Source organism: Pseudonocardia abyssalis, from assembly GCF_019263705.2.
GTDB lineage: Bacteria > Actinomycetota > Actinomycetes > Mycobacteriales > Pseudonocardiaceae > Pseudonocardia > Pseudonocardia abyssalis.
The window spans coordinates 1,645,305-1,700,774 of sequence record NZ_JADQDK010000001.1 but is presented as its reverse complement, the minus strand read 5'-3'; the positions used below and the strand labels follow the sequence as shown (position 1 = coordinate 1,700,774).

Sequence of the window (55,470 nt, the reverse complement as noted above, 5' to 3'; positions counted from 1 at the left end):
CCGCTCGTCGAGACCGACCTGCTGGCCGGCTGGCTGCTGCACTCCCACGGCATCGCGGTGCCCGACGGCCCGCTCACGGCGGTGGCCGCCGACGGCGACACCCTCACCCGCGTCGCGTGGGCGCGGGAGGTGGCCGGGATCGTCGTGCTGACGCCGTCGGAGGTGCTGCTCCTGACCGTCGACGGGCTGGAGATCACCGCGGGGGCGAACCTCGCCGAGGAGCCCCGCGACACGGTGACCCGGCCCGAGGTCGTCGCGGCCCGGGCCGATCTCGCGCCGGGTGCGGCCGCCGAGTTCCGGCTGCGCGCCGCGCTCGGGCGGGCCCAGTTGCTCGCCGGGGCCGCCCGCGGGGCGCTGGCCCGGACCGTGCGGTACGCGGGGGAGCGGGTGCAGTTCGGTCGCCCGATCGGCAAGTTCCAGGCCGTGCAGCAGCAGCTCGCGCTGGCCGCGTCGGAGGTGGCGGCGTCGGGTGCCGCGGCGTCCGCGGCGGCCGCCACCGCCGACCGCGACGGGTTCGGCGCACCGTCCACCGCGTTCGCCGTGGCCGCCGCGAAGGCGCGCACCGGGGAGGCGGCGGGCGAGGTCGCGCGGATCGCCCACCAGGTCCACGGGGCGATCGGCTTCACCCGCGAGCACGACCTGCGGCTGCTCACGACCCGGCTCTGGGCGTGGCGCGACGAGGACGGATCCGACGCGCAGTGGCAGGCCGAGCTGGGTGCCACCGTCCTCGCGGCGGGCGCCGAGGCCCTGTGGCCGCTGGTGACCGGGACACCCTGACCTGCACCTCTGGGAGATGCGTACGCATCCGGGTACGCTGCGGCCATGCTGCTGCCCCAGGTGCTGTCGTTCCGCGAGTTCCGCGCCGGGCTGGCGGCCACGTTGAAGCAGGTGCAGGAGCCCGACGCCGAGCCCGTGTTCGTGGGTGCGCACCGCAAGCCCGAGGCCGTCGTGATGTCGGTGTCGCACTACCAGCACCTGCGCGACCGCGCGGAGCGGCGCGAGGCGGTGGAGGCGGCGCTGGCGTCGGTGCGGGCGGAGGGGCTGGAGCCGAGCGCTCTGGGTCACCGGCTGCTCTCCGAGGTCGCCGTCGGACGGATCGGCACCGACGAGATGCGCAGCCGGCTCACCGAGCACTACACGCGGTGAGCTGGGACCCCTACCTCGACCTCGACTCCGGGGTCCTGCGCAACCGTTTCGGGATCACCGACCGCGAGGAGCTGGCCCGGGCGGAGTCCGACTTCTCGGCGTCGCGCCTGGTCGATCTGGAGCACGCCGACCTCCCGGGCCACTACGACCTCCCGCACCTGCAGGCCTTCCACCGCCACCTCTTCGGCGACGTCTACGACTGGGCCGGCGAGCTGCGCACCGTCGCGATCGGGAAGGGCGCCGCGTTCTGCGCTCCGGGTGACCTGACCTCGGCGGGCGAGCGCGTGTTCGGGCAACTGGCGCGGCACCGCTGCCTTCAGGGGCTCGACCGCGACACGTTCGTCGACGCCCTGGCCCGGTTACTGGGCGAGATCAACGGGCTGCACCCGTTCCGCGAGGGCAACGGCCGCACCCAGCGCGCCTTCCTCGGCCAGCTCGCCCGTACCGCGGGCCACCCCGTCCGCTGGGCGGCGATCGACCCGGCGGAGAACGTCGCGGCCTCCCGGGCCGCCCACCTCGACGGCGACCGCGCCCCGCTGCGGGCGATGCTGGACGCCCTGGTCGCCGACTGACCTGCGGAACGCCCGCCATCCGGTTCTGCGCACGGGCACGGTGCCCGGACGACGGTGCCACCCGCTGCCCGCGGCCGCACCGCTCGGCGGGTACGGCGTTCCGCGGAACGCGGGTCCGCGCTCCCGGGTCTCAGCCGCCGATCTTGCGGAAGTCCCAGCTGGTGATCTTCTCGGGTACCAGCTTCAGCCAGGCGTGGCGGCCGTCGTGGTGCATGGTGCCGCCGGAGTACCGGTCGGCGAACGCCTGCTCCGGCCCGTCCAGCTCGGGTACCGGCTCCCCGGTCCGCGGCACCTCGCCGACCACCTCGACCCGGCCCCGGATCTCGACCCCGCGCAGCTCGGCGTAGTCGTGCCCGGCGTCGACGACGGCGGCGATCCGCGGGTCCGCGGCGAGGTCGGCCCAGCGCTGGCTGCGCGACAGCGACGTCATCCACATCGCCCCGCCGTGCCAGGCGTACCAGAGCGGGGTGGCGTGCGGGCCGTTCGTGCCGTTGGTGGCGACGCGGACTGTGCGCTCCTCCGCGAGGAAGGCGTCGACCTCCTCCGGCGTCATCGCGATCTTCCGGGACCGTCGCTGCTCCTTCATGATCTCGACGTTAGCCTCCGATGATGGCGGTCACGCGACGGATCCCCGGACTCCTGGTCACCGAGCACGAGATCGCGGTGCCGCTCGACCACTCCGCACCCGGCGGCGAGCAGATCACCGTCTTCGCCCGCGAGGTCGCCGATCCCGACGGCCTCGACCGCCCGTATCTGGTGTACCTGCAGGGCGGGCCCGGGTTCGAGGGCCCGCGACCCACGCGCCGGCCCCCGTCACCGGGCTGGCTGGACCGGGCCCTGGCCGACTTCCGCGTCCTGATGCTCGACCAGCGCGGCACCGGCCGCTCGACGCCCGTCGGCCCGGCGACGCTGGTCGGGCGCACCCCGGCCGAGCAGGCGGCGTACCTGACGTACTTGCGCGCCGACGCGATCGTCGCCGACGCCGAGGCGCTGCGCGCGCACCTGGGCAGCGCCCCGTGGTCGGTACTGGGGCAGAGCTTCGGCGGCTTCTGCGCGCTCGCCTACCTCTCGCAGGCGCCCGAGGGGCTGCGGGAGGCGCTGTTCACCGGGGGGCTGCCGCCGATCGGCCGCCATCCCGACGAGATCTACCGCGCCACCTACGCGCGGGTGCTGGAGCGCAACCGCCGCTACTACGCGCGCTACCCCGAGGACCGCGACCGCTTCCTCGCCGCCGTGGCCGCCGCGCCGGTGCTCGCGTCGGGCGACCGGCTCTCCCCGGCCCGGCTGCGTCAGGCCGGCAACCTGCTGGGCCGCAGCGACGGCCCCGAGCTCCTGCACGCGATCCTGGAGCTGGACCCGACGTCGCCGGCGTTCGCGCACGACGCCGAGTCGATCGGCTTCGCCCGCAACCCGATCTACGCGGTGCTGCACGAGTCCTGCTACGCCGACGGGCACGCGACGGAGTGGTCGGCGCAGCGGACGATGCCGCCGGAGTACGCCGACGACCCCGCGCTGCTGACCGGCGAGCACGTCTACCCGTGGATGTTCGAGGAGCTGGGGGCGCTGCGCCCGTTCGCCGAGGCGGCGGAGCTCCTCGCCGCGCACCCGTGGCCCCGGCTCTACGACGCCGCGGTGCTCGGGGGCAACGAGGTGCCCGCCGCGGCTGCGGTCTACGTCGAGGACCTGTACGTGGAGAGCGCGTACTCGCTGGAGACGGCGGCCCAGGTGCGCGGGCTGCGGACGTGGGTCACCAGCGAGTACGAGCACAACGCCCTGCGCGCCGACGGGGCCGCCGTCCTGGACCACCTGCTCGACCTGGTCCGCGGCCGCCGCTGACCCCCGCCCCATCGACCGGGCCGCACCGCACCGCCGTTGCGGTGACCGCACCGCCGTCCCGGCAGCGGTGCGGTCCGCACGACGGCGGTGCGGTCACCAGAGGCGTTCGCTCGCGATCCGCGCCCCCTCCGACAGCGCCCGGAACTTCTCCCACACGACGCTCGGGTGCACCTCGGGGGAGAAGCTCGCGCGCGAGGAGAAGCCGCAGTCGGCCCCGGCGATCACGTTCTCCCGCCCGACGATCCCGGCGTACTGCTCGATCTGGTCGGCGATCAGCTCCGGGTGCTCGACGTAGTTCGTCGCGTGGCCGAGCAGGCCGGGGATGAGGATCTGGCCGTCCTCGAGCGGGATGTCGCGCCAGATCTTCCACTCGTGCTGGTGGCGCGGGTTGGCGACCTCGAAGGAGTACGCGCCGGCCGGGATCCTCAGCATCAGCGGGGCGACGTCGCGCAGGTCGATGTCGTGCACCCGCGGGCCGTGGTTGAGGCCGTAGCAGGTGTGCAGGCGGATCTTCTCCCGCGGGATGCCGCGCAGCGCGTGGGACAGGATCTCGACGTGCTGCTCGGCGTCGGCGCGGCGCTGCTCGGGCGTGGTCTCCGGGTTCTCCGAGAGGTACTCGATCAGCCACGGGTCGTCGACCTGCAGCAGGAACCCGGCGTCGACGATCCCCAGGTACTCCTCGCGCAACGCCTCCGCGACGGCCTGCAGGTACTCCCCGTGCGAGGAGTAGTGCTCGTTGCGGCCGAACCCGCTCGGGCTCGTCGACGGGAGGAACGCCTCGGTGACCCCGGCGCCCGACCGCCCGGCGCCCTCGATCGCGGAGCGGAGGTTCGCGATGTCGGTCGCCAGCTGCTCCTGGCCGACGTAGGTGATCGGGCCGGTGCAGACCATCGTCGTCATCGGGGAGACCTGCTCGGTGTACTTGCCCAGGTAGCCGGCGTAGTACTCGGGGAACGCGTCGATCTCCACCTGCCACGACGGCGGCATCAGCTTCTCGCCGGAGTCGGCGGCGAAGCCCGAGAGCCGGTCCTTGACGTAGGTCAGGAAGCTGACCTTGCCCATCTCCCCGTCGGTGACGACGTCGATGCCGGCGTCGACCTGCCGGTCGACGACCTCGGCGACCGCGGTCGTGACGCGCTTGGTGTAGCCGTCGGCGTCGTAGGGCCGGCCGTGCTCCTTCTCCCGCATGACCTCCAGCAGGTCACGGGGCCGGGCGAGGCTGCCGACGTGAGTGGTGAGGATCCGCTCGCTGCTGCGCTGCATGGTCCACGGACGCTAGGAGACCCGCGGCGAACCGGACACCCCCGCGTTCCCCGCACGCGAACACCGAGGAGATCCGGGTGCCCGGGTCGTCCTGGCCTCATGGCACGCCCACCCCACCATCGAGGGCTTCGGGCTGAGCGCGTCCCTGCGTGAGCGACCGGGTGTTCCGGACGTACTCCACAGCCGCAGTCGCGACGGAGGCACCGGGGGGACTCGCCGCAGGGTGCTCCGTACGAGTGGTGGCGGCTGCACGACGAGTACGTCTGAGTAACCCGTGGCGCTGTGGCTCGTTCGACCGGACGTGATGCGTCTGAGCCCCGTCCGGATCGCCAAGTCCCTCGTGCCGGCGACGGTCCTCGCGCTCGGCGTCGTCCTGGCGACGCCCGCGGGGGCCGCACCGGCGGAGAGTCCGTTCGCGGCGGAGCCGTTGTTCGACTCCTACGTCGCACTCGGCGACTCGTTCGCGGCGGGCCCGCTGATCCCGCTGCAGACGGGCACCCCGGCGGGCTGCCTGCGCTCCAACCGCAACTACCCGACGCTGGTCGCGCAGACCGGGCGCGTCCCGGACTTCCGCGACGTCAGCTGCAGCGGGGGGAGGACCGACGACCTGTTCGCGCCGCAGGTGACCCAGCTCGGCACCAACCCCCCGCAGCTCGACGCGCTCGGGACCGACACGGCGGGCGTCACGCTGTCCATCGGCGGCAACGACATCGGCTTCGCGACGATCATCTCCGAGTGCGCCACCCGCTCGCCGCGCGAACCGCTCGGCGCCGCCTGCCGCGACTTCTTCACCGGCTCCGACGGCAGCGACGAGCTCGCCGCCCGCATCGACGACACCGCCCCCAAGGTGGGCGACGCACTGGCCGCGATCGCCGAGCGCTCGCCGGACGCCGAGGTGTACCTCGTGGGCTACCCGGCGATCCTGCCGGAGGGGGCCGGCTGCTTCCCGGTCGTCCCGTTCAGCGCGGGCGACGTCGCGTACCTGCGCGACACCGAGAAGGCGCTCAACGCGATGCTCGCCGAGGAGGCCGCCGCGGCCGGGGTGACCTTCGTCGACACCTACGAGCGGTTCATCGGGCACGACGTCTGCACGCTGCCGGGCACGAAGTGGATCGAGGGCCTGGTGCCGACGTCGCCGGCCGCCCCGGTGCACCCCAACGCACTCGGGATGCTGTCGATGGCCCAGGACGTGCTCGCCGCGGCGCAGGGCTAGCGCTCGTCGTAGGAGCCCACGACCCGGGCGGTCAGCGGGAAGCGGACGGGGGTGTCGCCGAACAGACGGAGACGGGCGGTGTCGGCGGCGGTCGCGATCGCCTCGAGGACCGTCGGGGCCAGGTCGGCCGGGCAGTGCAGCACCACCTCGTCGTGCTGGAAGAACACCAGCTCGGCCGGACCGCCGCGCAGCAGCAGGCGCAGTTCGGCGAGCAGCACCAGCGCCCACTCGGCGGCCGTGGCCTGCACGACGAAGTTGCGGGTGAAGCGGCCGCGGGCCCGGGAGCGGGCGGGTTCCTCGTCGCCGGGACGCGCCGGTGGGCAGGTGCGGCCCAGGTGGGAGCGCACGAGCAGGCCCGACTCACCGTCGCGGGCGGCGCCGTCGACGTAGGCCATCGCGCGGGGGAACCGCCGGCGCAGCCGGACCAGCAGCTCACCGGCCTGCCCCGCGCTCGCGCCGTACATCGCGGAGAGCAGGGCGAGCTTCGCCTGGTCGCGGTCGCCGCCGAACTCGCGGGCGGCGAGTGTCGCGTAGAGGTCGTCGACGTCGGGGGCGAGGCCGTGCTCGCCGGACAGTGCGGCGAGCACCCGTGGTTCGAGCTGCGCCGCGTCGGCGACGACGAGGCGCCACCCCGGATCGGCCCGCACCGCCCCGCGCAGCGCCTTCGGGATCTGCAGCGCGCCGCCACCGCGGGTGGCCCAGCGGCCCGACACCACTCCGGCGACGACGTACTCGGGATGGAACCGACCGTCGACCACCCACGTCCGCAGCCACGTCCAGCCGTGGGCGACGTGCAGCCGCGCCAGCTCCTTGTACGCCAGCAGCGGTGTCACGGCCGGGTGCTCGACGTGGCGCAGCTCCCACGCGCGGGTGCTGGTCAGTTCGTGGCCCGCGCGGGCGAACGCGCGGAGTACCTCGGCGGGGGAGTCGGGGTTGACCGGGCGGCCGAACGCGGCGGTGATCTGCGCCGCGAGGGCGGCGAGCCGCGGCGGACGCCCGCCGAGCACCGGCCGCGGGCCGAGCAGGGCGGTGAGCAGGGCGTCGTGGTGCTCTGCGCTCCACGGCAGCCCGTGCGCGGTCATCTCCTCCGCGACGAGGGCACCGGCCGACTCGGCGGCGGCCAGCAGCCGAAGCCGTGGGTCGGTCAGGGACCGGAGCTGGGCGCTGTGCACCGCGACGACGTCGGCCAGCTCGTCGTGGGCGGGACCGGTGTCGAACAGGCCGGGTGGGCCGTCGTCGGTCGGGGTCGGATCGGGATCGGGTACGCGCCCGGCCGACCGCGCCGCCGCGGCGGCCAGCCCGTGCGGGTCGCCGAACCGCCCGGCCGCACCGACCAGCAGCCCCTCCACCAGCTCGACGTCGTGCGCCCGGCCCACACGCACGCCCGCGGCCAGCAGCCGGCGGTAGGTCCGCGACCGGGCGAACACCCAGCGCGGGGCGTGCTCGCGCTCCACCGCCGCGGCCGCGGCCAGGTCCGGGAGCGTCTCGGCATCGGCCAGCGGGGTGCCGTCGTCGGCGAGGCGACGGATCCGCACCGGCCCGTCGCGGCGGCCGGGGTCGAGAGCGACCCTCATCGCCGCGCGAGCAGGCCCCGCTGCGGGATCCCGCGGATCTCCTCGGGCCCGGCGCCGACCTCGTCGAGGATGTCGTTGGCCGCGAGCACCCCGGTGACCGAGGCCCGCTCCATCAGGCCGGTGAGGAACGGCGAGTCGACGTGGTCGCCCGCGATCCGGATCCCCCGGGCGTCACCGGTGACGCAGGGCCGGGTGCCGGCGCCGCCGGGCGGCCAGGTGGGCGCGGTGGCCTCCATGCGTTGCTGCAGGTGCACGACCTGGGCCGCGACGGTCTCCGGCCACAGCGCGGCGAGCTCGGCCCGCATCCGCGCGGTGGCCGTGTCGGCGTCGGGGGCGTCGCAGGCGTAGGAGTGCAGCTCGACGACCGACCCGCCGGTGCGCGCCGCCCACTCCGCCGACGGGCGCTCCAGGCGGGAGTAGATCGTGACGGAGTCGAGCGTGGCCTCGCGGCTCACGGCGTTGAAGGTGGCCCGCTCGGGCAGCACGTCGCGGTCGAGCCACAGCCGGGTGACCGCGAACGGCGGCGCCACCGCGATGGCCGCGGCCTTGCGGGCCAGCTTCGGTGCGGCGACCGACATGTCCGGGGATCCGGCGACGATCGCGCGCAGGGCACCCGGGTCGGTGGCCAGCACCAGGTGGCGGGTGCGCAGCGACGGGGCGGCGTCGACCTCGACCTGCCAGAGGTGCCGGTCGACCGGGGCGATCGCGCTGACGCGGCTGTTCACGAGGATCTCCGCACCGCGGGCCTGCAGGTACGCCGCGAACGGCGCCCAGATGCAGGTGAGGTGGTCGGTGTCGGGGGAGTCGAACGCGATGCCCTCGGGGTTGCCCAGGAAGTAGTAGTGGAACATCGCGATCAGCTCGGCCGCCGAGAGTGCACCCGGATCGGCGAAGAACGAGCGTGCGAACGCCTCGAACAGCATCGCCTGCGCGCGGTCGGACATCCCCAGCGACCTCAGGAACTCCGCGGCGGGTATCTCGTCGAAGCGGGCGGTGGTGCGGTCGCGGTCGTAGGCGAGGAGCTGGGCGGCCAGGGCCTGGTCGGAGCCCAACAGGTCGCGCAGGCCGAGGCTGGGGGAACGGGCGAACAGTGCGAGCAGGTTGAGCGGGGGCGATCCGGGCAGCGACGTGAGGTCCTCGTCGGGCCACTCCCGGGAGATCACCGGGTAGCCGCCGACGGGGCGCAGGAACGACAGCTCCGGGTCGATCCGGCGCAGCACCGCGCGCCAGGTGTAGTAGTGGCGGAAGAACGCGTGGAAGCCGTGCTCGACGACCTGCTGCGTGCCGTCGGGCAGCGTGTGCGGCCACGCCCCGAGCCGCCCGCCCAGCGTGGGGGCGGCCTCGACCAGCGTGACGGCGACGCCGCGCTCCGCGAGCACCACCGCCGCGCTGATCCCGGCGATCCCCCCGCCCACCACGACGGCCTCGGTGCCCGCCGGTGCCTGGCGGGGGCGGCGCGGGTCGGCGGGCACGAGCACCCGGGGGCGCATGCGCAGGGGAGCGGCGCGGGAGAGCAGTTCGTTCACGTCTCCGACCCTATGCGCGACCCCCGACAGCCGCCCGGAATGCCGCGGCCGGGCGGGGGGTTACGCCGGTCATGACGGTCGAACTGGGCAGGTACGGCATCTGGCGGCACGCGGGCGGGCTCACCCCCGAGCTGGCGCGGGAGATCGAGGCTCTGGGTTACGGCGCGGTCTGGATCGGCGGCTCGCCGCCTGCGGACCTCGCGCTCGCCGAGTCGCTGCTCGACGCCACCACGCACGTCGCCGTGGGGACCAGCATCGTCAACATGTGGTCCTCGCCCGCCGCCGAGGTGGCCGCGTCCTACCACCGCATCGAGGCGAGGCACCCCGGCCGCTTCCTGCTCGGGGTCGGCGTCGGGCATCCCGAGGCCACCAGCGACTACACCCGGCCCTACGCCTCGCTCGTCGCCTACCTCGACGAGCTCGACGCCGCCGGGGTCCCGTCCGCGGGCCGCGCGATCGCCGCACTGGGCCCGAAGATGCTGAAACTCTCCGCCGACCGCTCCGCGGGCGCCCAGCCGTACCTGACGACGCCCCGGCACACCCGGGAGTCCCGCGAGCTGCTCGGCGACGGCGTGCTGCTGGCGCCGGAGCACAAGGTCGTGATCGACACCGACCCGCAGCGGGCCCGCTCGGTCGGCCGCCCGTTCGTCCACAAGCCCTACCTGGGCCTGCGCAACTACACCTCCAACCTGCTGCGGCTGGGGTGGACCGAGGCCGACATCGCCGACGGCGGCAGCGACGCGCTGATCGACGCACTCGTCGCCCACGGCGACGCCGACGCGGTGGCCGCGCAGCTGGCCGGGCACGTCGACGCGGGTGCCGACCACGTGTGCGCCCAGGTCCTCACCGAGGGCTACGCCGACCCGCTGCCCCCGATGCGCGCTCTCGCGGAGGCGCTCGAGCTCGGCTAACGGGCGGGATGCACCTGCGGCCCGGTGACGCCGCAGTGGGCGCATTCTTCGATCCGCACCCGCCGCGTCGGCTCGGCGGGGGCGCCCGGCCGCCGGACCAGTGCGAACGCCAGCACGGACGCGGCGACGAGCAGGCCGGCACCGATCGTCAAGGCCGTCCGGAAACCGGATCCGAAGGCGACGGGGTCGGTGTAGTCGGTCCCGCCGATCCCGGCCAGCCCCGGGATCACGGCGACGGCGAGCAGCCCGGCCGCGCGCGCGACGGCGTTGTTGACCCCCGAGGCCGAGCCCGCGTACCGGTCGGGGGCGGCGTCGAGGACGGTCGCCGTCAGCGGGGCGACGGTGAGCGCGAGCCCGGCGCCGAACACCAGCACCGCGGGCAGGACGTGCAGCACCCAGGTGGCGTCGGCGCCGATGCGGAGCATGAGCAGCAGCCCGCAGGCGCTGACCAGCGGGCCGACGGTGAGCGGGATCCGCGGGCCGATCCGCCCGGCCAGCGCACCCGCCCGCGCGGAGAACATCAACATGATCGCCGTGACCGGCAGGAGCGAGGTGCCCGCGGCGAGCGGGGTGAACCCGGCGACGGTCTGCAGGTGCAGGACCAGCAGGAAGAACACGACGCCGAGGGCGCCGTAGATCAGCAGGGTCACCGCGTTGGCCCCGCTGAACGTGCGGTCCGTGAACAGCGCGGGTGGCACCAGGGGATGGCGGGAACGCCGTTCCACGATCACGAACGCGACCAGCGCGAGCCCCCCGATCGCGAGTCCCGCGACGAGCGCGGGCGTCGGACCGGCCTCGCCGAGCCCGGTCAGCGAGTACGTCAGCGCCCCCAGCCCGACGACGGCGAGCACGGTGCCGGAGATGTCCAGGCCGGGGGCGGAGTCCGGGTCGCGCGTCTCCGGCACGTGCCGCAGCGCGACGACGACGATCAGCGCGGCGAGCGGCAGGTTGATCAGGAACACCGCCCGCCAGGTCCACTCCACCAGCCAGCCGCCCAGGAACGGGCCGATCGCCCCGGCGATGCCGCCGAGGCCGGACCACGCCCCGATCGCGGCCGCCCGGTCCGGCCCGTGGAACGACGCCGAGATCAGCGCGAGGCTGCCCGGCGTCAGCAGCGCCCCGCCGACGCCCTGCAGCGCCCGCGCCGCGATCAGCGTCTCCACGTCCGGCGCGAGACCGCACAGCAGCGACGCCAGTGCGAACCACACCACGCCGACCAGGAACACCCGCCGTCGCCCGTAGCGGTCACCGAGGGAGCCACCGAGCAGGATCAGCGAGGCGAGGGTGAGCGTGTAGGCGTTGACCGTCCACTGCAGCGCGGTGAACCCGGCGCCGAACTCCGACCCGATCGACTCCAGGGCCACGTTGACGACGGTGCCGTCGATCATCACCAGGCCGGAGCCGAGGACCGTGGTGAACAGCACCCAGCGGCCCGCCGTCGTGCCCATCCGCAGCTCGCCCGCCGTCGTCATCCCGGGAGCCTACGGCCGGTGCCCCGGCCGGGCCGTGAACATCCGCCGGACCGCCGCCGCGGTTGTCCTGCTGCTCGTCGCGGGCTGTGCCGCCCCCGTCGCGCCGGCGCCCCCGCCGCCCTACGACCCGGTCGCCGCTGCGTCGACGCACTCCTCCACCGGCACCCCAGGGCCTCGGCGAGTGCCCCGACCAGGGGTTCGGCGACCACCGGGAGCGGGGGCCGTCCACGCAGCAGTACACCGCGCTGCGCACGCTCGCCGCGGAGGCGGCGCCGCTCGGACCGGACCGGCCCGCCGGCTTCCTCCCGCCCCGCGCCCGCACACTGTGCGCCGCTGCTCTCGGGCCCGAACCGACCGCGGGTGGCTACCCGTAACCTCCCGTCCGTGATCAACGTGTCGACCACGGACGCCGTGGGCCTGCTGGAGCTGGACCGTCCCGACCGTCGCAACGCCCTCGACGTCGCCCAGTGCCACCGGATCGTCGAGGCCGTCGGCGGGCTGCTCGACGGCGGAGCGCGCGCGATCGTCGTCACCGGCTCGGGCAGCAGCTTCTGTTCGGGCGCCGACTTCGGCGAGGTCTACACCGACGGCTTCCGCGACGCCCTGCACGCGGCGCTGAAGGCCGTCATCGAGGCTCCGGTGCCGGTCGTCGCCGCCGTCAACGGACCCGCGATCGGTGCGGGCACCCAGCTCGCGATCGCCTGCGACCTGCGGATCGCCACCCCGGACGCCGTGTTCGGGGTGCCGACGGCGCGGATCGGGCTCGCTGTCGACCCGTGGACGGTGCGCCGCCTCGCCCGGCTCGGCGGCGGGGGCACCGCGCGGGCGATCCTGCTCGCCTGCGACCGGATCGGGGCCGACCTCGCCCACGCGCGCGGTCTCGTCGACCGGCTGGGGGACCGGGCGGCCGCGCTCGCCTGGGCCGCGGAGCTCGCGACACTCGCCCCGCTCACCCTGCGCTACAACAAGCTGGCGCTGGATCGGGCCGATCTCGCCGACGACGACCCGGCCCTGCTCTCGGCGTTCGAGGCCTGCTGGACCAGCGCCGACCGGCGCGAGGGGCAGCAGGCCCGGCTGGAGAAGCGGAACCCGATCTTCCACGGAAGGTGAGGGCTGTGACACTGGGCGTCACCTCGGCACGGTCAAGTCGTTGACATGTGCAGTAAGTCCGGAAGGGGCCAGTACGTGCGAGCACATCCTCAGGGTGCGCGTGGTGCCGCGATCGGGGCCGCGCTCGCGGCGATCGTGAGCACGGTGCTCGTCGGGGTGGGATTCGGGGTCGGCGCCGCCGAGGAGGCCCCGGTCTCCGTGCCCGCCGCGCAGGCCGCTCCCGTCGTCCCCGCCCCGGCCCGCCCGGCGCCGGAGCGGGCCCCGCTCGAGGAACCCGCCGCGGCCCCCGCGACCGAGGCCGCGCCGGAGTCCGCGCCGGAGTCCGCTCGGCGGTCCGCGCCGGAGCCCGCGGCGTCGACCGGGGCCGGGACGTCCGCCCCGGCGGCCACCCGGGAGGCACCCGTGTCGGTGCCGGTCCGCTCCGCCGCGTCCGCGCAGTTCGTCCCCGGTACCCCCTGCACGGTGACGGCGCGCGCCTGCGTCGACCTCGCCGGGCGCACGTCGTGGCTGATCGAGAACGGCGCGGTCCGCCGCGGCCCGGTCCCGGTGATGATCGGCGACGAGATCGACCCCACCCCGCAGGGCACGTTCCAGGTGGAGTGGAAGGCCGAGCAGTGGACGAGCCGGGAGTACCTCACGCAGATGCCGTACGCGGTGTTCTTCGCCGAGGGCGGCATCGCCTTCCACGAGGGCCCGCAGGACACCAACTCCGCGGGCTGCGTGAAGCTCACCCACGAGAACGCGATGGCATGGTTCGAGTACCTGCAGGTCGGCGACGAGGTGCAGATCCGTTAGGCGAGGCCTTCTACCGGGGGTAGAATGGCGGTGTGCCAAGCTTGGGTGAGCTCGAACGCGCTGTGATGGAGACGCTCTGGGCGGCCGCCGCGCCGCTCACCGCGCGGGACGTCCAGGACGCGCTCGCCGCCCGGGACCTGGCCACCACCACCGTTCTCACCGTGCTCGGGCGCCTGGAGCGCAAGGGCCTCGTCACCCGCGAGCGCGAGGGCCGGGCGCACCGCTACCGGGCCGTCGCGAGCCGCGAGGACCACGTCGCCGAGCTCATGCGCGACGCCCTCGACGCGGCCCCCGACCGCGGCGCCGTGCTGGCCCGGTTCCTCGGCTCCATCCCCGAGGACGAGCGCGCCGCCCTGCGCGACCTGCTCGACTGAGCGCCCCTGCGACAATCCCCGGTGTGATGGAGCTGACCGCGCTCGGGCTGCTGCTCCTGGGCGTCCTGCTGGCCGAACCGGCCAGCAGGTCACTCGCGCGGGCGCACTGGCCGGCCCGCGACCCCGTCGGCGCACTGCTGGTCTGGCAGGCGGTCGGCCTGGCCGGTGGCCTGTCGCTGCTCGGTGCGGGCGTCGTCTACGGGCTGGCGCCGCTGGGCCCCACCCTGCCCTCCGCGCTCCGGGCGATCGACGCCTCGGCGCCGTCGCGGCTCGGCGTCACCCACGTCGCCGCCCTCGTCCTCGCCGCACTGCTCGCCCTGCGCCTGGTCGGGGTGCTCGTGGCGATCACCGTCCGCACCCAGCGGGCCCGGCGCCGCCACCGCGACCTGCTCGACGTACTCGGCACCCCGTGGCCCGCGGCCCCCGGCGCCCGCGTACTCGACCATCCGATCCCCGTCGCGTACTGCCTGCCCGGGCTGCGCTCGCGGCTCGTGCTCTCCGTCGGCGTCCTCGACACGCTCGAGCCGGCCGGGGTCCGTGCGGTCCTCGCCCATGAGCGTGCCCACCTGCGCGAACGCCACGACCTCGTCGTGCTGCCGTTCGTCGCGTGGGGCGCGACCGCCCCGTTCGTGCAGGGGATGGTGTGCGCGCAGGTGGCGGTGGCGGCACTGATCGAGATGCGGGCCGACGACGTCGCGGCGTCGGGGTCGCGCTCCGTGGAGCTGGTCGGGGCACTGCGCACGATGGGTGGGGCGGCCCCGGCCGCGGCGCTGAGCTCGTTCACCACCGCGCTCGACCGCAGGCTCGCCCGCATCACCGAACCGCCCCCACCCCTGCCGCTGGCCCTGTGGGGCCTGGTGCGGATCGCCGCGCTGGCGCTCGTCGCGGTGCCGACGGCGCTGCTGCTGCTCAGTTGAGGCGTCTCAGCGCAGCGGCGCCGCGGCCGTCCGCAGGGACCCGAGCATCTCCGCCCAGGACCCGATCAGCGTCGTCTCGTGGTACGGCACGCCGATCTCGGCGCAGAACTCCCGGACCACGGCGCGGGCCCGACGCTGGCGCGGCGTCGGCATCGACGGGAACAGGTGGTGCTCGATCTGGTGGTTGAGCCCGCCCATCGCGACGTGCAGCAGGCCGTCGGTGAGCGGGCCACCGCGGACGTTGCGCGAGGTCAGGACCTGCTTGCGGAGGAAGTCCATCCGCTCGGTCGGCATCGTCATGCCCTTGTGGTTGGGGGCGAAGATCGAGCCGAGGTACACGCCGAACAGGCACTGGTGGACGAAGAAGAAGGCCACCGCGAGCCCCGGCGGCAGCAGCACGAACAGCGCCGCGAGGTAGCCGCCGATGTGGACGGCGATCAGCGCGAGCTCGGTGCGGCGGAACGGCATGCGGCCGCGGAGCAGACCGGCGATCCCGGCACGGCGCAGGTCGAGCCCGGCCAGCGTCAGCACCGGGAAGAACAGCGCGTCCTGGTGGCGGACGAGGAACCGGGTGGCCCCGCGCGTCTCCCGGGCCTGGTCCGCGGTGAACGCGATCGACCCGGGCGCGACGTCGGGGTCGCGGCCGATGTGGTTGGGGTCGGCGTGGTGGCGGGTGTGCTTCTGCATCCACCAGCCGTAGGCCATGCCGATGCCGAGGTTGCCGACGACGCGCCCGGCCCACTCCGACGCCGTGCGCGACCGGAAGACCTGCCGGTGGGCGATGTCGTGGGCGAACAGCGCCACCTGCCCGTAGACGACCGCGGCCACCCCGGCGACGAGGAGCTGCCACCACGAGTCGCCGAGCAGCACGAACGCCGTGACGGTCGCGGCGGCCACGGACCCGAGGAGCAGCGCGCGGCCGACGTAGTGGGCGGGGGCGGGGTCGAGCAGGCCTGCGGCGCTGATCCGCCTGGACAGGCGGGCGAAGTCGCTTCCGGCGCGGTTCGGGATCGTCATGGTCCGAGCTTCGGCGCCGGCGTCGGTCACCGGTATCCGGTCGGCCCCGCTCGGTGACGGGGGCGAACCCCACCTGTTGTCTGACACATGCTCCCCGTCCCTGGTATCGGCTTCCGCGCCGCGGCACGACGGGGTCTCGATCGCTCGAACGGCGATGTCCAGGTTAACCCGCCGTGGCCGGTTCCACCCGATCCGGACCTCCGATGAGCAGCGCGACGATCCCGAGCACGGGCAGCGCGATCAGCAGGCAGAACGCCGCCGGTACGCCGATGACGCTGCTCAGGCCCCCGACCAGCGCCGCACCGACGCTGGCGCCCGTCAGGAACACCAGCGTGGCGATCCCGAGCGCGACACCGCGCTGCGCACCGGGCACGGCGGCGCCGACCGAGGAGATCATCGCCGGCTGCCCGACGCCGAACGCGATCGTCACGAGCACGACCGCCAGCGCGAGCAGCCACGGCGACTCCAGCGCGCCTCCCAGCGCCGCGATCAGCAGCGCGACCACGGCGGTCGGGCAGGCCAGCGCGATCGTGCGCCGGCCGCCGAGTCGGGCGAGCAACCGGCGCGCGATCGGCGGCGAGACGAACCCGACGAGGGCCGCGGGCACCAGCAGCAGGCCCGTGGCCAGGGGGGTCCAGCCCCAGGACGCGGCGGCGAGCGGCACCCCGAGCAGCAGGGCGAACCAGCTGGCGGGCACCGCTGCCGCGGCGAACGCGCTGCGCAGCACCGTCACGTTGGTGACGATCGAGCGGGGCAGGAACCCGTCCGGTCGACGGCGGATCCACCAGGCGACGGCGGGCGCCCCGGCCGCGAGCAGCACCGCACCGATCGAGCCGGCCACGATCCCGGCCGACGGCGACTGGATGAGCAGCACCAACCCGGACGCGGCCACCGCGACGAGCAGCGCCCCGACCTTGTCGACGGGCTCGCCGCTGCCACCCGCGGGGGCGCCGCGCCACAGGGCCGGGATCGCCAGCAGCCCGACCACCGGCAGCGCGACGGACCACCGCCAGCCGCCCAACGACTCCAGCGCCCCGCCCAGGAGCGGGCCGAGTGCACTGAGCGTCCCGGCGACCCCGGCCACCCGGCCCAGCGCGGCCCCCCGCTGCTCGCCGCTCCACCGTGCACTGATCAGCGCCGTCCCGAGCACCGCGACCGACGCCGCGCCCGCGCCCTGCAGGACGCGGGCCACCATGAGGACCCCGAAGTTCGGGGCGAGCGCCGCCCCCACGGCTCCGGCGCTCATCATCGCGACCCCGACCGTCAGCGGGAGCCGGATCCCGGCCATGTCGGCGAGGCGCCCGTGCAGCGGCGTCGCGACGGCGAGGGCGACGGTGTAGCCGCTCACGATCCAGGCCGCGGTGGCTGCGGTGACACCGAGTTCCGCCGAGAGCTGCGGCAGGGCGACCGTCACGGCGGAGGTCGAGGTGCCGGCGAGCCCGAACAGCAGACCGAGCAGGACGGCGGTGCGCCCGGGCGAATGCATGTCCGATGCCAACGATCTCCGGGGGAGTGGCATTCCCGGCCGCGAGTCGGCGGGCCTGTCCCGCACGTGAGACCCGCGCGACGGGGCTTCGATCATGACGGAACCCCGATCATGTCGATCCCACGCCTCGGACGGCCCGGCCCGGTCCGGTCCGCGGGCCGACCGGGGCCCGCGGGCGTAGCGTGGAACCGTGCCCCATGATCTTCCCAGCTCCGATCTCCCGCAGACCCTGGGCGCGTTGCGCGCCTCCGGACACGAGCTGCGTGGCGTCAAGGACGAGATCCGCGCCAACCTGGTCGACGCCCTGCGCTCCGGCCGCGACCCGTGGCCCGGCATCGTCGGGTTCGAGTCCACCGTCCTCCCGCAGCTGGAACGGGCCCTGATCGCGGGCCACGACGTCGTGCTGCTCGGCGAGCGCGGCCAGGGCAAGACCCGGCTGCTGCGCGCGATCACGAACCTGCTCGACGAGTGGACGCCGGTCATCGAGGGCTCCGAGCTCGGCGAGCACCCCTACGACCCGATCACCCCGGCGTCGCAGCGCCGGGTCGCGGAGCTCGGCGACGACCTGCCCGTCGTCTGGAAGCACCGCAGTGACCGCTACACCGAGAAGCTCGCGACCCCGGACACCGCGGTCGCCGACCTGATCGGAGACATCGATCCCGTCAAGGTGTCGGAGGGCCGGTCGCTGGGTGACCCGGAGACGATCCACTACGGGCTGGTGCCCCGGGCGCACCGCGGGATCGTCACGATCAACGAGCTGCCCGACCTCGCCGAGCGCATCCAGGTCTCGCTGCTCAACGTGATGGAGGAGCGCGACATCCAGGTCCGCGGCTACACGCTGCGCCTGCCCCTGGACGTGCTGCTGGTGGCGAGCGCGAACCCCGAGGACTACACGAACCGCGGGCGGATCATCACCCCGCTCAAGGACCGCTTCGGCGCGGAGGTGCGCACGCACTACCCCCTCGAGCTCACCGACGAGATCACGCTGGTGGAGCAGGAGGCGAACCTCGTCGCCGACGTGCCGCGGCACCTGCTGGAGATCGTCGCGCGGTTCACCCGGGCCCTGCGCGAGTCGAGTGCGGTCGACCAGGGGTCCGGCGTCTCGGCGCGGTTCTCCGTGGCCGCCGCCGAGACCGTCGCGGCCGCCGCGCTGCGCCGCGCCGCGATCACCGGCGAGCCGCACGCCGTCGCCCGGCCCGTCGACCTCGAGTCGGTGCCCACCGTGCTGCGCGGCAAGCTGGAGTTCGCCTCCGGCGAGGAGGGCCGGGAGATCGAGCACATGGAGCACCTGCTCCGCCGGGCCACCGCCGACACCGCCCGAGCGCGGCTGCGCGGGATCGACCTCGATCCGCTCGCCGAGGCCGTCGCCGGCAGGCCGGTGCGCACGGGGGAACGGGTGCCCGCGGCCGAGGTCGTCGCCGCGCTGCCGAAGGTCGAGGCCCTCACCGAGATCGCGAAGCGGCTCGACGCCGGCGGAACCGAGGAGCCCGGTCCGATGGCGAGTGCCGCGGAGCTGGCCCTGGAACTGCTGTTCCTCACCCGCCGCCTGGCCAAGGACACCGCCGACGACGACTCGGTCAGCTACGGCTGATCCGGCTCGGTCACCTCGATGCCGAGGACCCCGAGCAGCGCCGCCCCGACCGGGACGAGCTGCTCGGGGCTGATCCGCGTGCCGGCCAGCGACATCGCCCCGCGCACGTCGTCGAGGCGGGAGCCGTGCAGCCGGGTGCCGGCGAGGCGGGCCTCGTGGAACGACGCCTCGCCGAGGTCGCAGCCCAGGAACGCGCAGTCGACGGCGGACATCGAGTAGAGGTCGGCACCGTGCAGGGACGTGTTCTCCACCAGTACGGCCGTGGCCTTCGCCATCCGGAAGCCGGTGAGGTCGGCGCTGCAGTCGGTGATCCGCACGTCGTCGAGCCGGGCCCCGGCGAACGACGCGCCGGTGAGACGGCAGTCGGTGAACTCGACGCGGCGCAGCACGGCGTCGTCGAGGACCGCGCCGGAGAGGTCGCAGTTCACGAACCGGGTGTCGCGGACCCGGAACCCGGTGAGCTCGCGCCCGCTCAGGTCGGCTCCGGTCCAGCGGCACTCGCGCAGGTCCAGGTCGGCGACGTGCGGCGGCACCTCGACGTCGGCACCCGCGTCGATCCCGTCCCACACCATCTCGTGCTCGACGACCGACGGCGGCGGGTCCCAGCGCGACGGGGTGTCCGGCGGGTCGGGCCGCAGCTTGGTCCTCCGCCCGCGCTGGGTCCGTGCCATGGCGCCGACCCTAGCGACCGGCCCCGGCACCCGTGCGCTCAGCTCGCCGCCACCAGCCGCGGGCCGGGGGAGGGGCGCGGCGGCGCCGCGTGGGTGTCGGTGTGGTCGTCGAGCAGCCGGTTCATGTCGCGGAAGACCCCGGGCCGTGCGGCCAGCTCGGCGTGCGTCCCGGAGTCGACGACCCGCCCGCGGTCGATCACGTAGATCCGGTCGGCCCTCTGCAGCGTGGAGAGCCGGTGCGCCACGACGATCACGGTGCGCCCGGCCGTCAGCCGTTCCAGGCCCTTCATCACCAGCGACTCGCTGACGGCGTCGAGCCCGGAGGTCGGCTCGTCGAGGACGACGACCGGACAGTTCCGGACGAGTGCGCGGGCGATCGCGATGCGCTGGCGCTGACCGCCGGACAGGGAGCTCCCGCGCTCGTGCACCTCGGTGTCCCAGCCGTCGGGGAGCCGGTCGACGAACTCGTCGACGTACGCGGCCTCCGCGGCCTCGATCAGCTGCTCGCGGGTGGCGTGCGGGGCGCCGAACGCGATGTTGTCCAGGATCGTGCCGGACATCAGCGCGGCGTCCTGCGGCACGAGGGAGACCTGGTCGCGGATCGAGCCCAGGGTCAGGTCGCGGACGTCGTGGCCGTCGAGCTCGACCGAGCCGGACTGCACGTCGTAGAGGCGCGGGATCAGCCCGGACACCGTCGACTTCCCGGCACCGGTCGGCCCGGCGAGCGCGATCATCTGCCCGGGCAGGGCCGTGATGTCGATCCCGTCGAGGACCGGGCGGGCCGGGTCGTAGCCGAAGGTGACGCCGCGCAGGGCGACGTGGCCGCGCATCCGGCGCAGCGGGCGGGCCCCGGGCCGGTCGCGCACGGCCGCCTCCACGGCGAGCACCTCCAGCACGCGGTCGGAGCTCGCCTGCCCCTTGCTGATCGTGGTCTGCAGCTTCGCGAGCTGCTTGACGGGCTGGTAGAGCTTCTCGTTGTAGGCCAGGAACACCAGCAGCAGGCCGAGCTCCATCGACCCGTCCAGCACCCGGAACGTGCCGACGAGCAGCACCACGGCCCGGCCGGTGTGCACGATGACGTCGACGGCGGCGGGCAGCCGGGCCGCGAAGTCGACGCGCTGCAGGCCCGCGGCGAGGCGGGCGTCGGAGAAGGAGCGGAAGCGGCTCTCCGAGCGGCCCTCACCGGCGTTCGTCGTCACCAACCGGATCGCCGAGAGCACCTCGGAGGCGTGCGAGGCGACGCGGCCCTCCTCCTTGCGGGCGGTCGCGGCCCAGCTCTTGATGATCTTCCGGTAGCGCACGAGCACCAGGTGGAGCGGCGGCACGACGAGCAGTGAGAGCAGGGCGAAGAACGGGTCGATCGTCACGGAGATGACCAGGATCCCGACCAGCAGCGTCGCGTTGGGGAGCAGCACCGACAGCACCGCGACCAGCAGGCTCTGGATCGTGTTGACGTCGTTGGTCAGCCGGTTGCCGAGGTCGCCGACGCGCTGGGTCTGGTGGTAGCCCAGGGACAGCCGCTGCAGGTGGGCGAACATGGCCGTGCGCAGGTCGGCCAGCATCCTCTCCCCGACGCCCGAGAGCGTGCGCTCGGCGAGATAGGTGGTGAGCGCGCCCAGCGTCGCGACCACGCAGATCGCTGCGATGCACGCCGCGAGCAGGGCCGGCCCGGACAGCGTCGGCCCGGACGGCGTCGGCCCGGACGGCGTCGGCCCGGACGGCGTCGGCCCGGACGGCGTCGGCCCGGACGGCGTCGGCCCGGACGGCATCCCGAACGGGCGGCCCGCCAGCACGTGGTCGACGACGATCTTGAGCGGCCAGGGCAGGGCCAGTGCGAGGCCGGCGGCCGCGAGGATGAGCAGGCCGCCGGTCGTCAGTTCGCGGCGGTAGGGCATGAGCGTGTCGCGGAAGCGCCAGAGGACCGAGAACATCTCAGGCCGCCGTCTGCGCGCCGTGCTCGCGGGCGTAGGCGTCGACGACGGCACGGTCGCGCTTGCGGGTCAGCAGCCCGCGCGCGGCGGCCGGCGGCACCCAGCGCACCTCGTCGATCTCGGCCGGGTCCGGCGGCGCGGCCGGTCCGACGGGCGTCATGTGCCAGAACCGGACGTGCTTGGCCCGGTTGTTGCGGTCGCGGTAGCGCACGGAGTGGATCTCCGCCTCCATCCGGCAGCGCAGCCCGGTCTCCTCGCGGACCTCGCGCAGCGCGCATTCCTGCACGGTCTCCCCGGGGGCGGTGGCGCCCTTGGGGATCGACCAGTCGTCGTGCCGGACGCGGTGCACGACCAGCACCTCCGGTCCGTCCGTGCCCGGGCGCACGACCAGGCCGCCGCCCGCGACCTTCGCCGGGCCGTCGTCGTCGGCGGGGAGCAGGTGCCCGAGATCGGCGACCTCGGCGAGCGCCTTCTCCACCTGCCGGGTCACCCGCACCCGGCGGGTGACGATCCGCGACAGCTCCCGGCGGGTCGCGCAGGCGGGCAGGCGGTCCTTGAGCCGGTGGGCCGCGCCGACCCGCAGCGCGGCGGCCGCAGCGGAGCGCAGGGCGTCGGCGGCGGGCCAGAGGCCCATCACCGGGAACTCGAGGCGGGCCGCGACCTCGACGACGACGATCAGCTCGGCCGCCCGGCGGTGCAGCGACTCCAGGTCGTGGCGCGGCGTCTCCTTCACGAGCTTGCGCCAGCGCCGGTGCAGCATCGGGGGGAGGAGCACCGCGGCGGGCAGGCCCGGGTCGCCGACGGGGGCGGCGGCGCGCAGCGGGGCGGGCTCGCGGCCGGAGGCGAGGAAGGCGAGCGCGGCCCCGGTCTCCGGGTCGAGCGCGGTCGGGACGGTCCCCAGGAGGGCGGCGCGCTCATGGGCCGTCGCACCGACGATGGCGTCCGCGGGCGCGGAGCCGGCGCACTCCGCGAGCAGCCGGGCCTGCCCGTCGAGGGCCGCGATCCGCGCGAGGGTGGTCGTCACCTCGTCGAGGCCGTCACGCAGTGCCACCGTCCAGGCCTTGTCCAGGATCGGGCGCAGCGAGCGCAGGTCGGTGCGCAGTGCGCCGAGCGCGTCGAGGGCGGCGGCGACCTCTGCAGGGCCGTCCTCGCCGTTCAGCACCCGCAACCACCCGACGACCGTGGCCGCGTCACCGGCGAGCCGGGTGCGGGCGACCGAACCGATGCTGGGGGTCAGGGGCAGCGCTCTCGTCATGGGAACGAGAGTCGGGCCGGTGGATGGCGCCACCATGAACGGTCCGTGAGCGGCTTCTCATCCGGCATGATCGCTGGGTGACCGCACCTCTCGTCCCCGCGGGGGCCCGTGTCGGGTTCGTCGAGCACTCCGGTGGGCGGGTCCGGGTCCTACGCGGCGGCACGGCAGGCGGCGTCCCGGTCGTGCTCGTGCACGGGGGTGGGCCGGACAACGCGGGCATCTCCTGGTTCGAGGTGTTCGGCGAGCTGGCCCGCTCGCGACCGGTGCTCGCCCTCGACCTCCCGGGGTTCGGATACACCGAGGGCGTCCCGGTCGACGGGTCGCCCGTCGCGATGGCCGATCTCGCCGTGGCGGTCGCCGGGTCGACCCCGGCCGTCTGGGTCGGGGTGTCGATGGGCGGTGACGTCGTGCTCAACGTCGCCCTGCGCCACCGCGTCGCCGGGCTCGTCCTCGTCGCACCGGGTGGGCTGGCCCGCTACGCCGGGAACCGCGTGCTGCACCCGCTGGCCTGGCTGGCCGGGCGTCTCCCCGATGCGGTGCTGCGCCCGGTGCTCGGCCTGGCCAACCGGTTCACCGCCGTCGCGGTCCGGGTGATGGTGCACGACCCGGCCACCGTGCCGCCGCGCGTGCGCGCGGAGATGGTGCGGGAGTCTCGGCGCGTCCGGCTGGGCTACCTGCGCTACAACCAGGCCACGGTCGGGCCGTGGCGGATGCGCAACGACCTGAGCGGGCGGGTCGGACAGATCCGGGCACCCGCGCTGTTCCTCCACGGACGCGAGGACGGCCTCGTCGACCCCGGCGACTCCGTGCGGGCCGCCGCGGCGATGCCGGACGCGCGCGTCGTGCTGCTGGAGGGGTGCGGGCACTGGGTGCAGATCGAGGCCCGCGAGGCCTTCCTGGCCGAGATCGGGTCGTTCCTGGACCGGATCGACGACGAGCACGACCGGGGTGCGGAGACGTAGCGTGGAGGGGTGACACGACGCCGCCCCGGTTACCAGTACGGCCCCTACGTCGACGGTCCCGACCCGCTGGCGCCGCCGTTCGACCTGCGCGCGGCGATGGACGAGATCGGCCGCGACGTGATGGAGGGGTCCTCGCCCCGCACGGCCCTGCAGGAACTGCTGCGCCGCGGCATGGAGAACCGCCGGGGTCTCGACGAGCTCACCCGCGAGATCTACCAGCGCCGCAGCAAGCTGCAGCGGGAGAACCGGCTCGACGGCACGCTGCAGGAGGTCCGCGAGCTGCTGCGGCGTGCGCTGGACGCCGAACTCGACTCCCTGGGCCGCCAGGACACCGACGACGCCCGCTTCCGCGAGATGCAGCTCGACGCCCTGCCCAACGACACGGGCGGTGCCGTCCGCGAGCTCAACGAGTACGACTGGCAGAACTCCGACGCCCGTGAGGCGTACGAGGAGATCCGCGACCTGCTCGGCCGGGAGCTGCTCGACCAGCGCTTCGCCGGGATGAAGCAGGCGATGGAGAACGCGACACCGCAGGACGTCGAGGCCATCCGGGAGATGCTCGACGACCTGAACGGCCTGCTCGCGAACCACGCCGCCGGGCAGGACACCACCGAGCAGTTCCAGCAGTTCATGGCGAAGCACGGCGAGCACTTCCCGGAGAACCCACAGTCCACCGAGGAGCTGATCGACACCCTCGCGCAGCGTGCGGCGGCCGCCCAGCGGATGCTCAACTCGATGTCGGCCGAGCAGCGCGCCGAGCTGATGGAGCTCTCCCAGCAGGCGTTCGGCGACCCGAGGCTCGCGCAGGCGTTGGCCCAGCTCGACGCCCAGCTCCAGGGACTGCGCCCCGGCGAGGACTGGGACGGGCAGGGCCGGTTCCGCGGCGAGAACCCGATGGGCATGGGAGAGGCCACCCGGGCGATGGAGGAGCTGGGCCAGCTCGACGCGCTCGCCGAGCAGCTCTCGCAGAGCTACCCGGGCGCCCGGCTGGAGGACATCGACCTGGAGTCGGTCGGCAAGCACCTGGGCGACCAGGCCCGGGTCGACGCCCGCGCGCTGGCCGACCTGGAGCGTGAGCTGCAGAAGCAGGGTCTGTTCACCCGCGCCGCCGACGGCTCGCTGCAGCTGTCCCCGAAGGCGCTGCGGCGGCTCGGGGAGTCGGCGCTGCGGGAGGTCGTCGACCGGATCGGGGCCCGGCGCGGGGAGCGCGAGACCAACCGCTCCGGGGCGGCGGGCGAGGCCACCGGCGCCACCCGGCCGTGGGCGTTCGGCGACACCGAGGCGTGGAACGTGCCGAAGACGCTGCTCAACGCGCAGCTGCGCCGGGCGGGTGGCGACCCCCGCTCGCTGGACGTCACCGACGTGGAGATCGTCGAGACCGAGCAGAAGACCCGTGCGTGCGTGGCGCTGTGCGTCGACACGTCGTGGTCGATGGTGCAGGACGGGCGCTGGGTGCCGATGAAACGCACCGCGCTCGCGCTGCACCAGCTGATCTCCACCCGCTTCCGCGGCGACGACCTGAAGCTGATCACGTTCGGCCGGCACGCCCGCTCGGTGGAGCTGGGGGAGCTGGTCGGCCTCGACGGCGCCTACGAGCAGGGCACCAACCTGCACCACGCGATGCTGCTCGCCGGGCAGCACCTGCGCCGCAACCCCGACGCCCAGCCGGTCGTCCTCGTCGTCACCGACGGGGAGCCGACGGCGCACCTGGAACCCGACGGGCACGCCGCGTTCGACTACCCGACCAGCCCCGCCACGCTGCGCGCCACGGTGGCGGAGGTCGACCGCCTCGCCGGCCTGCGCGCCGTGTTCACGTTCTTCGTCCTCGGCGAGGACCCCCGTCTCGCGGCGTTCCTCGACGGCCTGGCCAGGCGGTGCGGCGGGCGGGTCGTGGCCCCCACCCTCGACGGGCTCGGCGCGGAGGTGGTTGCGGACTACCTCCGCACCCGCCGCTGACCCAGGGCGTCGACCAGCCACGATCCGACCCCACGGAGCGCGGTCCTGGCGAGCTCCGTGGGGTGGCCGGTGAAGCCGTGGGGCGCGCCGGGGTAGATCCGGAGCTCGCCGCCGTTCCCGGCGGTGTGGAGCCGGGCCGCCATCGCCAGGTTGTCCTCCAGCAGCACGTCCTCGCTCCCGACGACCAGCAACGCCGGAGGGAGGCCGCGCAGGTCGCCGAAGACGGGGGAGACGTCCGGGACGGTGCGGTCCGGCACGTGGCCGGCGTAGGCGCGGAGGAAGTACTCGTCGCCGATCCGACGCCCGGCCGGGGTCCGCCCGCTCAGGTCGTAGGTGCCGAACTGGAGCGCGGCACCGACGAACCGGTCGACGGCGCCCGCGTCCCGCAGCCGGAGCAGGGTGGCCACGGCCAGCGTCGCACCGGCGGACCGCCCGCCGATCGCGAGCCGGGAGCACCCGAAGCGGGCCTCGGAGTGCTCGACGAGCCAGCGCGCCACCGTCTCGCAGTCGTCGGGGGCGGCGGGCCACGGGTGCTCGGGCGCGAGCCGGTGGTCGACACCCACCACGGCGATCCGGAAGGTGTCGGCGAGGGCCCGGCTGCACACGTCGTCCTGCGCCGCGGACCCCAGGTAGAAGCCTCCGCCGTGCACGTCCAGCAGTACGCCGCACGGCGGGCCGTCGGCAGGGACGGTGATCCGCACCGGGACCCGGCCGTCGACCAGCTCCTCGACCGCGGGTGGGTCGGCGGGTGCGGGAGCCGGCCTCCGCGCCCGCACCTCCGCCAGCTCCGCGGGTGAGCCCGGACCGCGGCCGGGGGTCCGGGCGGCGTAGAAGCGCCGTGCCTCGTCGACCTGCTCGGCGGGCAGGGCCTCCGGCACGAACCGCACGCACCCGACCGTACGGGGCCCGATGGTCCTGTCGCGACCGGCCCCGGAGGTCTACGGTCGGCCGCCGTACCCGAGGAGGAGCCGTGCCGAGTTCGTACCGCGTGCACCGGGTCGTCGACGCCGACCCGCAGACCGTGTGGGACCTGCTGACCGACGCCCCCGCGTACCCCTCCTGGAACCCGGCGGTGGTGTCGCTGGGCGGCCGGATCGCGGTGGGGGAGAAGATCGCGATGGTGTCGGCCGTCGCCCCGGGGCGGACGTTCACCCTCACCGTCGACCGGATGGACGAGCCGCGGGAGATGGTCTGGTCGGGCGGGATGCCGCTGGGCCTGTACCGCGGCGTCCGGACGTTCACCCTCGTCCCGCTCGACGGGGGCCGCACCGACTTCACGATGGCCGAGGTGTTCGGCGGGCCGCTGGCGCCGCTGATGAACCGGGTGGTCCCCGACATGACCGTCTCCTTCGAGCGGTTCGGGGACGCGGTGGTCGCCGCCGCGCGCGCGTGATCACCTGGCGGCCGGTCGCCGCCGACGACTTCCTGCTGCTGGGGCGCTGGCTCGCCGAACCCGCCGTCGCGCGCTGGTGGAACCACGAGACCTCCCCGGAGGCGGTCGAGCGGGACTTCGGGCCGACCCTGCGCGGCGAGGAGCCGAGCGAGGACCTCATCGCGTCGGTCGACGGGCGGCCGTTCGGCCTGGCCCAGCGGTGCCGCGTCGACGCCTACCCCGACGAGCACGCGGGGTTCGCCGCCCTCACCGACGTCCCCGACGGCGCGATGACGATCGACTACCTGGTCGGCGAGCCCGGCCGCGGCCTCGGCACGCCGATGATCCGCTCGCTGCTCGCCGACACCTGGAGGGTGTTCCCGGACGCCCCGTGCGTGATCGTGGCGGTCGCCGCGGGCAATGTCGCGTCGTGGCGGGCGCTGGAGAAGGCCGGGCTCGTCCGCATCGCCGAAGGGCACCTGGAGCCCGGTAACCCCGTCGACGACGGACGGCACGTCGTGTACCGCATCGACCGGCCGCAGGGGTGCGAGCGCTGCCCGGCCGTGCGGGAGGGGGCCGACCCGACGTGGTCGCGCGGGACGGACGGGTGGCTGTGCCCGGCCTGCACACGGCGGCACGTCCGCGACATCGAGTCGAAGCTCGCATCCGAGTGGTGGTGAGCCCGCGTAAGTTGTGACCCATGCACACCTGGGCCTCCGTCGACGTCCCGCTCGTGCCCGGCGAGGGCCCGCCCCTGCGCCTGTACGACACCTCCACCGGCCGCATCCGGCCCACCGCCCCCGGGCGCGAAGCACTCATGTACGTCTGCGGCATCACCCCCTACGACGCCACCCACCTCGGCCACGCCGCCACCTACCTGGCGTTCGACCTGGTCAACCGGCTGTGGCGCGACCTCGGGCACGACGTGCACTACGTGCAGAACGTCACCGACATCGACGACCCGCTCCTGGAGCGCGCCGCCCGCGACCAGGACGACTGGGTCGTGCTCGGCATGCGCGAGACCGCCCTGTTCCGCGAGGACATGGAGGCGCTGCGCGTCATCCCGCCGCGGCACTACATCGGGGCCGTCGAGGCGATGGGCGAGATCTCCGAGCTCGTCGGGAAGCTCCTGGCATCCGGTGCGGCCTACCGCGTCGACGACGCCGAGTACCCCGACGTGTACTTCGACGCCGCCGTCACCGGGCACTTCGGCTACGAGTCGAACTACGACGAGGAGACGATGCTGCGCTTCTCCGCGGAGCGCGGCGGTGACCCCGACCGGCCCGGCAAGCGCAGCCCGCTCGATCCCCTGCTGTGGCGGATGGCCCGCGACGGTGAGCCGCACTGGGAGTCCGATCTCGGCGCCGGGCGTCCCGGCTGGCACGTCGAGTGCGCCGCGATCGCCCTCAACCGCCTGGGCCCGCAGATCGACCTCAACGGCGGCGGCTCCGACCTGATCTTCCCGCACCACGAGTGCGGGGCCGCCCATGCCGAGGCGTTCACCGGCGTGCACCCGTTCGCCCGGCACTACACGCACACCGGGATGATCGGCCTCGACGGCGAGAAGATGTCCAAGTCCCGCGGCAACCTGGTCTTCGTCTCGAAGCTGCGCTCGGAGGGCGTCGACCCGAACGCGATCCGGATCGCCCTGTTCGCCGGGCACTACCGCACCGACCGCGCCTGGACCGCCGCCCTGCTCGACGAGGGCAACGCCCGGCTGGCCCGCTGGCGCGAGGCCGTCGCGCTGACCGCCGCCCCGGCGGCCGACGACCTGGTCACGAGCCTGCGCACCCATCTCGCCGACGACCTCGACACCCCCCGGGCCATCGCCGCCGTCGACGCGTGGGCCGCGCTGGCGCTGGAACGCCGGGGCACCGACGAGGCCGCCCCGGCGCTGGTCCGCGACGCCCTCGACGCGCTGCTCGGGGTGCGGCTCTAGTCCGGGGTCTCCGGGGTGTCGGAGTCCTCGTCGTCCTGGCTGGTCTCGGCCGGGGAGGCCGGGACCGGCACCTCGAGGTCGAGCTCGGGGGCGTGGGGGTTGAGGGGGCCGTCGGGGTCGGGCTGCTGGTTCTCGTGCGCGGACATGCCCCCGGCTACCCGTTCTGGTTGCATGTCGCACATGGCCCACAACGTGCTCGGCGGCGACCTCGCGGTCTGCGGCACCGACCCGATGACCGGCTTCTACCGCACCGGCTGCTGCGACACCGGCGGTGAGGACCAGGGCGTGCACACGGTGTGCGCCCAGGTCACCGCGGAGTTCCTGGAGTTCAGCGCCGCAGCGGGCAACGACCTGTCCACGCCGAAGCCGGAGTACGGCTTCGCGGGGCTGAACCCGGGTGACCGCTGGTGCCTGTGCGCGTCGCGGTGGGCGGAGGCGCTGGAGGCGGGCGCCGCGCCGCCGGTCGTGCTCGAGGCCACCCACGCCCGCACGCTGGAGTGGATCGACCTCGCCGACCTGAGGAAGCACGCCGTCCCGTGATCTCCCTCGACCTCGCGCACCGTCTGCGGGCCGCGGGCCTGCCGTGGGCGCCGACGTCGGGCGACCGGTTCGTCATCGCCGACCGGGGCATGGACGAGCAGGTGTGGGTGCCAGCGAGCTGACGATCGAGGTGCACGACGGCCCGGGCGGGCGCACCCTGCGGTTCACCGGCACCACCGGACGGGCCCGGACGGCGATGGACGCCGAGGCGGCGGTCCGGCTCCCGCACGAGGGCCGGCTCCGCACCGCGCTGGGGCCGGCGTTCCGCGCGCTGGAGCCGGTGGGCGACGGCGGGGCCGTGGTCACCGCCGACGGCACCCGCCACGTCGACGTCGACGTCGACGCGCCTACTCCCGCGCGCTGCTGGTCGCGCTCGGAGCCTGACGGGGCAGCGCCACCGGCACCGCGACCGCCAGCACGAGTGCGGGGACCAGGAACGCCGCGACGGGGTCGGCGGCGTAGACCGGGGTCAGGGCGAGCGGGGTGAGCGCGCCGCCGCCGAACCGCACGGCCTGCACCACCGACATCGACCCGCCCGGGTTGCCCTCCGACGAGCCCAGCACCAGCGCGTTGACGCCGACGAGCACGAGCTGGGTCGCGGCCCCGCCGACCGCCCACGCCGCCGCGACGGCCCACACCACGGGCGCGAGCCCCATCGCGACGACGACCAGCGCCCCGAGCCCGGCCCCGAGAAGCACGGCGCGCCGAGGCCCGATGCGGTCGACCCCGCCGCCGACGAGCCGTGCCGTGAGCAGCCCGACCACCCCGAGCCCGGTCAGCACGAGCCCGCGCGCGGAGGAACCCAGCGCGAACTCCTCCTCCAACCGCAGCGCGACCAGGAAGTTCAGCCCGGCCAGGCACCCCCAGCCGACGGCCGCCACGAGCCCCGCCCGCAGCACCGACAGCCGCCACGCCGAGCGCAGGGAGGGCCGCGGCGAGGCCCGCCCGGCCGACGGCGCACCGGACGGGATCCCGGCCACCGCGAGCAGCGCGGCCACCACGGCGACGCCGCCGAACGCCCAGCGCCAGTCGACCTCGGCCGCGAGCCCCCCGAGCAGCGGCGCCGAGGTCTGGCCGAGTGCCTGCAGCGACCCGAACCAGCCCAGCGCCCGGCCGAGCCGGTCCGGGGCCGTCGCGGAGGCGATCGCGGCGAGGAGCAGGGGGGTGGTGAACCCGTTCGCGACGCCCTGCAACGCCCGCCCGACCAGGAACACCGGCCACGCCCAGGCCAGGACGCACAGCAGCGACGCCAGCACGTACGCCGCGTAGGCGAGCACGACGGTGCGCCGACGCCCCCACCGCTCACCGAGCGTGCCGGACACGAGCATGACCGCTGCGAACGGCAGCAGGTACGCGGTGACCGAGACGGAGGCGGTGCCCGCGGAGACGCCGAACGCGGAACCCAGCTCCGGCAGCATCGCCACGGTGACGCCCCCGCCGAACGGGCCCAGGAACGCGCCGGCGTAGAGCCCGGCCCGGGCGGCGCGCCCCGTCAGCTGCCTGCGCCCCCGCTGCCGCGCCGGCGCAGGTAGCGCTCGAAGTCGGCGGCGATCGCGTCGCCGTCGGCCTCGGGGAGCACATCGGTGTCCTCCGCCTCGGCCTGCTCCTCGAGCTGGCGCACGTACTCGCGGACCTCGTCGTCGGCCTCGGCCATCTCCGAGACGGTGCGCTCCCACTCCTCGGCCTGCTCCGGCAGCCCGCCGAGGGGCACCTCGACGTCGAGGACCTCCTCGATGCGGTGCAGCAGCGCCACGGCGGCCTTCGGCACGCGGGCCTGGGAGACGTAGTGCGGGACGGCGGCCCAGAACGACATCGCCGGGATGCCGGCCTCGACGCACGCGTTCTGGAAGACCCCGACGATCCCGGTGGCGCCCTGGTAGGTGGACTGCTCCACCTGCATCCGCTTCGCGGAGTCGACGTCGTAGGAGATGCCGCTCACGGTGGTGGGCCGCGTGTGCGGGATGTCGGTCAGCAGCGCACCCAACGTGATGACCTTGGTCACGCCCAGCCGCTCGATGTGCCCGAGCAGTTCGGAGCAGAACGACCGCCAGCGCAGGTTCGGCTCGATGCCGTTGACGAGCACGACGTGCCGCTCGGTGCCGGGGAGCGTGGCCACCGACAGGCGGGTCGTCATCCACTCGATCTTGCGGGTGACGCCGTCGGTGTAGCGGACGTGCGGGCGCGTGACCTGGAAGTCGTAGTACTCCTCCGGGTCGATCGAGGTCAGCGGGGTGGCGTCCCAGCTGAGCTCCAGATGCTCGAGCGCCGTGCTCGCGGCCTCACCCGCGTCGTTCCACCCCTCGAACGCGGCGATCATCACCGGGTCGACGAGGCGGGGCAGGTCGGATGCCGGGCCGGGATCGGTCATCGCCCCAGCGTACGGCCGAGCGCCCCGGTACACGCCACCCCCACGACCGTTAACGTGGTACTCGTGCCACCCGAGTCCCCCGCAGTGAAGCAGACGCCGTTCGACACCACCCTGATGGACGTGCTCGACCAGCGCGTCGTCGTCGCCGACGGCGCGATGGGCACCATGTTGCAGGCCGCCGACCTGACCCTCGACGACTTCGCCGGGCTCGAGGGCTGCAACGAGATCCTCAACGACACCCGGCCCGACGTCGTGCGGCACATCCACCGCGCGTACTTCGAGGCCGGCGCGGACGCCGTCGAGACCAACACGTTCGGGGCGAACCTGCCGAACCTGGCCGACTACGACATCTCCGACCGCATCCACGAGCTCGCGCTGAAGGGCACGCAGCTCGCGCGCGAGGTCGCCGACGAGATGTCCACCCCCGACCACGCGCGCTTCGTCCTGGGCTCCGTGGGCCCCGGCACCAAGCTGCCGACGCTGGGCCACGCCACCTTCGCCAGCCTGCGCGACGCCTACACCGAGTGCGGCCGCGGCATGCTCGAAGGCGGGGCCGACGCGATCGTCGTCGAGACCTGCCAGGACCTGCTGCAGGTCAAGGCGGCGGTGCTGGGGATGAAGCGGGCGATGGTGGCCGAGGGCCGCCGTATCCCGATCATCACGCAGGTCGCGATGGAGACCACCGGCACGATGCTGCTGGGCTCGGAGATCGGCGCCGCGCTCACCGCGCTGGAGCCGCTGGGCATCGACCTGATCGGGCTCAACTGCTCCACCGGCCCCGCCGAGATGAGCGAGCACCTGCGCACGCTGTCGAAGCACTCGCGCATCCCGCTCTCGGTCATGCCCAACGCCGGCCTGCCGGTGCTCGGCCCGAACGGCGCGGAGTACCCGCTCGACCCCGACGGGCTCGCCGAGGCGCTCGCCACGTTCGTCCGTGACTACGGGCTGCAGCTCGTCGGCGGCTGCTGCGGTACCACCCCGGCCCACGTCACCGCGTTCGCCGAGGCCGTCCGCACCCTCACCCCGACGCCGCGACAGCCGCGCCCGGAGCCGGGCCTGAGCTCGCTCTACGCGTCGGTGCCCTTCCGCCAGGACACCTCCGTCCTCATGATCGGCGAGCGCACCAACGCCAACGGGTCCAAGAAGTTCCGCGACGCGATGCTCGAGGAGGACTGGGAGACCTGCGTCGGGATCGCGCGCGACCAGACCCGCGAGGGCGCGCACATGATCGACCTGTGCATCGACTACGTCGGCCGCGACGGCGTCGCCGACATGAACGAGCTGGCCGGGCGCCTGGCCACCGCGTCGACGCTGCCGGTGATGCTCGACTCCACCGAGCCCGAGGTCATCCGGGCCGGACTGGAGCGCCTCGGCGGCCGGTCGATCATCAACTCGGTCAACTACGAGGACGGCGATGGGCCCGACTCCCGCTTCCAGCGCGCGATGGAGCTGGTGCGCGAGCACGGCGCCGCGGTCGTGGCGCTGTGCATCGACGAGGAGGGCCAGGCCCGTACCGCGGAGTGGAAGGTCCGGGTGGCCGACCGGCTGATCCGCGACCTCACCACCAACCACGGCATGCACGTGCAGGACATCGTCGTCGACACCCTCACCTTCCCGATCACCACCGGGCAGGAGGAGGTCCGCCGCGACGCGCTGGAGACGATCGAGGCGATCCGCGAGCTCAAGCGGCGCTGGCCCGACGTGCAGACCACGCTCGGCGTCTCCAACGTCTCCTTCGGCCTCAACGCCGCCGCCCGCCAGGTCCTGAACTCGGTGTTCCTGCACGAGTGCGTCAACGCCGGGCTCGACACCGCGATCGTCTCGGCGGCCAAGATCCTGCCGATGGCCAAGATCGACGACGAGCAGCGCTCCGTCGCCCTCGACCTCGTCTACGACCGCCGCCGCGAGGGCTACGACCCGCTCAACCGGTTCATGGAGCTGTTCGAGGGCGTCTCCGCGTCCTCGGCCCGCGCCACGCGGGCGGAGGAGCTGGCCGGGCTGCCGCTGTTCGAGCGCCTGGAGCGCCGGATCGTCGACGGCGAGCGCGAGGGCCTCGACGCCGACCTCGCGCAGGCGCTGGAGTCCCGGCCCGCGCTGGAGATCATCAACGACACGCTGCTGTCGGGCATGAAGACCGTCGGCGAGCTGTTCGGCTCCGGCCAGATGCAGCTGCCGTTCGTCCTGGCCAGCGCCGAGGTGATGAAGACCGCGGTGGCCTACCTCGAGCCGTTCATGGAGAAGGCCGAGGACGACACCGGCAAGGGCACGATCGTGCTCGCCACCGTCAAGGGCGACGTGCACGACATCGGCAAGAACCTCGTCGACATCATCCTCACCAACAACGGCTACACGGTGGTCAACCTGGGCATCAAGCAGCCCATCTCCACCATCCTGTCCGCCGCGGAGGAGCACCGGGCCGACGCCGTCGGGATGTCCGGACTGCTGGTCAAGTCCACGGTGATCATGAAGGAGAACCTGCAGGAGATGAACTCCCGCGGGGCCGCGGCGAAGCTGCCGGTGCTGCTCGGCGGCGCCGCACTCACCCGCTCCTACGTGGAGAACGACCTGCAGGAGGTCTACGAGGGCCGCGTGTCCTACGCCCGCGACGCCTTCGAGGGACTGCGCCTGATGGACGCCACGATGGCGCGCCGCCGCGGCGAGGTCCCCGAGACCACGCCGGAGGAGGAGGCCGCGAAGGCCGAACGCAAGGCGCGCCACGAGAAGTCGCAGCGCGTCGCGGCCAAGCGCAAGGCCGCCGAGGCCGCCGTCGCCGGGCCGATGCCGGACCGTTCCGACGTCACCGTCGACAACCCGATCCCGACGCCGCCGTTCTGGGGCACCCGGGTCGTCAAGGGCATCTCGCTCGCCGAGTACTCCGGCATGGTCGACGAGCGCGCGCTGTTCCTGGGCCAGTGGGGGCTGCGCGGGTCCAAGAAGGGCGACGGGCCCAGCTACGAGGAGCTCGTGGAGACCGAGGGTCGCCCGCGGATGCGGTACTGGCTCGACCGCCTGTCGACCGAGGGCGTCCTCGCGGGGGCCTCGCTGGTCTACGGCTACTTCCCGGCGGTCTCCGAGGGCGACGAGCTGGTCGTGCTCACCGAGCCCCGCCCGGACGCCCCCGAGAAGTACCGGCTCGCCTTCCCGCGCCAGCGCCGCGACCGGCACCTGTGCCTCGCCGACTTCTGGCGGCCGCGGTCGGTGGCGATCGAGCGCGGCGAGGTCGACGTCCTGCCGCTGCACCTGGTCACGATGGGCCAGCCGATCGCCGACTACGCCAACGAGCTGTTCGCGAAGGACGCCTACCGCGACTACCTCGAGGTCCACGGCCTGGGCGTGCAGCTCACCGAGGCACTCGCCGAGCTGTGGCACCGGCGGATCCGCGAGGAGCTGACGTTCCCCTCCGGCGAGGCGGTGGCGGCGGAGGACCCCGAGAACGTGGAGGAGTTCTTCAAGCTCGGCTTCCGCGGCGCCCGCTACTCGCTCGGCTACGGCGCGTGCCCCAACCTGGAGGACCGCACCAAGCTCGTCGACCTGCTGCAGCCCGGCCGGATCGGCGTCGAGCTGTCGGAGGAGCTGCAGCTGCACCCCGAGCAGTCCACCGACGCGATGGTGGCCCACCACCCGGAGGCGAAGTACTTCAATGCCGGATAGCCCGAGTGCGGTGCTCTGGGACATGGACGGCACGCTCGTCGACTCCGAGAAGGTCTGGACGGTCTCGCTCGCCGACACCGCCCGGCGTCTCGGCGGCGAGCTCAGCGCCGCGGCCCGTGAGGCGATCATCGGCTCCAACCTGCCGCGGACGCTGGTCATCATGTTCGACGACCTCGGCCTGCCGCACGAGGCCGACCGGATGGCCGAGGCGGAGCGGCTGATCCTGCGCCGCACCGGCGAGCTGTTCCGCGGGGGCCTGGAGTGGCGGCCGGGTGCGCAGGCGGCACTGCGGATGGTGCGGGAGTCGGGCTGGCCCACCGCGCTGGTCACCAACACCGGCCGTGAGCTCACCGAGCTGGCCCTGGACGGCATCGGCCGCGAGCACTTCACGGTGTCGGTCTGCGGCGACGAGGTGCCCCGCGGCAAGCCCGATCCCGACCCGTACCTGCGGGCCGCGGAGCTGCTCGGCGTCGACCCGCGCGACTGCCTGGCCGTGGAGGACTCGCCGACCGGCGCGCTGGCGGCCGGGCGGGCCGGCGCTGCGGTGCTGGTGGTGCCGTGCGAGGTGCCGGTCCCCGCCGGGCCGGGCCGGGTGCAGCGCGACTCACTGGTCGGTCTGACCGCCGCCGAACTGCGTAGTGGTTACACCCGGGCACGGGAGGCGGACGCGGCGTGAGACCGTTGGACCGCGCGAGGTGGCCTCTCGTCGGAGTTCGTTGCGCGTTCCACGGTCCCCACCGCCCGTCCGGCGCAGGTGAGTGGCCGGAGGCAGCAGCCACCCGACGGCGACGAGGCACGCCGTACACGACATATGACACTGGTTCCGTGAGAGGTGAATCCCGGTGAAGACCTTCGATGAGCTCTACGTCGAGCTGACGGAGAAGGCCGCCACGAAGCCCGCGGGGTCGGGCACGGTGGAGGCACTCGCGGCGGGCGTCCATGCGCAGGGCAAGAAGGTCCTCGAGGAGGCGGGCGAGGTGTGGCTCGCCGCCGAGCACGAGGCCGACGACGCCCTGGCCGAGGAGATCTCGCAGCTGCTCTACCGCGTGCAGGTTCTGATGATCGGCCGCAACATCACGCTCGAAGACGTCTACAAGTTCCTGTAAGGCCGATTTCCCGTAAGGACGAGCTCATGCTTCGCGTCGCACTCCCGAACAAGGGCACCCTGGCCGAACCCGCCGCCACGATGATGCGCGAGGCCGGTTACCGGCAGCGCTCGGACTCGCGTGACCTGTCGATGCAGGACGACGAGAACGGCATCGAGTTCTTCTACCTGCGGCCCAAGGACATCGCCACCTACGTCGGATCCGGAGACCTGCACCTGGGCGTCACCGGGGCCGACCTCATGGAGGAGTCCGGCAGCCAGGTCCAGACGGTGCTGGAGCTGGGCTTCGGCCAGTCGAAGTTCCGCTACGCGGCCCCCGTCGACGGCGACATCGGCAAGCTCGAGGACCTCGAGGGCAAGACGATCGCCACGTCCTACCCCCGGCTGGTCCGCTCGCACCTGGCCCGCAACCGGGTCCGTTCGGAGATCGTCAAGCTCGACGGCGCGGTGGAGATCTCGGTGCAGCTCGGCCTGGCCGACGCCATCGCCGACGTCGTGTCGTCCGGGCGGACGCTGCGCCAGCACAACCTGCAGGTCATCGGCGACGCCATCGCGCAGTCCGAGGCCACGTTGATCGAGCGCGAGCCGCGGCCCGACCGCGAGGAGTCGGTCGACATCAAGAACGAGAAGATCGTGTTCATCGAGCGGCTGCGCGGCGTGGTCTACGCCCGCCAGTACCTGATGCTCGACTACGACTGCCGCAACGAGCTGCTCGACCGCGCCAAGAAGATCAGCCCCGGGCTGCAGGCGCCCACCGTCTCGCCGCTCACCGAGGCGGGCTGGTCCGCGGTGCGGTCGATGGTGGTCAAGCGCGAGGTCAACCGGGTCATGGACCAGCTCGCGGAGCTCGGGGCCCGCGCCATCCTGGCCTCGGAGATCCGGTCCTGCCGCGCGATCGACGGCCGGGGCTGAGTCCGGCTAGCGCGGCCGCACGGTAAGGCCCTGGGTCGTGCGGGCCGTGTGGCCGTGCTCGTCGAACAGCAGGCCGGTGGCCGTGCCCAGCCCGGTCGGGCCGATGACGCTGCTCGCGCGCACCCCGACCCACTCGCCGACTGGGGCGCGGTGCACGTGCACCGTCAGCTCGGTGTTGACGTAGAGCCAGCGGCGGATGTCGAGCGGTGACCCGATGCCGTTGGCGCTGTCGCCCACCACGGCCAGGCGCTGCAGCGGGGTGATCTCCTCACCCTCGACGAGCGGGACCCGCGGGCGGCCCCACAGCTCGCCCGGCCCCGGGACGTCCCAGCCGCCGGAGACCCATCGCCACTCGACGGCGTCGATGTAGCCGGGGAGCCAGCCCTCAGCCCGGTCGGGGTGGACCTGCGCGCCGTCGGGTGGCGGGAGGGCGGGTTCCGTGCCCGAGACGACCTCGGCGGTGTCGCCCTCCGCGAGGCGCCACGCGCGGGCCCGCAGCACCGCGCGCCCACCGGCGAGCATCTCCGCACCGAGCATCTCGATGCTGCGACCGGGCCGCTCCACCTGCGCACGCACCTCGACGTCGCCCGCCGGGATCCTGCCCAGCACCTCGACGGTGATGCGGGAGAGCTGTATCCCGGGCCGCGGCTCGCACCGCTCGAACGCCCGGATCAGCAGCGCGGCGGGCGGCCCGCCGTGCTGCGCGTCGGCGAACCACGGCCCGGTGGTGGAGAACGTGGCGTGGAAGCGCTCGCCGTCGGGACCGTCGGTGGGGATGTAGAAGGGTTCGAGAGCTGCCGGCACGGCGTCGATCATGCCTGTTCAGTCGGCCCGGTCGAGCACCGACTCCTCGTGCCCGGTGCCCTCGTGCCCGGTGCCCTCGTCCCCGGTGCCGTCGTCCCCGGTGCCGTCGTCCCCGGTGACGGCGGGCCAGCCGGGGTAGGGCGGGGGAGTGCCGCCCCACGCCGGGCACAGCGCCTTGTGACTGCACCAGTCGCACATCCGGCTCGGGCTGGCCCGGAAGTCGCCGGTCTGGCCCGCGGTGAGCACCGCGGCCCAGATCGCCTCGAGGGTGCGCTCGAAGCGGCGGAGCTCGTCCTCGTCGGGGGTGTAGGTGAGGCACGCGCCGTCGGCCAGGTAGATCAGCAGCAGCTGGGTGGGCACGACGCCGCGCAGGTGCAGCAGGGCGAGTGCGTAGAACTTCATCTGGAACAGCGCCCGCGCCTCGAAGACCTCCCGCGGGGCGGCGCCGGTCTTGTAGTCGACGACCCGGATCTGCCCGCCCGGCGCGACGTCGAGCCGGTCGAGGTAGCCGCGCAGCGGCAGCCCGGAGTCGAGCTCCGTCTCCACCAGCAGCTCACGGGCCTCGGGTTCGAGCCGGCGGGGGTCCTCCAGCCGGAAGTAGGCGTCGAGGAGGGCGCCCGCGGACTCCAGCCACCCGGCCAGCTCCGGCTCCGCCCCCTCGAACAGGACCCCGACCAGCCCCGGGTCCTCCTCGCACAGCTGCGCCCAGGCCGGTGCGACGAGTGCGCGGGCCGCGGCGGGCACCCGCTGCGCGGCCGGCAGGTCGAAGATCCGCTCCAGCACGGTGTGCACCAGCGTGCCGCGGATCTGGGCCCGGGTGGGCCGCTCGGGGAGCCGGTCGATCGTGCGGAACCGGTAGAGCAGCGGGCACTGCTTGAAGTCGCCGGCCCGCGACGGCGAGAGGGCGGGGCGGCGGGTCACGCAGCGACAGTAGGCGACGACCCCGACACCCTCCCGGGTCGCCGATCCGGGGTCGGCGATCCGCAGGAGGCCGCGCCCCGTAGGTTGTCCTGCGATGAAGACCATGCGATCCGCAGTGGCCGCCGCAGCGCTCGCGGCGCTGCTCGCCGCGTGCTCCACGGGCGGCGCCGAGGCACCCGCGGACCCCACGTCCGCCGCCCCGACGGCCACCGCGGCCCCGACGGCGACGCCCGGGCCCGGTGCGGTCGGGCCCGAGGAGGCCGCCGTCGAGGCCGCCCTGCGCGCCTACCAGCAGGCCATCGCCACCCAGGACTGGCCGATCGCCTGCTCGCTCAGCGCGCCGGAGACCAGCGCGCAGCTCGTGGCGGCGGTGCAGGCGGGCGGGGGACAGGCCGGGACCTGCGATGAGGCGCTCGCCGCGGTGTTCGGCCAGCCGGGGGCGGCCGAGACCGCGGTCGAGGCCGCGGGCAGCACGGTCGTCGACGACGTCGTGGTGCAGGGGCTGAACGCGACGATCCGCTGGACCTCGACGCGCCAGGGCCAGCCCCGCACCGACGGTGCCTCGATGCAGCTCATCGACGGTCAGTGGCGCCTGGCCGGCACCGCGTGAGCGACGACGACGTCGCCACCGGTCCGGCGCGCGGCGGGCCGTTCCGCTCGGGCGACCGCGTGCAGCTGACCGACCCGAAGGGCCGCCACTACACGATCACCCTCGAGACCGGCGCGCAGTACCACACGCACCGCGGCGGGATCCGGCACGACGACCTCATCGGGCAGCCCGAGGGCAGCCTGGTCCTCTCGCCCGTCGGCACCCCGTACCTGGCGCTGCGCCACCGCCTGGCCGACTACGTCCTGTCGATGCCCCGCGGCGCGCAGGTCATCTACCCGAAGGACGCCGCGCAGATCCTCATGTGGGGCGACGTGTTCCCGGGTGCCCGCGTGCTGGAGGCCGGTGCGGGATCGGGCGCGCTCACCTGCTCGCTGCTGCAGGCCGTCGGTCCCACCGGAAGGGTGGTGTCCTACGAGATCCGCGAGGACCACGCGGAGCACGCCGAGCGCAACGTGAAGCAGTTCTTCGGCTCGATCCCACCCAACTGGTCCTTGACCGTTGCCGACCTCGCCGCGCACGCCGACGTCGCGGACGGGCAGGTCGACCGGGTCGTCCTGGACATGCTGGCCCCCTGGGAGCAGCTCGGGACGGTAGCTGCGGCCCTCGTCCCGGGTGGAGTCCTCGTCGGCTACGTCGCCACCACGACGCAGCTCTCCCGGCTCACCGAGGCGCTGCGCGAGCAGCAGTGCTGGACCGAGCCGGAGGCCTGGGAGTCGCTGGTCAGGGCCTGGCACGTGGTCGGGCTCGCCGTCCGTCCGGAGCACCGGATGCAGGGCCACACGGCGTTCCTGGTCACGGCCCGTCGACTGGCCGACGGCGTCAGCCCGCCCCGACCGCAGCGCCGGCCCACCTCCACCCGCTGACCGGACGCGGCGCGCTCCGCCACCTGCGCGCATACCGTCACGGGAACGGGAGGTAGCTCGCTCGTCAAGATGCCGTCCGCGTGAGTGATCAATCACCGTTTCGCCGCACCGCATGTGTCAGGGTGTCCAGGTACCGTATGGAAACGGAACACGGAGGGAGGATGCCGTGAACCCCTACGACGGAACCGGCAGACAGAACCCAGGTGGCTCGGGGGACATGAGTCCCGACGAGGCAACTGCCCAGATCCGCTTCCTCGAAGAAGAGGTCGCCCTACTCCGCCGCAAGCTCACGGAGTCGCCCCGCCAGGCTCGTGCCCTGGAGCAGCGGCTCGCCGAGTCGGCCAGCAGGCTCGCCCAGCTCTCGGCACGCAACGAGAAGCTGACCGAGACGCTCAAGGACGCCCGGGGGCAGCTCATCGCCCTCCGCGAGGAGGTCGACCGGCTGGCCCAGCCCCCGAGCGGGTACGGCGTGTTCCTGGAGCAGTTCCCGGACGCGACGGTCGACGTGTTCACCTCCGGTCGTCGGATGCGGGTGGCGGTCTCGCCCGCGGTGTCCATCGATGAGCTCAAGAGCGGCCAGACCGTGCGGCTCAACGAGGCGCTCACCGTCGTCGAGGCGGGCGACTTCGAGCGCATCGGCGAGGTCTTCGGGCTCCGCGAGGTGCTGTCCGAGCCCACCGCCGACGGCCTCGCGGGCCGTGCGCTGGTCGTCGGGAACGCCGACGAGGAGCGCGTGGTGTGGCTCGCCGCGCCGCTCTTCGACACCTCCGACCCGGATCTCGTCAAGCTCAAGCCGGGCGATTCGCTGCTCGTCGACTCCAAGGCCGGGTACGCCTACGAGCGGGTGCCCAAGGCCGAGGTCGAGGACCTCGTGCTGGAGGAGGTGCCCGACGTCGACTACTCCGACATCGGTGGCCTGTTCCGGCAGATCGAGCAGATCCGCGACGCCGTGGAGCTGCCGTTCCTGCACGCCGAGCTGTTCACCGAGTACGAGCTGCGGCCCCCCAAGGGCGTGCTGCTCTACGGTCCTCCCGGCTGCGGCAAGACGCTCATCGCGAAGGCCGTCGCCAACTCGCTGGCCAAGAAGATCGCGGCCCAGCGCGGCGACGACCCCAACGAGGGGCGGGCGTTCTTCCTCAACATCAAGGGTCCCGAGCTGCTCAACAAGTTCGTGGGCGAGACCGAGCGGCACATCCGGCTGATCTTCCAGCGGGCGCGCGAGAAGGCGAGCGCCGGCACCCCGGTGATCGTGTTCTTCGACGAGATGGACTCCATCTTCCGCACCCGCGGGTCCGGCGTGTCCTCCGACGTCGAGACCACGATCGTGCCCCAGCTCCTCGCCGAGATCGACGGCGTCGAGGGCCTGGAGAACGTCATCGTGATCGGCGCCTCCAACCGCGAGGACATGATCGACCCGGCGATCCTGCGGCCGGGCCGGCTCGACGTCAAGATCAAGATCGAGCGTCCGGACGCCGAGGCGGCCCAGGACATCTTCTCCAAGTACCTCACCGACACCCTGCCGGTGCACGACGACGACATCGCGGAGTTCGGCGGCAACCGCAAGGCCTGCATCGACGCGATGATCGAGCGCGTGGTGGAGCGGATGTACGACGAGACCGAGGAGAACCGGTTCCTGGAGGTCACCTACGCCAACGGTGACAAGGAGACCCTGTACTTCAAGGACTTCAACTCCGGCGCCATGATCCAGAACATCGTCGACCGGTCCAAGAAGTCGGCCATCAAGGCGGTGCTCGAGTCCGGCCAGCGCGGCCTGCGGGTGCAGCACCTCCTCGACGCGATCGTCGACGAGTTCGCCGAGAACGAGGACCTGCCCAACACGACCAACCCCGACGACTGGGCGCGGATCTCGGGCAAGAAGGGCGAGCGGATCGTCTACATCCGCACGCTGGTCACCGGCAAGAACGAGGCGAGCAGCCGGGCGATCGACACGGCGTCGAACACCGGTCAGTACCTGTAGGGCACGCCTGGAGACGGGGCCGGTCGCAGTGCGACCGGCCCCGTCGGCGTCCCCGGGGTCAGCGGTCGGCGAACCAGAGGACCCAGCGCCGCTGGGCCGCGGTCTCGACCGCGCGGGGGCGGTAGTGCTGACGGGTCCAGGCCACGGCGTCGGCGGCGGGGTGCCCGGCGAGCACCGCCATGCACGCGATGACGGTCCCGGTGCGCCCGGTGCCGCCGTCGCAGGCCACCTCGACGCGGCGGCCGTCGCGGGCGAGGCGGTAGGCGTGCTCCACGGCGGCCGCGGCCCGCTCACCGTCGCGGGGCACGCGGAAGTCGGGCCAGTCCAGCCACTGCGCGGCCCAGTCGGGTGTGAGCACCGGGCGACCGAGCAGGGTGCGGCGCCGGTGCAGGTAGAGCCCGAACTCCGGGGGCGGCTCGGCGGGTGGCTCGCGTCGTCCGCGGCCGCGCACCCGGGTCCCGTCCGGGAGCAGCACCTCGCCCGCGCTGGGCCGCGGTCCCGGCTCGACGGACATGCGGGGATCCTCCCGCAGCCACCCGCGGTGCCGCGCGCGGGCTCCGGCCGGGAGACTCGCCCCGTGCGCACCTGCCCCTGCGGCCTCCCCACCCCTTACGACGACTGCTGCGGCCGGTACCACCGCGGAGCCGCCGTCCCCACCGCGGAGGCGCTGATGCGGTCGCGGTTCAGCGCGTTCGCCGTCGGGGACGCCGAGTACCTGCGCACGTCGTGGGACCCGGAGACCCGCCCGCGACGCGTCGACGTCGACCCGGACACGCGCTGGACCCGCCTGGAGGTGCTCGACCGCACCGGCGGCGGGCTCCTGGAGTCCACCGGCACCGTCGAGTTCCGGGCGCACCACGACGGGGGAGTGGTGGCCGAGCACAGCCGGTTCCGCCGGGTGGGCGGGCGCTGGGTCTACGTCGGGCCGGCCTGAGCCCGCCGCGCTCAGTACTGCAGGCCGAGCGCCCACCCGCCGAGCAGCCGGCTGAACAGGGTGATCAGCAGGACGCCGACGACGTTGAGCACCGCCCCGCCGCGGGCCATCTGCCCGATGGTCACCGTGCCGCTGCCGAACACGATCGCGTTGGGCGGGGTGCCGACCGGCAGCGCGAGCACGCTCAGCGCGATCGGCAGCATCATCAGCGTCGTCGCGGTGTTCGACACCCACATCGACAGGAACGCCGTCGCGATCATGATGCCGAGCACGGTGCGGCGGGGATGGGTCCCGACGGCCCGCAGCGTCAGCACGCCGATCGCGGCGACCGTGCGCCCGGCGGGTTCGAGACCGGTCGCCGAGCCGACGGCGAGCCAGGTCACCCCGGCGGCGAGCAGCCCGAGACCGCGGAACGCCCACACGCGGCCCGGGGGCGCGGGTCGCCCGATGCCGTGTCCGATCCGTACACGACGTACGCGGCGCGGCGCCCTAGCGTGGCGGCATGACGATCGAGGCGAAGCTGGACGCCATCGGGCAGGTCGTGGGCGACATGGCGGCGACCTGCGCGTTCTACCGCATGCTGGGCCTGGAGTTCCCCGACGGTGCAGAGTCCGCGCCGCACGTCGAGGCGGCGCTGCCCGGCGGGCTGCGGCTGATGTTCGACACCGAGGACGTCGCCCGGTCGCTGGACCCCGACTGGGTGCCCCCGGTGACCGGGGGTCGGGTGGGGATCGCGTTCCTGCTGCCGGACCCGGCGGGGGTGGACGCGGCGTACGCCGAGCTGACCGGCGCGGGACACCGGGGCGAGCGGGAGCCGTTCGACGCGCCGTGGGGCCAGCGCTACGCCGGCGTGCTCGACCCGGACGGCTTGACCGTCGACCTGTTCGCGCCCAGCTGACCGGGCGCCACCCCGCCCAGCGCCCGCACCTCGCGCGAGAGGTGCGGCTGGTCGGCGTACCCGGCGCGGGCCGCGACCTCGGCCGGGGTGACGCCCGCGTGCAGGAGAGCCACCGCGCGGCGGAACCGCAGCACCCGGCGCAGCACCGACGGGCCGTAGCCGAAGGCCTCCAGGCAGCGCCGGTGCAGCGTGCGGGTCGTGCAGCCGAGCGCGTCGGCCGTGGCGGCGACGCCCGACCCCGCCCCGATCCGGGCGGCGAGCTCCGCGGCCGCGCGTTCGGGACCGGGGCCGGGCAGGCCCGTGACCAGGTCGGTGAGCAGCGCGGCCGCCCCGCGGGCGTCGGTGACCGGGTCGGGTCCGCGGTGCCGGGCCGCCGGACGGGCGCCGAGCACGTCGGCCAGCGGTGTCCTCCGGTCGCGCAGCGCCGCGGCCGGCACGCCGAGCAGCCCGGGCAACCGGCCGGGGGCGAACCGCAGGCCCACCAGCACCGTGCCCGGGACGCGGCGGGCCGGATGGGGTGCGGTGTCGGGTCCCGCGACGATCACGCCGTCGCCGGTCCAGATCAGGTCCATGCAACCGTCGGGCAGCACGTCCCGGGCGCCGCCCGGCTCGTCGGCGCCGGTCCGGGACACCCAGCCGCACTCGACGAGCCCGGCCAGCGGTGCCGGCGTCCGGAACTCGCGGTGGGTCACGGGGCCACGGTAGCGGCGGACCCCGACGCCCTGGATACACCGCGGCCCCCGACGCGGGGCGTCAGGGGCCGTCGGGGAGCCGGGTCGGTGGGGGATCAGGCGGTGCGCAGCACGCCCTGGATCTCCAGCGTGATCTGCACCTTCTCGCTGACCACGACGCCGCCGCCGTCGAGCGGCATCGCGATGTCGACGCCGTAGTCGCTGCGGTTGATGCTGGTGGTGGCCGTGAACCCGGCGCGGGTGCCGCCGTAGGCGTCGGGGCCGAAGCCGCCGACCTCGACGTCGAGCGTGACCGGCCTGGTGATGCCCTTGATGGTGAGGTCGCCGTCGACGACCAGCTCGCCGCCGTCGGCGCGCACCGAGGTGGAGGAGAAGGCCCACGTGGGGTGGTTCTCGACGTCGAAGAAGTCGGCGGAGCGGACGTGGCCGTCGCGCTGCGCGTTGCTGGTGTCGATCGAGGTGGCGTCGATCTCGACCTGCACACCCGATGCGGTGATGTCGTCGGCCGTGGTGATCGCGCCGCTGAAAGCGGTGAACTTGCCGCGTACCTTGCTGACCATCATGTGGCGGACGGAGAAGGAGACCTCGGAGTGCACCGGGTCGATGTCCCATGTGCCGGCGATGTAGCCGGGGATCTGGGTCTGTGCTGCCGTGGTCATCGAAGCCTCCGTGATTAGTTGAACTCTCAGGTGTTGAGAGTGACACTAGAGGAAGCGGCTTGAGAGTTCAACTATTCCGGGAGGGTGACGTGGACGACACACGATGGTTGAGCGCCGACGAGCAGCGCACCTGGCGGAGCTTCCTCACGGCCAGCCGGCTGCTCTGGGACCGCGTGGAGCGCCAGCTCCAGCAGGGGGCCGGACTGCCGCACGCCTACTACGAGATCCTCGTGCGGCTCTCCGAGGCCCCGGACCGGACGCTGCGGATGAGCCAGCTCGCCTCGACGTCGCTGAGCTCGCGCAGCCGGCTCTCGCACGCCGTCGCGCGGATGGAGGAGGCCGGCTGGGTACAGCGGCGACCCTGCCCGTCGGACAAGCGCGGCCAGCTCGCCTCGCTGACCGAGGCCGGGATGGAGCGGCTGCGGGCGGCCGCACCCGGGCACGTCGACGAGGTCCGGGCGCTGCTGTTCGACCGGCTCGGCCCGGAACAACAGGCGGCGCTGCGGGAGATCAGCGACATCCTGGTGGCGCACCTGTCACCGGAGCCGCTGTGGCCGGCGGCGGGGGACTCGCCCGCGGACCCGTGATCGGCCCTCCAGCCGGGGCGGAAGGGCCGATCACGGGGCGGGGTCAGGGGAAGGTGATGAGGGGCTTGACGATGCCGTCCGCCTTCGTCGTCATCATCTCGAACGCCTCACCGATCCGGTCGAAGCCGAACGTGTGCGTCGTCATCGGGGTCGGGTCGATGCGGCCGGACCCCAGCAGGCGCAGCAGCCGCTTCATCCGCTCGCTGCCGCCGGGGCACAGGCCGGTGTGGACCGACTTGTCGTTCATGCCCAGGCCGAACGCGTCGAGCGGCAGCTGCAGCGGGGCCGGGTTCTCCCCGTGGTACCCGATGTTCGACACGCGCCCGCCCGCCTTCGTGACGCGCAGGCAGTCCTCGAAGGTCTGCGGGAACCCGAACGCCTCGATCGCGGCGTCGGTGCCCTCCCCGTTCGTCAGGTCCATGATCTGCTCGACCGGGCTGCCCTGGCTGAAGTCGACGATGTCGGTGGCGCCGAAGCGCTTCGCCAGGGCCTGACGCTCGGGGCGGGACTCCACCGCGATGATCCGCCCGGCGCCCATCAGCTGCGCGCCGATCGTCGCGGACAGGCCGACGGGGCCCTGCGCGAAGATCGCCACCGTCTCGCCGAACTGCAGGTAGCAGTGCTCGACGCCCATGAACCCGGTGGTGAGCATGTCGCAGCAGTAGGCGGCCTGCTCGTCGCTGATCGCCTCGGGGATCGGGGTGAGGTTGGCCGCGGCCGCGGGTACCACGAAGTACTCGGCCATGTTGCCGTCCATCTGGACGGTGTACTTGTAGCCGCCGAGCGCCCCGCCGCACTGGCTGGTGAACCCGCGCTGGCACGCCGAACACCGGTAGCAGGGCGTCACCGCGCAGACGACGACGCGCTGGCCCTCCTCGAAGCCGGTGACGGCCGAGCCCAGCTTGTGGATGACGCCGACCGACTCGTGCCCGAGCGTGCGGCCGTCGGGGACCGGGAGCGCCCCCTTGACGGTGTGCACGTCGGAGGTGCAGATCAGGGCCGCGGTGGTGCGGACGATCGCTTCCTCCGGACCGGGATCGGGGATCGGCTTCTCGACCACCTCGGTCGCTCCGACCGTCTTGATCACGAAGGACTTCATCGTCTCCGGCATCGAGAACCGCCCCCTTCGGGCTCGGGAAACCCCGATCATGCAGGAGGCCGCATGTGATGCCGGTCTCATCATGCAACATGATCGACGGGCGCACGCCGGTGGCCTTGCGGCCGCGGCGGTTAGGCTCGACGCATGAGTGCGCTGAAGGCCCGCCCGTGACGGCCCGTCGGATCATGGGCACCGAGATCGAGTACGGCATCTCGGTCCCGGGCGACCCCACCGCCAACCCGGTGATCACGTCCACGCAGGTGGTGCTGGCCTACGCCGCGGCCGCCGACATCCCGCGCTCGCGGCGCGCCCGCTGGGACTACGAGGTGGAGTCGCCGCTGCGCGACGCCCGGGGCTTCGACCTCTCCGCGCCCACGATGCACAACCCCGTCGACTCCGAGCTCGACGACCTCGGCGCCGCGAACGTCATCCTCACCAACGGCGCGCGGCTCTACGTCGACCACGCCCACCCCGAGTTCTCCACCCCCGAGGTCACCACCCCGCGCGACATCGTGGTGTGGGACAAGGCGGGGGAGCGGGTGATGGAGGAGGCCGCGATGCGCTCGGCCACCGTGCCCGGGGCTCCGCGGATCCAGCTCTACAAGAACAACGTCGACGGCAAGGGCGCGAGCTACGGCGCCCACGAGAACTACCTGATGGCGCGCTCCACCACGTTCCCGTCGATCGTCTCGGGGCTGACGCCGTTCTTCGTGACGCGCCAGGTCGTCTGCGGCGCGGGCCGGGTCGGCCGGGGTGCCGCGGGCGACGAGGCCGGCTACCAGCTCGCGCAGCGCAGCGACTACATCGAGGTCGAGGTCGGCCTGGAGACCACGCTCAAGCGGGGCATCATCAACACCCGCGACGAGCCGCACGCCGACGCCGACAAGTACCGCCGCCTGCACGTCATCATCGGCGACGCCAACATGAGCGAGTACTCCACCCTCCTGAAGGTGGGGACGGCCGCGATCGTCCTGGACATGATCGAGAAGGGCGTGCGGTTCGACGAGCTGCGCCTGGCCGAGCCGGTCCGCTCGGTGCACCGGATCAGCCACGATCCCACGCTGAAGACCACGGTCGACCTGGCCGACGGCCGGCGGATGACGGGTCTGGACATCCAGCAGGCGTACTTCGAGAAGGCGCGCGCGCACGTCGGCGACAGCCCGGACGAGGCCACCGCCGAGGTCATGCAGATCTGGGGCGAGGTCCTCGACGACCTCGCGCGCGACCCGATGAGCACCGCCGACCGCCTCGACTGGACCGCGAAGCTGCGGCTGCTGGAGGGCTACCGCGAGCGCGACGGGCTCACCTGGGACGCACCCCGCCTGCACCTGGTCGACCTGCAGTACGCCGACGTGCGGATGGCGAAGGGCCTCTACAACCGGCTCGCCACGCGCGGCTCGATCAAGCGGCTGGTCTCCGAGGACGACGTCACCGCCGCGATGACCGCGCCGCCGGAGGACACCCGCGCCTACTTCCGCGGGCGGTGCCTGGAGCGCTACCCGGCCGAGGTCGCGGCGGCCTCGTGGGACTCGGTGATCTTCGACCTGGGCCGCGAGTCGCTGGTCCGCATCCCGACGCTGGAGCCGTTGCGCGGCACCCGCTCGCACGTCGGGGAACTGATCGACAACTCGCGTACGGCGGAGGAGCTGGTGGAGGCGCTCACCCGCGGCTGAGCGGCATCGTCGCGCGCCGGATCACGGACTTTCGTCGGCGTACTGGGTTAGTGTTCAACCCAGCACGACCTATCGACAGGAGGCGTCATGTCGCAGGAGCAGACGAAGCGTCAGGGTGGCGGCGGCGGGGACGACGACGAGGGTGCCGACGCCGCGGCGGCCGGCCAGGAGCGTCGCGAGAAGCTCGGCGAGGACGTCGACACGATCCTCGACGAGATCGACGACGTCCTCGAGGAGAACGCGGAGGACTTCGTCCGCGCCTACGTCCAGAAGGGCGGCGAGTAGCCTCCCCGGCTGCCCCGCACCCCGCACCCCGCACGAGCAGTACCCGCACGACGAGAGGCGCAGACCTGACCATGTCGTTCCCCGATCCGGGGCGTCGCGCCCCTGTCGGCCTGGACGCGTACCTCGCGCCCGGCCCGTCGTCCTTCACCGACTTCGTCACCGCCCACGCGCCGCACCTGCTCCCCTCCGCGGTGCCGGCCGGTCCCGCCGGCGGGGCGCTGGAGGTCCCGCACGGCACCACCATCGTCGCGCTGGTGTTCTCCGGCGGCGTGGTCATCGCCGGCGACCGGCGCGCCACCCAGGGCAACGTCATCGCCCAGCGCGACATCGAGAAGGTGTTCGTCACCGACTCGCACTCCGCCGTCGGCATCGCCGGCTCCGCGGGCATCGCGCTGGAGATGGTGCGGCTGTTCACCGTCGAGCTCGAGCACTACGAGAAGATCGAGGGCACCACGCTGTCCCTCGACGGCAAGGCCAACAAGCTCGCCGCGATGGTCCGCGCCAACCTGGGTGCCGCGATGCAGGGGTTCGTGGTCGTGCCGCTGTTCGCCGGCTACGACACCGAGGCCCCCGACCCGTCGAAGGCCGGCCGGATCGTCACCTACGACGCCACCGGCGGCCGCTACGACGAGCTGCTCGGCTACCACGCCGTCGGCTCCGGGTCGGTGTTCGCGAAGTCGGCGCTCAAGAAGCGCCACCGCGTCGACGCCGACCTGGCCACCACCGTCCGCACCGCGGTCGAGGCGCTCTACGACGCCGCCGACGACGACTCGGCGACCGGTGGACCCGACCTCACCCGCAAGCTCTACCCGATCGTCGTGTCGATCACCGGCCCCGAGGGCGCGATGCGCCGCCCGGAGACCGAGATCGCCGAGGTCGTCGCCCAGGTCGTGGCCGGCCGCACCGAGAACCCCGGAGGCTGACCCCATGACGATGCCGTTCTACTCGTCGGTCGACCAGCTCCTGCGCGACCGCTCCGAGCTCGCCCGCAAGGGCATCGCCCGCGGCCGCAGCGTCGTGGTCCTCACCTTCACCGACGGCGTGCTGTTCGTCGCGGAGAACCGGTCCACCGCGCTGCACAAGGTCTCCGAGATCTACGACCGCATCGGGTTCGCCGCGGTCGGGCGCTACAACGAGTTCGAGACGCTGCGCAACGCCGGGATCCGGATGGCCGACGTCCGCGGCTACACCTACGACCGCCGCGACGTCACCGGGCGGATGCTCGCCAACACCTACGCCCAGATCCTCGGCACGTCGTTCGTCGAGCAGCAGAAGCCCTACGAGGTGGAGCTGTGCCTCGCCGAGGTCGGGGTCACCGCCGACGCCGACCAGCTCTACCGCATCACCTACGACGGCTCGATCACCGACGAGCCGCAGTTCGTGGTCATGGGCGGCACCACGGAGCCGATCAGCGCGAAGCTCAAGGACACCTACCGGGCCGGGCTGGGCCTGGCGGAGTCGATCGCGCTCGCGGTCGAGGCACTGCAGACCAGCTCCACCCCGGGCAACGCCGGCACCGCCCAGCCCGCCGTGCTCGGCGTGCGCGCGCTGGAGGTGGCGGTGCTCGACCGCGGCCGCCCGCGCCGCTCGTTCCGCCGCATCACCGGTCCGGCGCTGCGCGAGCTGCTCCCCGAGGCCAACCGCACCGTCGACGCCCCGGCCGACTCCGACGACGTGGGCGGCGACGAGAGCCCGGTGGTCCCGGAGAACGGCACCAACTCCTGACGGCTGCGCGACGGGCCGGGCCGCGGTCCGCCCGTCGCGCACACCCGTGTCGGCGCCGCCGTGATCAGGGAGCGGGGGGTTCGGTCCCGCCGCGGGCGTCGATCAGGGCGTCGATCCCGGTGGCCTGCGCCAGGGTCTGCCCGCCGGCCACGGCGGCGAGCCAGTCGGTCTCCCGCTGCGCCACCGCGCGCGTCAGCTCCAGCACGGCCGCCAGCTCGGCGCGCGGCACGACGACCAGCCCGCTGGAGTCGCCGCGCACGACGTCGCCGGGGTGCACGGCCACGCCGCCGCACTGCACGGGCACGTTGATCGCGCCGGGGCCCTGGTTCGACCCGGTGGCGGGATGGGCGCCGCGGGCGAACGTGGGCAGGCCGACCTCGTCGAGCCCGGCGACGTCGCGCACCGCCCCGTCGACGACCAGCCCCACCGCGCCGCGGTCGCGGATCGTGCGACCCACGATGTCGCCGATGACGGCGGCGTCGTCGCGGCCCCCGGCGTCGATGACGAGCACGTCGCCCTCGCCGATCAGGTCGGGGGCCTTGAGCACGAACAGGATGTCGCCCGGCTTCGTCCAGACCGTGACGGCGGTCCCGCAGATCTCCGGCCCGCCCGCCACGCGCCGCAGCGGCGGCCCGACCACCGAGACGGGCCCGCCGCAGTCGGCGATCTGGGTGGTCGAGAACTCCCGCAGGGCGGCGACGTCGGCGGGGTCCGGCCGGTCGACCGACGCGTTCACCGACCACTGCTGCGGATGCGACCTGCTCATGCACTCTCCTGGACGCGGGTGAGGATCGCGGCGGCGAACTCCGCCGCCGCCTCGATCGGGACGAAGTGGCCGACGCCGTCGAGGAACCGGAGGTCGACGTCGGAGAAGAACGCGTCGAGCCGGTCGGACCACTCGCGCGGGAACAGCGGGTCGTGCTCGGGCCACAGGACGGTCGTCGGGACCGCGAGGCGGTCGGCGGGTGCCGGGACCTGCTCCGCGACGGACCGGGCGACCGTGCCCGCCCCGGCGCGGTACCAGTTGACCGACGCCACGAACGCGCCCGGGCGGCCGTAGCCGGCGGCGAGCCGGTCGAGCTCGGCGTCGTCGGGGGTGAAGCCGGGCCCGGACCAGTGCGACCAGAAGTGGGCGAGGTAGCGGCGGGCCGCGACGGGGTCGCCGTCGACGAGGTGCTCGGCGAGCGCGAGCCGGTGGAAGTGCTGGTACCAGAACTGCTCCTGCGCCGCCGCGGACAGCACGCGCGGCCCCGCACCCGGGGTCGGCGGGGAGACCACCAGCGCCCGGACCAGGTCCGGGCGGGACCGCGCCAGCTCCTGCGCGGTGCGCGAGCCGACGTCGTAGCCGCCCAGGACGACCGGGCCGAGCCCCAGCTGCTCGATCAGCCCGACGACGCTGCGGGCCTGCGGGCCGGCGGCGAACTCGGCGGGCCCGGCGTCGGCCGGGCGCTCGGTGGCGCCGAAACCCCGCAGGTCGGGCACCACGACCCGGCACGACCCGGCGAGGCGGCCGACGACGTCGCGGAAGTCGTGCCGGTCGCCGGGCCAGCCGTGCAGCAGGACGACGGGGTCGCCGTCGCCGAGGTCGTCGTAGGCGAGGCGGAACCCGTCGACGGGGTCGGCGAGCGCCGCGGCCGGGCGGGTGGGGGAGTAGGTGCGCAGCTCGACCCCGTTGCCGTCGGGGTCGCGTAGGTAGATGCCCCGGCCCTGGCCGCGGGCCCCGAACAGGTCCCGCGGCGGGCCGACGCCGTGCGCGGTGGCCAGCGCGGCGAGCGCGTCGGGATCGGCGTCGACGACCAGCGCGAGGTGCTCGAGGTTGGTGCCCGACCGGGAGCCGCGCTGCACGTCGACGATCGTGCCGGCGTCCACCCGCAGCGACGCGAACGGCACCTCGCCCGCCCGCCACCGCTCCAGCCGCAGCGGCTCCAGCCCGAGCACGTCGACGTACCAGGCGATGAGCCGTTCGGGATCATCGCTGACGAGCACGAGATGATCGAGTCCGGTGACGTGCATGCCCCCGTTCTACCGGTCCGGCCACACTCGGGCCATGCCGGAGCCGCTGCTGTTCCGGGGCCACACCCCGATCCGGGACGGGCCGGGCCCGTGCGTGCCGGGCCAGTGGTTCCCCGCCCCGTTCACGGTCGCAACCAGCTCGGACGGGCGCTGCTGCGGGTGCGGGAGCTCCTCAGGACGTGCGGGGCTACGGGAGGAACGGCCGGTCGCGGCCGGTCCAGTTCTCCTCGCGGCGCCGGTAGACCTCGATCGGCTCCTTGGCGACGCGGAAGGTGTAGTGCCCCGCCTCCTCGACGACCTCGCCGTCGGTGGCGAGCATCCCCGGCACGGAGAGCTGCACGTCGAACTCCGGCACCTCGCGCTGCCCGTAGACCCGGCTGTGGTCCAGTGCGCCGAGCAGCAGGGCCGCGACGGCGCGCAGCCGGGAGAAGCGGACGTCGGCCCGCAGCCAGCGCACGTCGAGCAGGCCCGAGTCGAGCGTCGGGCGCCAGGCCGGGACCATGCCGCGCGGGTGGTAGGGCCCGTTGCCGACGAACAGGAACCACACCTTCGTCCAGCGACCCTCGATCCGGACCGCCACCGGCTCGGCGCGGCGCAGCACCACGACCAGCGCCGCCGCGAACGCGGGCCACTTGCCCCACCGCGGCTGCCACTGCTCGCGCAGGCGCACCAGGTCGGGGTAGGAGCCCAGGCTCGCGGTGTTGAGGAAGCAGCGGGTGCGCACGACGGCCTCGGAGTCCGGGCCGGGGTGCACCTCGACCACCGCGAGGTCGACGGCGACGGCCTCGCCCGCCGCGGTGGCGTCGACGGCCTCCTGCAGGTCGTAGACGCCGACGTCGCGCGCGAAGTGGTTGAGCGTGCCCGTGGGGACCACGACGAACGGGAGCCTGCGCCGGCCCGCGACGGCCGCCGCGGCCGCGACGGTGCCGTCGCCGCCCGCGGCCCCGATGGCCTGCACCCGCTCGCCCGCGGCCTCGACGGCCGCGTCGAGCTGCTCGTCGAGGTCGCGGTCGGGCTCGGCGCGGACGACGACGGCGCGCGGGAACGCGGCCTCCAGGTCGTCGGCCGGGTCGTGCTCCGGGTCGCCCGAGCGCTGGTTGGACACGATCACCAGGCCCTCGCCCCCGGACAGGACCGGGACGGTGTCGAGCGGGCGCGCGCGGGCCTCGTCGGTGAGCCGGACGGGCCACCAGCGCCGCGACAGCAGCGCGATCCCCGTGCCGACCGCAGCCCCCGCGACGACGTCGGAGGTCCAGTGGACGCCGACGTGGACCCGCGAGTACGCGACGGTGGCGGCGAGCGGGGCGACCGCGAGCCCCAGCTTCGGGCTCTCCATCGCGACGGCCGTGGCGAACGCCGCCGCCGACGCCGCGTGCCCGGACGGGAACGACGAGGACGTGGGGGGGTAGGGGAGCTTCTGGTAGGCGGGCAGCTCGGAGGCGGCCGGGCGGCGGCGCGGCAGCAGCGGCTTGAGCACCGCGTTGGCCGTGGTGCTGGCCGCCGCGATCGAGAACAGGCCCCGCAGCGCGGCCTTGCGGCTCGACCCGCGGCGCGCGGCGAGCACCCCACCGACGGCGAACCAGAGCAGGCTGTGGTTCGCCGACGTCGACAGGGCCTTCATGGCGCCGTCGACCGGACTGGGGGGCAGTTCGGACACCGCGCGGGTCAACGCACGGTCCAGGTCACTGACTCGTCCTCTGCTCCTGCGCACCCGGCTGCTCACCCGCCCGACCCTACGGCCGGTGCCCCGGTGCGGTGCGGCGCGCCCGGAAACCGTCGGTCACATCCGTCACGGATCGGGCCCGCGCCGCCTAGGCTGTGGGGATGCAGCGGCGGATCTACGGTGTGGAGACCGAGTTCGGGGTCACCTGCACCTTCCACGGCCAGCGGCGTCTCTCCCCGGACGAGGTGGCGCGGTACCTGTTCCGCCGCGTCGTCTCGTGGGGGCGCTCGTCGAACGTCTTCCTGCGCAACGGCGCGCGGCTCTACCTCGATGTCGGGTCCCACCCGGAGTACGCCACGGCCGAGTGCGACTCGCTCGCGCAGCTGGTCAGCCACGACAAGGCGGGGGAGCGGATCCTCGAGGACCTGCTCGTCGACGCCGAGCGCCGGCTGATCGACGAGGGCATCGGCGGCGACATCTACCTGTTCAAGAACAACACAGACTCCGCGGGCAACTCCTACGGCTGCCACGAGAACTACCTCGTCGCCCGGGCCGGGGAGTTCTCCCGGATCGCCGACGTGCTGCTCCCGTTCCTGGTCAC

Annotated in this window: 56 protein-coding genes and 1 pseudogene (2 of these 57 running past the window's edge); 33 read left to right on the top strand and 24 right to left on the bottom strand. The window is 73.9% G+C overall.

Annotation, left to right across the window (positions count from 1 at the left end; all coding sequences use genetic code 11):
- The 3 genes in view from I4I81_RS08130 to I4I81_RS08120 are tightly spaced (at most 45 nt apart) and all read left to right on the top strand, a layout consistent with a single transcriptional unit that may run on beyond the window.
- Window positions 1-777: the 3' portion of an acyl-CoA dehydrogenase family protein gene (locus I4I81_RS08130; RefSeq protein ID WP_218602525.1), read on the top strand. Its footprint begins 204 nt before the window's first position; the window shows 777 of its 981 coding nt (coding positions 205-981); its start codon lies off the left edge, out of view; its stop codon occupies window positions 775-777.
- Window positions 778-822: 45 nt separating this feature from the next.
- Entirely contained in the window at window positions 823-1,146 is a 324-nt protein-coding gene (locus I4I81_RS08125) for an antitoxin VbhA family protein (RefSeq protein ID WP_218602526.1), read from the top strand.
- Window positions 1,143-1,718 (top strand): Fic/DOC family protein, encoded by a 576-nt coding sequence (locus I4I81_RS08120; protein WP_218602527.1) that lies wholly within the window; start codon window positions 1,143-1,145, stop codon window positions 1,716-1,718. Before I4I81_RS08125 ends, I4I81_RS08120 begins: the two co-directional genes overlap by 4 nt.
- Before the next feature lie 130 nt (window positions 1,719-1,848).
- Here I4I81_RS08120 and I4I81_RS08115 read toward each other — a convergent pair whose 3' ends face one another.
- Window positions 1,849-2,304 (bottom strand): pyridoxamine 5'-phosphate oxidase family protein, encoded by a 456-nt coding sequence (locus I4I81_RS08115; protein WP_218602528.1) that lies wholly within the window; start codon window positions 2,302-2,304, stop codon window positions 1,849-1,851.
- Window positions 2,305-2,327: 23 nt separating this feature from the next.
- Between I4I81_RS08115 and I4I81_RS08110 the strand changes: the two genes are divergently transcribed.
- Entirely contained in the window at window positions 2,328-3,554 is a 1,227-nt protein-coding gene (locus tag I4I81_RS08110) for an alpha/beta fold hydrolase (protein WP_218602529.1), read from the top strand.
- Between the two features lie 93 nt (window positions 3,555-3,647).
- On the opposite strand, the gene I4I81_RS08105 is transcribed toward I4I81_RS08110, so the two are convergent.
- Window positions 3,648-4,817 (bottom strand): cobalamin-independent methionine synthase II family protein, encoded by a 1,170-nt coding sequence (locus I4I81_RS08105; RefSeq protein ID WP_218602530.1) that lies wholly within the window; start codon window positions 4,815-4,817, stop codon window positions 3,648-3,650.
- A gap of 304 nt (window positions 4,818-5,121) precedes the next feature.
- Between I4I81_RS08105 and I4I81_RS08100 the strand changes: the two genes are divergently transcribed.
- Complete coding sequence (locus tag I4I81_RS08100; protein WP_218602531.1) at window positions 5,122-6,030, top strand: SGNH/GDSL hydrolase family protein; 909 nt, start codon at window positions 5,122-5,124, stop codon at window positions 6,028-6,030.
- Here the strand turns inward: I4I81_RS08100 and I4I81_RS08095 are convergent.
- Window positions 6,027-7,604, bottom strand: a complete 1,578-nt coding sequence (locus I4I81_RS08095; RefSeq protein ID WP_218602532.1) for a bifunctional 3'-5' exonuclease/DNA polymerase — start codon at window positions 7,602-7,604, stop codon at window positions 6,027-6,029. The genes I4I81_RS08100 and I4I81_RS08095 overlap by 4 nt on opposite strands.
- Complete coding sequence (locus I4I81_RS08090; RefSeq protein WP_275967510.1) at window positions 7,601-9,130, bottom strand: FAD-dependent oxidoreductase; 1,530 nt, start codon at window positions 9,128-9,130, stop codon at window positions 7,601-7,603. Before I4I81_RS08090 ends, I4I81_RS08095 begins: the two co-directional genes overlap by 4 nt.
- Window positions 9,131-9,201: 71 nt before the next feature.
- Between I4I81_RS08090 and I4I81_RS08085 the strand changes: the two genes are divergently transcribed.
- Window positions 9,202-10,041 carry an LLM class F420-dependent oxidoreductase gene (locus I4I81_RS08085; RefSeq protein ID WP_218602533.1) on the top strand — a complete coding sequence of 280 codons (840 nt, stop codon included), beginning with the start codon at window positions 9,202-9,204 and terminating at the stop codon, window positions 10,039-10,041.
- Here the strand turns inward: I4I81_RS08085 and I4I81_RS08080 are convergent.
- A complete protein-coding gene (locus tag I4I81_RS08080) occupies window positions 10,038-11,513 on the bottom strand; it encodes an MFS transporter (RefSeq protein WP_218602534.1) in 1,476 nt (491 codons plus the stop codon). The two genes, I4I81_RS08085 and I4I81_RS08080, sit on opposite strands and share 4 nt — an antisense overlap.
- A gap of 384 nt (window positions 11,514-11,897) precedes the next feature.
- Between I4I81_RS08080 and I4I81_RS08075 the strand changes: the two genes are divergently transcribed.
- The 4 genes from I4I81_RS08075 to I4I81_RS08060 all read left to right on the top strand — a co-directional run bounded on the left by I4I81_RS08075 (window position 11,898) and on the right by I4I81_RS08060 (window position 14,709).
- Window positions 11,898-12,623: an enoyl-CoA hydratase gene (locus I4I81_RS08075; RefSeq protein ID WP_218602535.1), complete on the top strand. Its 726-nt coding sequence runs from the start codon at window positions 11,898-11,900 to the stop codon at window positions 12,621-12,623.
- A gap of 75 nt (window positions 12,624-12,698) precedes the next feature.
- Entirely contained in the window at window positions 12,699-13,418 is a 720-nt protein-coding gene (locus tag I4I81_RS08070; protein ID WP_218615930.1) for a L,D-transpeptidase, read from the top strand.
- A gap of 32 nt (window positions 13,419-13,450) precedes the next feature.
- A complete protein-coding gene (locus I4I81_RS08065; protein ID WP_185717862.1) occupies window positions 13,451-13,792 on the top strand; it encodes a BlaI/MecI/CopY family transcriptional regulator in 342 nt (113 codons plus the stop codon).
- 26 nt (window positions 13,793-13,818) lie between these two features.
- A complete protein-coding gene (locus I4I81_RS08060; protein ID WP_218604469.1) occupies window positions 13,819-14,709 on the top strand; it encodes a M56 family metallopeptidase in 891 nt (296 codons plus the stop codon).
- A 6-nt stretch (window positions 14,710-14,715) separates the two neighbouring features.
- Here I4I81_RS08060 and I4I81_RS08055 read toward each other — a convergent pair whose 3' ends face one another.
- Together I4I81_RS08055 and I4I81_RS08050 are read right to left on the bottom strand one after the other, a co-directional pair.
- Window positions 14,716-15,726, bottom strand: coding sequence for a fatty acid desaturase family protein (locus tag I4I81_RS08055; protein WP_218604463.1), 1,011 nt, complete (start codon window positions 15,724-15,726; stop codon window positions 14,716-14,718).
- Window positions 15,727-15,889: 163 nt separating this feature from the next.
- Complete coding sequence (locus tag I4I81_RS08050; protein WP_218604464.1) at window positions 15,890-17,212, bottom strand: MFS transporter; 1,323 nt, start codon at window positions 17,210-17,212, stop codon at window positions 15,890-15,892.
- Between the two features lie 190 nt (window positions 17,213-17,402).
- Here I4I81_RS08050 and I4I81_RS08045 point away from each other — a divergent pair, with 190 nt between their 5' ends.
- Window positions 17,403-18,803, top strand: coding sequence for an ATP-binding protein (locus tag I4I81_RS08045; RefSeq protein ID WP_218604465.1), 1,401 nt, complete (start codon window positions 17,403-17,405; stop codon window positions 18,801-18,803).
- Here I4I81_RS08045 and I4I81_RS08040 read toward each other — a convergent pair.
- From I4I81_RS08040 to I4I81_RS08030, 3 genes are read right to left on the bottom strand one after another with little or no spacing between them, the layout of a single operon-like run.
- Window positions 18,794-19,474 (bottom strand): pentapeptide repeat-containing protein, encoded by a 681-nt coding sequence (locus I4I81_RS08040; RefSeq protein ID WP_218604466.1) that lies wholly within the window; start codon window positions 19,472-19,474, stop codon window positions 18,794-18,796. The two genes, I4I81_RS08045 and I4I81_RS08040, sit on opposite strands and share 10 nt — an antisense overlap.
- Before the next feature lie 38 nt (window positions 19,475-19,512).
- Entirely contained in the window at window positions 19,513-21,405 is a 1,893-nt protein-coding gene (locus I4I81_RS08035; protein ID WP_218604467.1) for an ABC transporter ATP-binding protein, read from the bottom strand.
- 1 nt (window position 21,406) lies between these two features.
- Window positions 21,407-22,660: an NUDIX hydrolase gene (locus I4I81_RS08030; RefSeq protein ID WP_218615929.1), complete on the bottom strand. Its 1,254-nt coding sequence runs from the start codon at window positions 22,658-22,660 to the stop codon at window positions 21,407-21,409.
- A gap of 77 nt (window positions 22,661-22,737) precedes the next feature.
- On the opposite strand from I4I81_RS08030, the gene I4I81_RS08025 reads away from it, so the two are divergent.
- Both I4I81_RS08025 and I4I81_RS08020 read left to right on the top strand, forming a co-directional pair.
- Complete coding sequence (locus I4I81_RS08025; protein WP_218605260.1) at window positions 22,738-23,622, top strand: alpha/beta fold hydrolase; 885 nt, start codon at window positions 22,738-22,740, stop codon at window positions 23,620-23,622.
- Between the two features lie 9 nt (window positions 23,623-23,631).
- Window positions 23,632-25,578 (top strand): vWA domain-containing protein, encoded by a 1,947-nt coding sequence (locus I4I81_RS08020; protein WP_218605261.1) that lies wholly within the window; start codon window positions 23,632-23,634, stop codon window positions 25,576-25,578.
- On the opposite strand, the gene I4I81_RS08015 is transcribed toward I4I81_RS08020, so the two are convergent.
- Window positions 25,557-26,465, bottom strand: a complete 909-nt coding sequence (locus I4I81_RS08015; protein ID WP_218605262.1) for an alpha/beta hydrolase — start codon at window positions 26,463-26,465, stop codon at window positions 25,557-25,559. The two genes, I4I81_RS08020 and I4I81_RS08015, sit on opposite strands and share 22 nt — an antisense overlap.
- Before the next feature lie 83 nt (window positions 26,466-26,548).
- Here I4I81_RS08015 and I4I81_RS08010 point away from each other — a divergent pair, with 83 nt between their 5' ends.
- The 3 genes from I4I81_RS08010 to mshC are packed head-to-tail and all read left to right on the top strand — an operon-like array spanning window position 26,549 to window position 28,889.
- Window positions 26,549-26,971 (top strand): SRPBCC domain-containing protein, encoded by a 423-nt coding sequence (locus tag I4I81_RS08010; RefSeq protein ID WP_218605263.1) that lies wholly within the window; start codon window positions 26,549-26,551, stop codon window positions 26,969-26,971.
- The gene (locus tag I4I81_RS08005) at window positions 26,968-27,630 is read left to right on the top strand and encodes a GNAT family N-acetyltransferase (protein WP_218605264.1); all 663 of its coding nucleotides are present in this window, start codon (window positions 26,968-26,970) and stop codon (window positions 27,628-27,630) included. Before I4I81_RS08010 ends, I4I81_RS08005 begins: the two co-directional genes overlap by 4 nt.
- A gap of 20 nt (window positions 27,631-27,650) precedes the next feature.
- Entirely contained in the window at window positions 27,651-28,889 is a 1,239-nt protein-coding gene (mshC, locus tag I4I81_RS08000; protein ID WP_218605265.1) for a cysteine--1-D-myo-inosityl 2-amino-2-deoxy-alpha-D-glucopyranoside ligase, read from the top strand.
- Here mshC and I4I81_RS07995 read toward each other — a convergent pair.
- Window positions 28,886-29,035, bottom strand: coding sequence for a hypothetical protein (locus I4I81_RS07995; RefSeq protein ID WP_218615928.1), 150 nt, complete (start codon window positions 29,033-29,035; stop codon window positions 28,886-28,888). The two genes, mshC and I4I81_RS07995, sit on opposite strands and share 4 nt — an antisense overlap.
- Before the next feature lie 34 nt (window positions 29,036-29,069).
- On the opposite strand from I4I81_RS07995, the gene I4I81_RS07990 reads away from it, so the two are divergent.
- Together I4I81_RS07990 and I4I81_RS31135 are read left to right on the top strand one after the other, a co-directional pair.
- Window positions 29,070-29,429 (top strand): DUF2237 family protein, encoded by a 360-nt coding sequence (locus I4I81_RS07990; RefSeq protein WP_218615927.1) that lies wholly within the window; start codon window positions 29,070-29,072, stop codon window positions 29,427-29,429.
- Window positions 29,426-29,551: a hypothetical protein gene (locus I4I81_RS31135; RefSeq protein WP_267460854.1), complete on the top strand. Its 126-nt coding sequence runs from the start codon at window positions 29,426-29,428 to the stop codon at window positions 29,549-29,551. Before I4I81_RS07990 ends, I4I81_RS31135 begins: the two co-directional genes overlap by 4 nt.
- Window positions 29,552-29,776: 225 nt before the next feature.
- Here I4I81_RS31135 and I4I81_RS07985 read toward each other — a convergent pair whose 3' ends face one another.
- A complete protein-coding gene (locus I4I81_RS07985) occupies window positions 29,777-30,925 on the bottom strand; it encodes an MFS transporter (RefSeq protein ID WP_218616538.1) in 1,149 nt (382 codons plus the stop codon).
- On the bottom strand, window positions 30,922-31,797 hold the full coding sequence (locus tag I4I81_RS07980) for a PAC2 family protein (RefSeq protein WP_218604706.1): 876 nt from the start codon (window positions 31,795-31,797) through the stop codon (window positions 30,922-30,924). Before I4I81_RS07980 ends, I4I81_RS07985 begins: the two co-directional genes overlap by 4 nt.
- Before the next feature lie 114 nt (window positions 31,798-31,911).
- Between I4I81_RS07980 and metH the strand changes: the two genes are divergently transcribed.
- From metH to hisG, 4 genes are all read left to right on the top strand, one after another.
- Window positions 31,912-35,448 (top strand): methionine synthase, encoded by a 3,537-nt coding sequence (gene metH / locus I4I81_RS07975; RefSeq protein ID WP_218604708.1) that lies wholly within the window; start codon window positions 31,912-31,914, stop codon window positions 35,446-35,448.
- A 10-nt stretch (window positions 35,449-35,458) separates the two neighbouring features.
- Window positions 35,459-36,124 (top strand): HAD family hydrolase, encoded by a 666-nt coding sequence (locus I4I81_RS07970; RefSeq protein ID WP_372453652.1) that lies wholly within the window; start codon window positions 35,459-35,461, stop codon window positions 36,122-36,124.
- Between the two features lie 166 nt (window positions 36,125-36,290).
- Entirely contained in the window at window positions 36,291-36,554 is a 264-nt protein-coding gene (locus tag I4I81_RS07965; protein ID WP_218604704.1) for a phosphoribosyl-ATP diphosphatase, read from the top strand.
- Between the two features lie 26 nt (window positions 36,555-36,580).
- Window positions 36,581-37,465: an ATP phosphoribosyltransferase gene (gene hisG, locus I4I81_RS07960; RefSeq protein ID WP_218604699.1), complete on the top strand. Its 885-nt coding sequence runs from the start codon at window positions 36,581-36,583 to the stop codon at window positions 37,463-37,465.
- A 6-nt stretch (window positions 37,466-37,471) separates the two neighbouring features.
- On the opposite strand, the gene I4I81_RS07955 is transcribed toward hisG, so the two are convergent.
- On the bottom strand, window positions 37,472-38,281 hold the full coding sequence (locus tag I4I81_RS07955; protein ID WP_218615926.1) for a thioesterase family protein: 810 nt from the start codon (window positions 38,279-38,281) through the stop codon (window positions 37,472-37,474).
- A gap of 6 nt (window positions 38,282-38,287) precedes the next feature.
- Window positions 38,288-39,295 carry a RecB family exonuclease gene (locus I4I81_RS07950; protein WP_218605484.1) on the bottom strand — a complete coding sequence of 336 codons (1,008 nt, stop codon included), beginning with the start codon at window positions 39,293-39,295 and terminating at the stop codon, window positions 38,288-38,290.
- On the opposite strand from I4I81_RS07950, the gene I4I81_RS07945 reads away from it, so the two are divergent.
- From I4I81_RS07945 to arc, 3 genes are all read left to right on the top strand, one after another.
- Window positions 39,294-39,800, top strand: coding sequence for a hypothetical protein (locus I4I81_RS07945; protein ID WP_218605483.1), 507 nt, complete (start codon window positions 39,294-39,296; stop codon window positions 39,798-39,800). The two genes, I4I81_RS07950 and I4I81_RS07945, sit on opposite strands and share 2 nt — an antisense overlap.
- The gene (locus I4I81_RS07940) at window positions 39,797-40,663 is read left to right on the top strand and encodes a tRNA (adenine-N1)-methyltransferase (protein ID WP_218605482.1); all 867 of its coding nucleotides are present in this window, start codon (window positions 39,797-39,799) and stop codon (window positions 40,661-40,663) included. Before I4I81_RS07945 ends, I4I81_RS07940 begins: the two co-directional genes overlap by 4 nt.
- A gap of 217 nt (window positions 40,664-40,880) precedes the next feature.
- Window positions 40,881-42,641, top strand: a complete 1,761-nt coding sequence (arc, locus tag I4I81_RS07935; RefSeq protein WP_225924517.1) for a proteasome ATPase — start codon at window positions 40,881-40,883, stop codon at window positions 42,639-42,641.
- Between the two features lie 58 nt (window positions 42,642-42,699).
- Here arc and I4I81_RS07930 read toward each other — a convergent pair whose 3' ends face one another.
- The gene (locus I4I81_RS07930; RefSeq protein WP_218605480.1) at window positions 42,700-43,155 is read right to left on the bottom strand and encodes a protein-tyrosine phosphatase family protein; all 456 of its coding nucleotides are present in this window, start codon (window positions 43,153-43,155) and stop codon (window positions 42,700-42,702) included.
- Window positions 43,156-43,218: 63 nt separating this feature from the next.
- Here I4I81_RS07930 and I4I81_RS07925 point away from each other — a divergent pair, with 63 nt between their 5' ends.
- Window positions 43,219-43,575, top strand: coding sequence for a YchJ family protein (locus I4I81_RS07925; RefSeq protein WP_226363816.1), 357 nt, complete (start codon window positions 43,219-43,221; stop codon window positions 43,573-43,575).
- 11 nt (window positions 43,576-43,586) lie between these two features.
- Here I4I81_RS07925 and I4I81_RS07920 read toward each other — a convergent pair.
- Window positions 43,587-43,895: pseudogene (locus I4I81_RS07920) on the bottom strand (SLC13 family permease); the annotation flags it as partial.
- 182 nt (window positions 43,896-44,077) lie between these two features.
- Here I4I81_RS07920 and I4I81_RS07915 point away from each other — a divergent pair.
- The gene (locus tag I4I81_RS07915; RefSeq protein WP_218605449.1) at window positions 44,078-44,473 is read left to right on the top strand and encodes a VOC family protein; all 396 of its coding nucleotides are present in this window, start codon (window positions 44,078-44,080) and stop codon (window positions 44,471-44,473) included.
- Here I4I81_RS07915 and I4I81_RS07910 read toward each other — a convergent pair.
- Together I4I81_RS07910 and I4I81_RS07905 are read right to left on the bottom strand one after the other, a co-directional pair.
- A complete protein-coding gene (locus I4I81_RS07910) occupies window positions 44,416-45,165 on the bottom strand; it encodes a helix-turn-helix domain-containing protein (RefSeq protein ID WP_218605448.1) in 750 nt (249 codons plus the stop codon). The genes I4I81_RS07915 and I4I81_RS07910 overlap by 58 nt on opposite strands.
- A 95-nt stretch (window positions 45,166-45,260) precedes the next feature.
- Window positions 45,261-45,824 (bottom strand): YceI family protein, encoded by a 564-nt coding sequence (locus I4I81_RS07905; protein WP_218605447.1) that lies wholly within the window; start codon window positions 45,822-45,824, stop codon window positions 45,261-45,263.
- Window positions 45,825-45,913: 89 nt separating this feature from the next.
- Between I4I81_RS07905 and I4I81_RS07900 the strand changes: the two genes are divergently transcribed.
- Entirely contained in the window at window positions 45,914-46,411 is a 498-nt protein-coding gene (locus I4I81_RS07900; RefSeq protein WP_218605446.1) for a MarR family winged helix-turn-helix transcriptional regulator, read from the top strand.
- Window positions 46,412-46,454: 43 nt separating this feature from the next.
- Here the strand turns inward: I4I81_RS07900 and I4I81_RS07895 are convergent, their stop codons facing one another.
- Entirely contained in the window at window positions 46,455-47,522 is a 1,068-nt protein-coding gene (locus tag I4I81_RS07895) for an NAD(P)-dependent alcohol dehydrogenase (RefSeq protein ID WP_218605445.1), read from the bottom strand.
- Between the two features lie 173 nt (window positions 47,523-47,695).
- Between I4I81_RS07895 and dop the strand changes: the two genes are divergently transcribed.
- The 4 genes from dop to prcA all read left to right on the top strand — a co-directional run bounded on the left by dop (window position 47,696) and on the right by prcA (window position 51,193).
- Complete coding sequence (gene dop / locus I4I81_RS07890) at window positions 47,696-49,183, top strand: depupylase/deamidase Dop (RefSeq protein WP_218605451.1); 1,488 nt, start codon at window positions 47,696-47,698, stop codon at window positions 49,181-49,183.
- 87 nt (window positions 49,184-49,270) lie between these two features.
- Window positions 49,271-49,468: a ubiquitin-like protein Pup gene (locus I4I81_RS07885; protein ID WP_141276402.1), complete on the top strand. Its 198-nt coding sequence runs from the start codon at window positions 49,271-49,273 to the stop codon at window positions 49,466-49,468.
- Between the two features lie 71 nt (window positions 49,469-49,539).
- Entirely contained in the window at window positions 49,540-50,391 is an 852-nt protein-coding gene (prcB, locus tag I4I81_RS07880) for a proteasome subunit beta (protein ID WP_218615925.1), read from the top strand.
- Between the two features lie 4 nt (window positions 50,392-50,395).
- On the top strand, window positions 50,396-51,193 hold the full coding sequence (gene prcA, locus I4I81_RS07875; protein ID WP_218604222.1) for a proteasome subunit alpha: 798 nt from the start codon (window positions 50,396-50,398) through the stop codon (window positions 51,191-51,193).
- Window positions 51,194-51,257: 64 nt separating this feature from the next.
- On the opposite strand, the gene I4I81_RS07870 is transcribed toward prcA, so the two are convergent.
- From I4I81_RS07870 to I4I81_RS07860, 3 genes are all read right to left on the bottom strand, one after another.
- On the bottom strand, window positions 51,258-51,959 hold the full coding sequence (locus I4I81_RS07870; RefSeq protein ID WP_218604223.1) for an RraA family protein: 702 nt from the start codon (window positions 51,957-51,959) through the stop codon (window positions 51,258-51,260).
- Window positions 51,956-53,206: an alpha/beta fold hydrolase gene (locus I4I81_RS07865; RefSeq protein ID WP_225924516.1), complete on the bottom strand. Its 1,251-nt coding sequence runs from the start codon at window positions 53,204-53,206 to the stop codon at window positions 51,956-51,958. The genes I4I81_RS07870 and I4I81_RS07865 overlap by 4 nt, the downstream gene beginning before the upstream one ends.
- Before the next feature lie 187 nt (window positions 53,207-53,393).
- Window positions 53,394-54,863: a bifunctional phosphatase PAP2/diacylglycerol kinase family protein gene (locus I4I81_RS07860; RefSeq protein ID WP_226363814.1), complete on the bottom strand. Its 1,470-nt coding sequence runs from the start codon at window positions 54,861-54,863 to the stop codon at window positions 53,394-53,396.
- A gap of 167 nt (window positions 54,864-55,030) precedes the next feature.
- Here I4I81_RS07860 and pafA point away from each other — a divergent pair, with 167 nt between their 5' ends.
- Window positions 55,031-55,470, top strand: partial view of a Pup--protein ligase gene (pafA, locus tag I4I81_RS07855; protein WP_218604224.1) — the start only. 922 nt of this gene lie beyond the right edge of the window; the window shows 440 of its 1,362 coding nt (coding positions 1-440); it begins with the start codon at window positions 55,031-55,033; its stop codon lies off the right edge, out of view.

Excerpts from the sequence above, each read along its gene's own strand:
- I4I81_RS08125 (WP_218602526.1), top strand. The coding sequence starts at position 823 with ATGCTGCTGCCCCAGGTGCTGTCGTTCCGCGAGTTCCGCGCCGGGCTG.
- I4I81_RS08115 (WP_218602528.1), bottom strand. The coding sequence starts at position 2,304 with ATGAAGGAGCAGCGACGGTCCCGGAAGATCGCGATGACGCCGGAGGAG.
- I4I81_RS08110 (WP_218602529.1), top strand. The coding sequence starts at position 2,328 with ATGGCGGTCACGCGACGGATCCCCGGACTCCTGGTCACCGAGCACGAG.
- I4I81_RS08105 (WP_218602530.1), bottom strand. The coding sequence starts at position 4,817 with ATGCAGCGCAGCAGCGAGCGGATCCTCACCACTCACGTCGGCAGCCTC.
- I4I81_RS08100 (WP_218602531.1), top strand. The coding sequence starts at position 5,122 with ATGCGTCTGAGCCCCGTCCGGATCGCCAAGTCCCTCGTGCCGGCGACG.
- I4I81_RS08095 (WP_218602532.1), bottom strand. The coding sequence starts at position 7,604 with ATGAGGGTCGCTCTCGACCCCGGCCGCCGCGACGGGCCGGTGCGGATC.
- I4I81_RS08085 (WP_218602533.1), top strand. The coding sequence starts at position 9,202 with ATGACGGTCGAACTGGGCAGGTACGGCATCTGGCGGCACGCGGGCGGG.
- I4I81_RS08080 (WP_218602534.1), bottom strand. The coding sequence starts at position 11,513 with ATGACGACGGCGGGCGAGCTGCGGATGGGCACGACGGCGGGCCGCTGG.
- I4I81_RS08060 (WP_218604469.1), top strand. The coding sequence starts at position 13,819 with ATGGAGCTGACCGCGCTCGGGCTGCTGCTCCTGGGCGTCCTGCTGGCC.
- I4I81_RS08055 (WP_218604463.1), bottom strand. The coding sequence starts at position 15,726 with ATGACGATCCCGAACCGCGCCGGAAGCGACTTCGCCCGCCTGTCCAGG.
- I4I81_RS08050 (WP_218604464.1), bottom strand. The coding sequence starts at position 17,212 with ATGCATTCGCCCGGGCGCACCGCCGTCCTGCTCGGTCTGCTGTTCGGG.
- I4I81_RS08040 (WP_218604466.1), bottom strand. The coding sequence starts at position 19,474 with ATGGCACGGACCCAGCGCGGGCGGAGGACCAAGCTGCGGCCCGACCCG.
- I4I81_RS08035 (WP_218604467.1), bottom strand. The coding sequence starts at position 21,405 with ATGTTCTCGGTCCTCTGGCGCTTCCGCGACACGCTCATGCCCTACCGC.
- I4I81_RS08030 (WP_218615929.1), bottom strand. The coding sequence starts at position 22,660 with ATGACGAGAGCGCTGCCCCTGACCCCCAGCATCGGTTCGGTCGCCCGC.
- mshC (WP_218605265.1), top strand. The coding sequence starts at position 27,651 with ATGCACACCTGGGCCTCCGTCGACGTCCCGCTCGTGCCCGGCGAGGGC.
- I4I81_RS07995 (WP_218615928.1), bottom strand. The coding sequence starts at position 29,035 with ATGTCCGCGCACGAGAACCAGCAGCCCGACCCCGACGGCCCCCTCAAC.
- I4I81_RS07990 (WP_218615927.1), top strand. The coding sequence starts at position 29,070 with ATGGCCCACAACGTGCTCGGCGGCGACCTCGCGGTCTGCGGCACCGAC.
- I4I81_RS07980 (WP_218604706.1), bottom strand. The coding sequence starts at position 31,797 with ATGACCGATCCCGGCCCGGCATCCGACCTGCCCCGCCTCGTCGACCCG.
- metH (WP_218604708.1), top strand. The coding sequence starts at position 31,912 with ATGGACGTGCTCGACCAGCGCGTCGTCGTCGCCGACGGCGCGATGGGC.
- hisG (WP_218604699.1), top strand. The coding sequence starts at position 36,581 with ATGCTTCGCGTCGCACTCCCGAACAAGGGCACCCTGGCCGAACCCGCC.
- I4I81_RS07955 (WP_218615926.1), bottom strand. The coding sequence starts at position 38,281 with ATGATCGACGCCGTGCCGGCAGCTCTCGAACCCTTCTACATCCCCACC.
- I4I81_RS07945 (WP_218605483.1), top strand. The coding sequence starts at position 39,294 with ATGCGATCCGCAGTGGCCGCCGCAGCGCTCGCGGCGCTGCTCGCCGCG.
- I4I81_RS07950 (WP_218605484.1), bottom strand. The coding sequence starts at position 39,295 with ATGGTCTTCATCGCAGGACAACCTACGGGGCGCGGCCTCCTGCGGATC.
- arc (WP_225924517.1), top strand. The coding sequence starts at position 40,881 with ATGAGTCCCGACGAGGCAACTGCCCAGATCCGCTTCCTCGAAGAAGAG.
- I4I81_RS07930 (WP_218605480.1), bottom strand. The coding sequence starts at position 43,155 with ATGTCCGTCGAGCCGGGACCGCGGCCCAGCGCGGGCGAGGTGCTGCTC.
- I4I81_RS07915 (WP_218605449.1), top strand. The coding sequence starts at position 44,078 with ATGACGATCGAGGCGAAGCTGGACGCCATCGGGCAGGTCGTGGGCGAC.
- I4I81_RS07905 (WP_218605447.1), bottom strand. The coding sequence starts at position 45,824 with ATGACCACGGCAGCACAGACCCAGATCCCCGGCTACATCGCCGGCACA.
- I4I81_RS07895 (WP_218605445.1), bottom strand. The coding sequence starts at position 47,522 with ATGCCGGAGACGATGAAGTCCTTCGTGATCAAGACGGTCGGAGCGACC.
- dop (WP_218605451.1), top strand. The coding sequence starts at position 47,696 with ATGGGCACCGAGATCGAGTACGGCATCTCGGTCCCGGGCGACCCCACC.
- I4I81_RS07885 (WP_141276402.1), top strand. The coding sequence starts at position 49,271 with ATGTCGCAGGAGCAGACGAAGCGTCAGGGTGGCGGCGGCGGGGACGAC.
- prcB (WP_218615925.1), top strand. The coding sequence starts at position 49,540 with ATGTCGTTCCCCGATCCGGGGCGTCGCGCCCCTGTCGGCCTGGACGCG.
- prcA (WP_218604222.1), top strand. The coding sequence starts at position 50,396 with ATGACGATGCCGTTCTACTCGTCGGTCGACCAGCTCCTGCGCGACCGC.
- I4I81_RS07870 (WP_218604223.1), bottom strand. The coding sequence starts at position 51,959 with ATGAGCAGGTCGCATCCGCAGCAGTGGTCGGTGAACGCGTCGGTCGAC.
- I4I81_RS07865 (WP_225924516.1), bottom strand. The coding sequence starts at position 53,206 with ATGCACGTCACCGGACTCGATCATCTCGTGCTCGTCAGCGATGATCCC.